Origin of the sequence: Chitinophaga sp. GbtcB8, assembly GCF_019091455.1 — a bacterium.
In the GTDB taxonomy this organism is placed as follows: Bacteria; Bacteroidota; Bacteroidia; order Chitinophagales; family Chitinophagaceae; genus Chitinophaga.
This window is the reverse complement of the sequence record NZ_JAGXJN010000037.1, coordinates 1-57,671: the sequence shown is the minus strand read 5'-3', so window position 1 is coordinate 57,671 and position 57,671 is coordinate 1. Positions and strand designations below refer to the sequence as shown.

Sequence of the window (57,671 nt, the reverse complement as noted above, 5' to 3'; positions counted from 1 at the left end):
TACCCTGGTATCCAACCCCGGTGTTACTGCTATCCGTGGTTTTGAAGAGGTAAAACCCATGGTATTTGCCGGCATCTTCCCGGTAGAAACAGATGATTTTGAGGAGCTGCGCGACTGTATGGATAAGCTGCAGCTGTATGATGCCTCCCTTACCTATGAGCTGGATTTTGGCTTCCGTTGGGGATTCCTTGGCATGCTGCATTAGGAAATTACCCAGGAGCGCCTGGAGCGGGAGTTTAACCCAACCGTGATCACCACAGTGCCTAACGTGAGCTTTATTGCGCACACTACGCGCAACGAAACGCTGATCGTGAACAATCCCTCTGAAATGCCCGACCCCAGCAGGCTGGAACGCATTGAGGAGCCGTTCATCCGTGCACAGATCATTACCAAACCGGAATATATAGGCAATATTATGACGCTGTGCCTGGGCAAGCGCGGTATACTCATTAACCAGAGTTACCTGACCACTACCCGCGTAGAGCTGATCTTTGAAATGCCGTTAACGGAGATCGTATTTGACTTTTATGATAAGCTGAAGAGCCAAACCCGTGGATATGCTTCATTTGACTACTCGCCCATAGGTTACCGCGATAGCGATATTGTGAAAATGGACATCCTGCTGAATGCAGAAAAGGTAGATGCGCTGAGCGCATTGATACACCGTGGCCGTGCCCAGGATTTTGGCCGCAAGCTGTGTGAGAAGCTGAAAGAATTGCTGCCCCGCCAGCAGTTCCTGATAGCCATACAGGCCGCTATTGGCGCCAAGGTGGTGGCCCGTGAGAACATCAGCGCCATGCGTAAGGATGTAACAGCAAAGTGTTATGGTGGTGATATTTCCCGTAAACGTAAGCTGCTGGAAAAACAGAAAGAAGGTAAGAAACGCATGCGCCAGATAGGCAACGTGGAAATACCACAGGAAGCTTTCCTGGCGGTGCTGAAGCTGGACGACTAAACGAAATTTAAGATCCGATATTGAAAGAGGTAAGTAGGTGCTTACCTCTTTTTTTATCTCATTTTTTCCTATTTTCATCTGGTAAAAGTTAATCATCTCACATCCTGAATTTTATCTCATAACAAATGCGCAGCGTCGTTTCCTGGAGTGGCGGCAAGGATAGCTGTTATGCCATGATGCAGGCAAAGGCAGCAGGTTACCAGCCGGTAGTATTACTGAACATGATGAATGAGAACGGGCAGATCTCCCGCTCTCACGGCCTGCCACATGCCATATTAATGGAGCAGGCATCCATGCTGGAAATGGTGGTGATTACAGTACCTGCCACCTGGGAAAGTTATGAGGAGCGGTTTATTGCGGTACTGCAGCAGCTGGTAGAGATCTACGAAGTAAAGGCCGCTGTATTTGGTGATATTGACCTGCAGCCTCACCGCGACTGGGAGGAAAAAGTATGCGCCGCTGCTGGCATTGAAGCCGTATTGCCTCTGTGGCAGCAGCCCCGCCATAAACTGGTAATGGAAATGCTGCAAAGCGGTATTAAAACCATGATCGTTTCCTGCAACACCCATTTAGGCCCGGATTTTTTGGGCAGGATGCTGGATGAAGACCTGGCAAAAGAGCTGGAAGCCAAAGGAGTGGATGTATGCGGGGAGAATGGCGAGTTTCATACCCTGGTGCTGGATTGCCCGCTGTTCAAACATCCTGTTAGCGTGGGCGCATATACGAAAGTGCAGCATGGGGATTATTGGTTTTTACAATGGAAAAGTGGAAATTTCGTAACTAATAAAATGTAAATTATGAAATCAATTACAAAAGGCGGAGATACCTGGTAAATCATCATCAACTAAGCAAAAATTATTTTATATAGGAAAGAGAAGGTCTTTGATCTTCTCTTTTCGTTTTATGTTACGTGTATCAAAATGATAGCAATAAAAAAGAGAAGGCTTTTGACCTTCTCTTTTTTATTTATTTCAATTATTTAATTGCTTAAGCTAATTGTTGCTGGGGTTTGAAAGCCAGCCGTTTTACCAGGGCATAAGCGCCAAACAGTACAGCGCTATAAAATACATTGCCCATAATGGTATTCAGGAAAAAGCTGCCAAACAGATCGTTCCGGAAGAACGGGATAGCCGCGCCGTAACAGGTAAGCAGCCCGCTGAAAGTGTGCGGATACATATCGCCCAGCGCCCACATACCGGTATTGGAGATCAGGAAGAACAATACCCCGCTGCCAATGGAGGCCAGTAATACGGTAAGCGCATTTACTTTGCGAAGGTTGGTACCTATCCAGGTAATGAATAAAAAGGCGCCGTACACTACAAACATTTGTGCACCATAAAAGCCTTGAATGCTGGTGAACAGCTCAAAACAAATGTCTGTAAGGAACAGGGTAGCCAGCGGTAAAATATAAGCCAGCTTTTTGTTTTTGATAACCACTCCGCCAAACAGGGCGCTGGCGCCAATGGCGTTAAAGTTCCACAGCTGCATTTCATTGGTGATCAAACGGCTTAAACCGACCATTAAGATAAGGCCAACAATGAGCAGTACTTCTGGTAAGGATGTCTTTTGTTTCATTTGTGGTATTTGATGCGTTTTCCGGTATGCGAATTTACGTTAAAATTCCCAATTATGAAACTGGCACGGTTGCCTTGAATACCAGAGCGTTACCGGTCATTTTATAGGTTTCCCCACTGCATACAAATACGGCCTGGCCTTTTTGCAGATCCAGCGTATCGGAGCCGGTAATAGTGGTATTGCCGTTTAGCACCAGCATGATCTCTGCTGCTTTGCTGGTATTGGTATACGTGATACCGGGCTGCAGGGTAATACTGCTTACCACAAAATCCGGGGCAGGGGAATGGTAGATCTTTTCTGCAGGGTCGGCCGCGGGCTCGCCGGTCATGATGTGCGGATGCACGGCTTCAAAGCGGGTATGTTTCAGCAGCTCCTGTACATCAATATGTTTGGGTGTAAGGCCGCCGCGCAGTACGTTATCGGAATAGGCCATCAGCTCTGCGTTCTGCCCTTCCAGGTAAGCATGCGGAATGCCTGCATCCTGGAACACGGCATCGCCGGGCTGGGTTTGTACAATGTTAAAAAAGTAAATGGAAAAAATACCACGGTCCAGGCGTTCCAGGCCCTGCGGGTCATTGACAATAGCCCTGCCGGCCCAGAAAGCAGGATTGTTTTTTTCCAGCTGGCCGGCCTTGTAAGCTGGCAGTATACGGTCTGCCAGCGGGCGCAGCAGGGTATTCACCTGCTCCTGCGGCATTTCCATTACAGTTTTATACAGGCCATAATAACCGTCTTTTTCAAATACGCCTTTCAGGGAAGCAAACTCCGGCACCATTTCCAGGATGGATTGCAGCTTACTTTCCGGCAAAAAGCCATGCAGCAGCCAGAACTCACTCAAGGCCACCATGATCTCCGGTTTATGGTTGGCATCTTTATAATTACGGTTGGCTGCTTTTAAGGGGATGCCTGCTTCATTTTCCCGGGCAAAACCTTTCTCTGCTTCTGTTTTGGTGGGATGCACCTGAATAGACAGCATGTCTTTTACATCCAGGATCTTAAACAGGTAGGGCAGCTCGCCAAAGCGGTCCCATACCTGCTGGCCCACAATAGCCGCGGGTGATTGTTTGATCAGCTGATCCAGCGTGGTGGTTTCCCCGTTCAGGTGAATGGTGGCCGGTGCGCTGGGATGCGCGCCCATCCAGTACTCCGCGCTGGGCTCCTGTTGTTTGGGAATGCCTAATAGTTCCGGGATATAGGTAAAACCGCCCCATGCATAATGTTGTACTTTCCCATCCAGCCGGAATAACTTTTTATCAACTGCAGCCATTTAAGTAGATTTATTTATTGATGAACCATAAAAACCAATCCCAAAAATAGTTGAAAAAATGGCTTCCCATAATGAGCTGGGTAAAAAAGGAGAACAGATCGCACAAAATTACTTACAACAGCAACAGTATACTGTTTTGCACATTAACTGGAAATGGGGGCGGAAAGAGATTGATGTGATTGCGCTGAAAGATGGGCAGCTGGTATTTGTGGAGGTGAAAACGCGTATTAATAGTGTGTTCGGCTGGCCGGAAGAAAAGGTGGATTTTAAAAAGCGACAGTATTTACAGGGCGCTGCAGAAGTGTTCATGGAAAAAAGCGGGCTTACGCCGGTGGCTATACGTTTTGATATTATTGCCATTACGTTTGGAGAGGGAGAAGGGATGGAGGTGATGCATTTTGAGGACGCGTTTTAGAGGATTTCATTGTATTTTAAGTACTACCATTTTGCAATACCAATTCGTAATTAAACATGCTGCGATCCTGTCTGTTCATTATACTAGCCAGCCTGCTGCAATGCAGCCAGAGCCTGGCCCAGAACCAGCCATATTATCAATTTGACAGCAATCTTACCCCCCGCTGGAGCAGCCCTGAAAACCTGAACGGCGTAAAGGGCGCGGGTGGCAAAGCCAATAACGGCGCTAAAGGACATCCCTTTGAATCCATTGCTGCCGGCGCCACAGTTACTTTGCTGAATATACAGGAGGCGGGCATCATCCATCGTATCTGGATCACACTTTCAGACCGCTCACCGGAAATGCTGCGCTCTTTGAAGCTGGAAATGTTCTGGGATAATGAAAGCACACCCGCTGTATCTGTACCGCTGGGCGATTTCTTTGGCGTAGGCCTGGGCAGAACAGCAGTATTTGAGAATGCGCTGTTTGCCAGCCCGGAAGGACGCTCCTTTAACTGTTTTATACCTATGCCATTCAAAAGGGCCGCCCGCATTGTAGTAACCAACAGATCCGGCAGGCCGCTAAGCCATTTCTTTTTTGATGTAGATTATAGCCTGGTAAAAACATGGGATAACAGTAACCTGTACTTTCATGCTTACTGGCACCGTGATACTGCTACCCAGCCGGGTACCGACTTTGAGCTGCTGCCTGCGGTAAAAGGCAAAGGCCGGTTCCTGGGAGTGAATGTGGGCATAAACGCCAATCCTGCATATGGTAAGTTATGGTGGGGAGAAGGAGAGGTGAAAATGTTCCTGGATGGCGACCAGGCATTACCCACGCTGGTGGGCACTGGTACAGAAGATTATATTGGCACCGGGTGGGGGCAAGGCTTTTTTGCTAACCAGTACAGCGGCTGCCTGGTATCCAGCGATTCCCTGCGGCAATGGTGCTTTTACCGTTATCACATCCCGGACCCTATATTCTTCACAAATAGCTGCCGCGTTACACTACAACAAATTGGCGGCGGACCAACAGCTACCGTTATGGCGCTGCAGGAGGCCGGCGCGCGTATGATCCCCATTACCAGCGACTTTGGCGGCCACCAGCAGCCCTTGTATAAAAAAGATAAGGTAGTACGCCTGAAAACCGCCGCGCAGCCTGATTCCTGGACAAACTTTTACCGTTCTGATGATGTATCTGCAACGGCGTATTTCTATTTGGACCGGGCCAAATAAAATAATTACGAATTAAAATGCAGCGGTTAAAGGCCAGGCCTGGATACGTGGCTTTACAAAGAATATAAGGAGCTGGGGATAAGATTAATTACAGGGTATTCAATTACGAATTACGAATTACGAATCAAAACACTGCAGTAAAAGACCTATACTTTGTATCCATCCCTTTACCAACAAAACGCCCTCCATTCGTAATTCGTAATTGACAATTCGTAATTACCTCCACACTCCCGTATAATTCTCCGGTGTGATCGCCTTCAGCTCTTTCTTCAGCGTAGCATTGATCTTTAAACCATCAATAAACTTATGGATGGTTTTTTGATTGATCTGATCCCCGCCGCGGGTAAGCTCTTTTAATGCTTCGTAAGGCTGGGGATAGTTTTCCCGGCGCAGTACGGTTTGAATGGCTTCTGCTACTACGGCCCAGTTGTTTTCCAGGTCCTCTTTCAGCTTGGCCTCATTCAGGATCAGCTTTTCCATACCCTTTTGTATAGAGCGCAGGGCCAGCATGCTGTGGCCAAATGGTACGCCTACGTTGCGCAGCACAGTAGAATCCGTAAGATCGCGCTGCAGGCGGGAGATGGGCAGCTTAGCGCTCAGGTGCTCATACAGCGCATTACCTACACCCAGGTTACCTTCTGCATTCTCAAAATCAATGGGATTTACCTTATGCGGCATAGCGCTGGAACCTACTTCGTTCTTTTTTACTTTTTGTTTAAAGTAATCCATGGATATGTAGGTCCAGATGTCGCGGCAAAGATCTATCAGTACATTGTTAATACGTTTCAGCGTATCAAAGTGGGCGGCCAGGTTATCGTAGTGCTCTATCTGGGTGGTGTAGCGCATACGTTGCAGGTCCAGGGTCGTGTTCACAAATTTATCGGCAAACTTTTCCCAGTTTATTTTAGGGAAAGCTACGTGGTGGGCATTAAAGTTGCCGGTAGCACCGCCGAATTTAGCGGCAAAGGGTATTTCGCCCAGCAGTTTTATCTGTCCTTCCAGTCTTTCCACAAACACCAGGATCTCTTTACCCAGAATGGTGGGCGATGCGGGCTGTCCGTGCGTACGGGCCAGCATGGGGATCTTCATCCAGTTTTTGCCAAATTTCTTAAGCTCCAGCACCAGGTTGGCTATGGCAGGCATGTACAGCTGCTCTACGGCTTCTTTCCAAAGCAGGGGGATAGCGGTGTTGTTAATATCCTGCGAGGTAAGGCCGAAGTGTACCCATTCCAGCTTATCTTCCAGGCCCAGGCTTTTGAGCTCATTCTTCACAAAGTACTCCACGGCTTTTACGTCGTGGTTGGTGATCTTTTCTGTATCCTTGATCAGCTGGGCGTGCTCCAGGGTTAGTTCCTGGTATATTTTCCGCAGGGCAGGCACTTTTGCTTTTGGCAACGTAAATACCTTTAGTTCCGCCAGGGCAATAAAATATTCTATTTCTACCAGTACACGGTAACGGATCAACGCGTATTCGGAAAAATAGGGGGCCAGCTCTTCCAGTTGCTTACGGTAACGACCGTCCAATGGTGAAATGGCGGTTAAAGGTTGTAGTTGCATAATATTTTAGCTTAATTTTGCGGGCCACAAAAATACAGAAATTGGAACGGAAAGTAAAAGTAGCGGCAGTAAGTTATTTGAATACCAAGCCTTTGTTGTACGGTTTCAGGGGACATGCAGTAATGAAGATGATGGAGTTATCGATGGATTACCCGGCGGTGATTGCCAGGCAGTTAATTGAAGGCAGCGTGGATGTGGCGCTGGTACCGGTGGCTGTGATCCCCAAAATGCAGGAGCAGCATATTATTTCAGATTTTTGCATAGGAGCGGAGGGGCCGGTGGCCTCTGTATGCCTGTTCAGCGAAGTACCGCTGCAGCATATTAAACGTATTTACCTGGATTACCAGAGCCGTACTTCCGTAGCCTTACTGAAGCTGCTGGTACGCGATTTCTGGCGGCTGGATGTGGAGCTGGTGGAAACCAGCGGCGATTACCAGCACCTGATCAAAGACCACGATGCCGGTTTGGTAATAGGCGACCGGGCGCTGGCACAACGCCATCACTCCCCCTACATTTACGACCTGGCTGAAGCCTGGATGCGCTTTACCAGCCTGCCTTTTGTATTTGCAGCCTGGGTAAGCAACAAACCGCTGCCAGTGGAGTTTATACAGGAGTTTAACAACGCCAATAGCATAGGCATTCACAATATACCGGCCGTAGTAGCGGAAAACCCATACCCGCTGTTTGATCTTACGGCTTATTACACAAAACATATCAGCTACCCGCTAACGCCGGCCAAGCGGCAGGGCATGCAAAAGTTCCTGGGATATTTACAGTAATGCGCTTTTACCCTGAACATCATGCGGTTTTACCCTAAAATGTATGCGCTTTTAATAGGAGCTGCACATGGGATTCACATGAGAATCACACGGAGTGCACACGGGAAGCACAGGGAGTACGCATGGGAATATTGCCTGCCCGGATAGGTCTATACCTGCCCAGATTATTAACAAAGTGTAAACCTATATTAGGCCAAGACCCTCTGTAATGGGTACGTTATTCGTACGTAATTCGTGCGCAATTCGGGTGCAACCCGTGCGCAACCCGTGCCCGGCTTTTCTCTTAAACCTTACAGGAATACAGGTTAGCTATTTTTTTCTTATCTTCCTGCAAATACTATGTCATGAAGATCGGTATCCTGGGTAGTGGGGCCGTGGGGCTCACTTTAGGCACCGGGTTTGTAGGAATGGGCCACCATGTCATTATTGGAACTCGTAATCCCGCTAAAGAATCATTACAACAATGGTTAAAGCGGCAGGGCCCTCTTGCCAGCATTGCGCCATTCCGGGAAGCAGCCGCCTCGGGGGAGATCATTATTTTATGTGTAAGCTGGATAGGCGCTAAAAGCGCTATAGAACAAGCCGGGATCTGGAACTTCAAAGGTAAGATAGTGGTGGATGTTACTAACCCGCTGGATGGGAAAGGACCGGATGAGGAAGGCCGCTTATCCTTTGTGAGCGGGCTAAAATCCTCCGGGGAGCAGATCCAGGCCTGGTTACCACCGGATACCAGTGTCGTAAAGGCCCTGAGCTGTGTGGGGCATGAGATCATGTTCCAGCATAAGGATAACAGTGAAAACCCTACTATGTTTATTTGCGGTAATAATGATGAAGCCAAAAAAGTGGTTACCGATATGCTGCACCAGATGGGCTGGGAAGATGTGGCGGATATGGGAAAGATAGTAATGAGCCGTTATATAGAGCCCCTGGGTATTTTATGGAGCGCTTACGGCTACCGCACCGGGAACTGGAGCCATGCATTTAAGCTGGTGAAGAAAACGGATTAAATGTGCGGATGTGCAAATATGCAGTTGTGCAGATGAGGAATGCAGGAGTATTATACAATTAGATAAATAAAAAATGTCCGGACAGCATCCGGACATTTTTTTTATCTGCACATCTGCATATTTGCACATCTAATTCGGTTCCTTCATCTCCTTCACTGATTTCATTTCCCGCACTTTAATATAGAACTGCTTATCTACCTTAAACAGTTTCTGATCTATATAACTCAGGTTGTCTGTAGCCCAGCGGGTACCGGGGTGAATGAACTGGTAGTTGTTTTCGCCCACTGTTACCTTTACCGGCATATCAAAGTTAGGGATGGAGGATTTCCAGCGGTGATACAGCACCTGGCCTACAATGCGGTATTGCAGCTCCGGCAGGGTAGTATCGCGCAGGTACTGGTCAAAGGTCTTACGCAGGTCTTTGCCGGTTTTTGCGCAAATATAACGTTCTATGTCGCTGCCGTTCACGGTTTTGTGCCCAAAATCCGTATTCATACCGCGCAGCAGCTGGCGGAATTCTTCATCATTATCAATGATCAGGCGGATCATATGTATCAGCGTGCCGCCTTTGTAGTACATGTCGCCGGAACCTTCGTTATTCACGTTATAGGTGCCAATAATAGGACGGTCATTCTTAATGTTTTTACGGCAGCCCATCAGGTATTCTGTACCGGCTTCCCTGCCAAATTCACATTCGGTGAACAGGGTTTCGGAATAGTTGGTAAAGCTTTCGTGCACCCACATATCTGCTATGTCGTTGGTAGTAATGTTGTTACCAAACCATTCGTGGCCGCTTTCGTGCACAATAATAAAATCCCATTTCAGCCCCTGGCCGGTACCGGAAAGGTCGCGGCCCTTGTAGCCCATCTGGTAACCATTGCCATAGGCCACGGCGCTCTGGTGCTCCATGCCCAGGTGGGGTGCATCTACCAGCTTATAGCTGTCTTTGTAAAAAGGATATTTCCCGAACCAGTACTCAAAACACTGCATCATTTTGGGTACTACCTCAAAATGTTTTTTGGCTTTTTCCAGGTTGTAATCCAGCACCCAGTAGTCCAGGTCCAGCTTACCGCCTTCGCCGTTATATACATCCTTAAACTCTTTGTAGTAGCCAATGTTCAGGGCCACATCGTAGTTATTAATAGGGCTGTTCACTGCCCATACATAGGTAACGGTACTATCGGCATTGGGTATACGCAGTTTCAGGCGGCCGTTGGATACATCTGTGAGATCCTTGGGTACAGTTACGTTAATGTTCATGTATTCCGGCTCATCGCTCTGGTGGTCTTTATTAGGCCACCATACACTGGCGCCCAGGCCCTGGCAGGCAGTAGCTATCCAGGGGCGTCCCAGAGAGTCGCGGGTCCATACTACGCCGCCATCCCAGGGGGCATTAATGGCTTTGCGGGGCTGCCCATGGTAAAACACGGTTATTTTACGCTGGGTGCCTTTCTTTTGAGCATTGGGGAATTTTATGAAGTAGGCGTTGCTGTCGCGGTCAAAGGCCAGCTTGGTTTGTTTCGTGATCTTTAAACTATCAATATCCACCACCACGCTGTCCATGATCATAGGATACTGCAGATCTATCTGCATAACGCTATCCTGCTGCAGCACCTTATAGGTAATGGTATTATAACCTTTAAAGGAGCTGTCCTGGGGGGTAACGGTTACATACAGGTCGTAACCCACCACGTCCCACCAGGCACGCTGGGGGGTAATAGAACCCCGGAGGGTGTCCGCATGAGAGAATTTAGTCTGGATCGTCTCTTTAAAATGCGATTTTTGTTGCTGGGCTCCGGCATGCAGCGCCATTATCAAAGCCAAGAAAAACATAGGTATGCCACGCATCATATTCAGAATCGTATTTTGAACCCGAAAGATATTAATTTACAGTGTAAAATGTAAAACCTTACATGTAAATGACGGCTAACAAACGTAAAAGTACCTCCGTTATTGTATTAATAAATTGTGTTATCTCTGCTTTTACTTTTGTAATGGCCTGCCAGCCGGATCACCGTTCCAATACCCAGGTATTCCGGTTTAATCATACAGATGGCCTGTCGTCACTGGATCCTGCTTTTGCCAAAAGCCAGGCTATTATGTGGGCCATTCACCAGGTGTACAGTACCCTGGTGGAGCCGGATACCCAGATGATCATCCGGCCATTGCTGGCTACCCGCTGGGAGGAGAGCGCCGACCACACCACCTTTACCTTTTACCTGCGGCCGGATGTATACTTCCATGATAATGAAGCTTTTGTGAACGGCAAAGGCCGGCGTATGACGGCACAGGATGTGGTGTACAGCTTTCGCCGTATTATGGACCCGGCCACTGCATCGCCGGGGGCGTGGATCTTTAACGGCAAGGTAGATCCGGAAAAAGGTTTCAAAGCGCTGAATGATACCGTGTTCCAGCTAAAGCTGTTACAACCTTTTCATCCTATACTGGGTATCCTGAGCATGCAGTACTGCTCTATTGTACCTAAAGAGGTAGTGGAAAAATACGGGGCCGATTTCCGGCGTCATCCCTGTGGTACCGGGCCTTTCCGGTACTTTGACTGGGACGAGGGGCAGGCCCTGATCCTGCACCGCCACCCACGCTATTTTGAAAAAGATGCACAGGGAAAACCCCTGCCTTACCTGGATGCCGTGAAAATGACCTTCCTGGATAATAAGGCTACCGAATTCCTGCTGTTCCGCCAGGGGCAGCTGGATTTTATGAACGACCTGGATGCTTCTTTTAAAGATGAGGTGCTTACCAAAACAGGCCAGCTTAAAAAGGAATGGAATGGTAAAATGGTGCTGTCTAAAACGCCATACCTGAATGTGGAGTACCTGGGTTTTATGCTGGACAGCAGCCAGGCAGCGCTGAAACAATCGCCCACACGGCTAAAAAAAGTACGGCTGGCCATTAACTACGGGTTTGACCGTACGAAAATGATGACCTACCTGCGCAACAGCATAGGCGTACCTGCCAATGCAGGTTTTGTGCCCCGTGGCCTGCCTTCTTTTGATGCAGCTAAAGTAAAAGGTTATACCTATGATCCTGCCCGCGCACGCCAGCTGCTGCAGGAAGCAGGTTTCCCGGAAGGGAAGGGGCTGCCCCTGATACGCCTGCTCACCATCCCGGTGTATGCAGATCTCTCTAACTATATAGCCAACCAGCTGCAGGAGCTGGGTATTCCCGTACAGGTGGAGGTGGTGCAAAAAAGCCTGCTGCTGGAGCAAACAGCCAAATCGGCCGCCCTGTTCTTCCGGGGCAGCTGGATAGCCGATTACCCGGATGCTGAAAGCTTCCTGGCGTTCTTTTATGGTAAAAATCCCGCGCCGCCTAACTACACACGGTATAATAACCCGGCGTTTGACAAGTTATATGAGCAGGCCTTGCAGGAAACCAATGATTCCCTGCGCTATGAGCTGTACCGGCAAATGGACCAGCTAATAGTGCAGGACGCGCCGCTGGTGCCTGTTTTTTATGATGAAGCGGTGCATTTTATACAACCTAATGTGAAGGGGCTGAGGGAAGGTGGATTGAACATGCTGGAACTAAGATGGGTAAAGATGGCCGAGTAGCAGACCAGGCCCTGGTTGCGGGCCCTGCCGGGCCTCTACTATTTAACATTTCATTGCACTGGCTTCCAATATTTTAAACTACCTTTGACCTCTAATACTCATTTTTTAAAGTTAAAGGTTAATGATAGCAATTCTGATCTTCTTCTGTGTGCATTGGTTCTTTTCATTGTTCTTTCACACATTTTTCTTACACCGGTATGCATCTCACCAGATGTACACCACCAGCAAAGGCTGGGAGCGTGTATTCTACTTTGCCACCTGGTTTTTCCAGGGCTCTTCCTACCTGGTTCCAAGAGCGTATGGTGTAATGCACCGTATGCATCATGAATATAGCGATACTGAACATGACCCGCATTCTCCCCACTTCTTCAAAGATGTTTGGAGCATGATGGTGCGTACCCGCCAGATCTATAACGACATTTTAAATCGTAAGAATGTGCCGGATGCCAAGTTCACCGATGAGCCGTTACCGGAATGGGATGCTATGGACCGCGTTGGCGACCATATACTGACCCGCCTGGCATTTGCTTTTAGCTACATTGGTTTTTACGTGGCTTTTGCCCCCAGCTTCTGGTGGTACCTGCTGCTGCCTATCCACTTCCTGATGGGTCCTGTACAGGGCGCAGTAGTGAACTGGTGCGGTCACAAGTATGGTTACAGTAACTTTAATAATGGTGACCATTCCAGGAACTCATCTCCCTGGGGTATTATCCTGTTAGGTGAGCTGTTCCAGAACAACCACCACAAGTTTAAAGACAGCCCCAACTTTGCCAAGAAATGGTTTGAGCTGGATCCTACTTACCCCGTAATGAAAGTTATGAACTGGGTAGGCATTATTAAGCTGAAGAGTGCCAGAGTGAAAAGGGCTACGTTTAAGGCTGCTGCGTAACGATGTGCAGATAGTTAAATAGGTATAGAAGCCGAAAGGCTAATAATATAAATGTCCGGGTGATAATATCATCCGGACATTTTGTTTTATAAGTAGCTCAGCCAGCGCCAGTTCTGGTGCCGTTGTTTATACCCTGCATACCATTTGCACAGTGGGTACAGGGTTGCTACCAGCAGCAGCCAGATCACATACACCGCTGCCAGGGATACCCCGTAATGGCCTTTCAGCTTTGCAGTGTCCGTAATAAAATTATAGGTAAGCATAAAGCGAAGCGGGTGGCCCATAACCACGCCAATGATAATACCAATGATATGGATAATGTGAAAGTGCAGCACATAATAAAAGAACGGCACCCGCCCGAAATATACAAGCGGATTGGTGGGCCGGAGGGGTTTATCCGCAATAAACGACAGTAAGAGCAGCACCGGCCCCAAAGTAATCAGCGTAAACAATAAGGATGGCGGATACTTCTGTACATTAAAGAAGATCATGAGGGTTTGCAGTGCATTAGCGCCTGGTTTCCATGGAGTGGGGTTGCCGTAAACATTACTATACCGCAATATTAAAAACAGTAAAATAGCGGCCAGCCCAATATAACGCAACAGGCGTTTGCGTTTGTGAGGATCGTAACCCGGGCGGAACAACATGCCCAGCCCATACCCGCAAAGTAATACCCCCAGCCAGGCCAGCACAGGATAACCTATGAAAATAATAAAACCGTGGGTGGGCAGCATGTTGGGAACATTTACAAAGCTCCAAAGCACCTGCGCCACAGAGCCCGGCGCAAACCGGATCCCATCCAGCACATTATGGCCAAAAACAATGATCAGGCCCAGCACCGGCAGCAGGCGTTCCGGCAGGTAAATGAGTAGCGCAAGTATCATCATACTCACACCCATGGCAGACAGTACGCCAAATAGCCCTGTGTTAGGTGAAAAAGACCAGCCAAAGCTCATAATCACCATGTCCACAAATATCAGCCATAAGCCGCGGGTAAGCAGGAACCAGGACAGCGCCGGTTTGGTGCGCCGGGTGCCCATCAGGTAAGCGGATGCACCGGCCAGCATTACAAATGTAGGCGCGCAAAAATGTGTGATCCAGCGGGTGGCATAAAGCAGTACAGTGGTTTTGGTTTCATCCAGCGGATTAAAGAACAGGACATCTGCATGTAACAGGTCGCGGACATGGTCCAGCGCCATAATGAACATTACCAGGCCCCGCAGGAGATCAATAGATACATTGCGTGGAGAAGCAGGGATAGCAGTAGTTGTCATGCTACAGGTAGGTTTACTTTAAGTTAGGAATTCAGCATAAATAATTGATGATTATTATGATGAAGGGCGATTGACCAGGCTATATATGGATGAGGATCAGATTGTTAGAAGCAACTGGCCGGTGGCTGAGGACGTGGAGCAAATTATCAACCTGATATATATGGTTATTTATATATTTGTGTGTATAGATTAAACAATGCTGAAGAACATTTATCAATCCAGGAGCAACGCAGGTCATTTATTCAGTATTAATGCGGTTGCATTTGTGATGACCTTTATAGTGCTGTATGTAATAGTATTAATTGAGATGGCATTGGTATTTAACTCGCCGTTACCGGTTAACTGGCCCTACTGGATAGGGCAGATCTACTGGTTTTTACCAGCCATTACGCTTTACCCGGTTATTTATTACAAAATGAAAAGGCATTACAAGCACGATAATTCTGCAAAAGCCAAAAGTTATTTAGTGGCATTTGCCATCGTGCTACTAAGTACAGGTTTTGGTTGGGTGTTGGGTCATTTTACTAACTCCTGAACGGCTTAAACTGGCTGGTGCCTGCTATGGCCAGCATGGCTTTATCCCCGCTGCTATCACCGTAGGCAAAAATATTTTCAAACAGCTCCAGGTCGTATTCATTCTTAATACGGCATACTTTCTCATCTCCATTACAATTAAGTCCCAATATGTTACCCGTCAGCTGCTCATTTTTTACTTCCAGCTGGGTAGCAATGCAGGTGATGTTCATTTTCTCACACCAGGGGCCTACCCAATCCTGTGCAGAGGCGGTTACTATTACTACCTGGTGTCCTTTTTCCTGGTGCTCTTTAATAGCTGCCAGTGCGCCGGGGCGTATGAGCGCAGGCAGGCGTTCCCGGCAAAAGGCAGCGCATTTTTCCCGAAAAGTGCTTACTGCTGCACCTTTAAAAAAGTAGCGCAAAAAGATCTCTTTCATGGTGTGGCTGGATACCAGCTTTAATTTAAACAGCACCAACAGGGGGGATAACAGCAGGAAACCCAGGTATAAAGCCCCGCTGCCTTTCTGGTAGCGGATCACTTCAAACATGGTATCCTTAGTAGTGATAGTACCATCAAAATCAAAGAAAGCGATCGTTTGCTTCATATTTAATTGTAAGATTGGCAGGTCATTAACAGCTGATAATCAATCAAAATTAAGCATTAATCATTATCAGCTAATTACTTGCAGGCAGCTATTTTATAATTTTAATTTTTTGAAGATAAACTCAGGTATATACTTAATAATCAACATTATATAACGCCAAAACCATTTTACATACAGCACATTTTTCTTTGCCCTGGCAGCCTTTACAATAGCGCTGGCCACGTCTATAGGCTGGGCAGTTAAAAGGGGAGGCAGCGTTAATCCTTCCGTCATGCGGGTATATACAAATCCCGGTTGTACGGTCATTACATGCACACCATTATGAAAAAGGCGGTTGCGCAGGCCGCTCAGGTAAGCGGTAAAACCGGCTTTGGCGCTGCCGTATAAATAATTGCTCTGGCGGCCACGCTCGCCGGCTACTGAGCTAATACCTATAATAGTACCCTGGTGGCGAGCAGCATAATCTGCAGCTACCACGTTCAGGATTGAAACGGCGCCGGTATAGTTGGTGTGAATAATACGGCTGGCTTCCTGCCAGCTGGTTTGCCCCAGCTCCTGATCGCCCAGGTAGCCGAACACGCATATAGTAATATCGGGCTTTACCGGCAGGCTTTCGTAAAAGGCAGGGTGGCTGGCAAAATCAACCGCATCAAAAGCATGGGAGCTGGCGTTTATGCCATAGCGTATGCGCAGGTCATTTTCCTGTGCCTGTAAAAAAGAGGTATTGCGGGCGGCCAGCTGCACATCGTACTTTTCAGCGGCAAACTGACGGGCCAGGGCTACAGCCATATCGGATCCTGCACCCAGAATTAAAACAGTCATCTTTATAATTAAGAATGAAGAATTAAGAATTAATAATCATGGGCACCATTACCCCGCGGGATTGCTAATGCTCCAATGCAGCGGTGCTTTTGACCGGTTTTACTGTTTTGAATGATTAATGAATGAAGTTGAAAGAACTATAATGAAGTAACAGTTAATTATTTAACCACTGCCTCCCTGATCATTAATTCTTCATTATTCATTATTAATTCTGACGGCTGTGCCGTCAGCAGCAGGCGGTCCGACTGTAAAGAACGGAAGCGGTTATTGCGGTTGTATTGTTTTACGATCCCTGCAAAACGTTGTACGTGAGGATAACTTTGCCAGAACACTTCCTGTTTCATGCGGGCATCCTTGGAAAGGTACAGGCGGCCGCCGTATTGCAGCACCAGGGCATCCAGCTCGTCCAGGAACTCAAATAAACCTTTGCGCACGGGAAAATCCAGCGCCAGGGTATAACCCTCCATAGGGAAGGAGATGAGGTTATCCTGCTGGCCAAATACCTTCAGCACGGCCAGGAAAGAGCCCAGGCCTTTACTGCTGATGCGTTGCAGGATCTCTACCAGGCCCTGTTTCTGATCCATGGGCAGCACAAACTGGTATTGTACAAAACCAGCTTTGCCATAACCCCGGTTCCAGTGCAGGAAAGCATCCAGCGGGTAAAAGAAGGGTTCGTAAGACACCACATTATTGATCTCCCGTTTGGTGTTCTTGGCATAATACAGCCAGTTGAACGCCTTTACGGTAAAGGTGTTCAGCACAAATGACGGCAGGTTGAAAGGGATGGTGAGCTTCTTTTTGGAGGGCAGCTGCAGGGGAGCCTGCGCTTGTTGGGGCGATAGTTCCGCTTTGGCAGCATGCTCGCCCAGTATTAAAATACTCCGGCCAAAGGAATCGCCTTTCTGCAGGCAATCTATCCAGGCTACGGAATAGGTATAGTGCTTGTTTTCCTCGAACAGGCGGATTACTTCGTCCAGGTTGCGGGCTTTGATCTGCTTCTGTTTTATATAAGAGGTTTCCACTTTCTTCAGGCGGAACAGCACCCGGGTAATAATGCCGGTAAGGCCCATGCCGCCGCAGGTAGCCCAGTACAGGTCGGGCTCCTGGTCAGGGGAGCAGGTGATAAGCCCCTGGGAGGTGATCACATCCATAGACACCACCTGGTTGGAAAAGGCGCCATCTACGTGGTGGTTCTTGCCATGCACATCAGAGGCTACTGCGCCGCCAACAGTAATGAACTTGGTGCCGGGAGTAACCGGCAGGAACCAGCCTTTGGGCACTATAATGTCCAGGATCTGGTCCAGCGTAACGCCGGCCTGGCATTCAAACAGGCCCTTTTCAATATCAAAGCTCAGAACTTTATCATATTTAAGGGTAGAGATGCTGTGTGCGCCCAGGGATGCATCTCCATAACAACGTCCGTTTCCCCGCGCAATGAGGGGTGTTTGTGTGTGAAGCAGGTCCTGTAACTGATCTTCCCTGGAGAAAGTGCTTTCTTCGCTTGCTACTACAGGATAATTGCCCCAATTTGCTAACCGTTTTTGCATTAGTTAAAAAAACTTTTGTTTGCCGGTAAATAAATGATCACATAAAAACTTAGGATCCACAGGGCTATGGTTAACTGTATGAAGCGGTCTTTGTACAGGATCTTAGTGGGAGAACCAGTATTGTTCTCTACGTAGGTTATTTGCAAATATCGTAATAATCCTGCAATAACAAAAAGGGTGGTGTAAAAAAGGCGGTGGGTACCAAAGCGCACAATGGTTACCGGGTCAAGCGTGTACATGAGGTAACACACAATGATCACGGCAGACAATAAGGCCAGTGTTACGTTCATGAAATCCATGTTATATCCTTTGGCGGCTTTGCGCATTTCCTGGCCGGATACCTGTTTAATGATCACATCATCCCGGCGTTTGGCTACTGCCATGAACAGCGCCAGCAGGAACACCATTACTATGAGCCAGGAGGATACCGCGGTGCCGGAGGCAATACCGCCCGCCTTAATACGCAGCACAAAACCAATGGAAAGAATAATGATGTCCAGGATGGAAATATTCTTTAACCCAAGTGAGTATAACAGGTTTAAAATAAAATAGATACTTACTACGAACAGGAATTTTGGTTTAACATACCAGGCCAGTCCCAGCCCTATGATCATACACACTACAAACAGCACCAGGCCGGCTGTGGGGGATACTGCGCCGGAGGCCAGGGGGCGTTTGCATTTAACCGGGTGCGCACGGTCCGCTTCTATATCCTTGTAATCATTTATAATATAGATACTGCTGGCCGTAAGGCTAAACGCAAAAAAGGCGGCTAAAAGATGCCCGATGGTAGATAGATAAAATAGTTCTCCCGCAAAAAAGAGGGGAATAAACAAGAACAGATTTTTGACCCAATGATGAGGCCTGAGTAGTTTCAGATATTGCACGGGGATGAACAGATGTTAATACGGGGGGCAAGATACAATTTTAAGCGGAAAGCTGAAAGCATAAAGCTTAACGCTGAATGCTAAACGCTTAACGCTTAGTACTTCGGAGGTGTTGGAATTACTGTAAATACATTGGATGCCAAATGCTTAATACGCAATGCCGGGAAGTAATGGCTGCAGCGTTTAGCGTTATGCGTTATGAAATACACTGAATGCCAAATACTTAATACGCAATGCCGGGGAAATAAGGGCCGCAGCGTTAAGCGTTCAGGGTTCGGCATTCAGCTTTCTCCTTTAAGCTTTGCGCTTTCCGCTAATAAAACTACTTTTACGCCTTCAAAAGCATAAAAACCCCCATTATGTTGTCCGGGTCATCCCTTTACCAGAAACGTACTGTTTTTACTGTTATTGAATGTGTGCTGATCATTGGCCTGGCGCTGGTGCCCCTGTTCACTACTTTTCCTTACCGGGTTAATATCTTTTTGTCGTGGGAAGGCGCCTACCGTATGTCCATCGGGCAAATGCCCTATAAGGATTTTGGTACGCCGCTGGGTTATGGCTTCTGGCTGATACCATCCCTGTTCTTCCGCATATTTGGCCCGCAGCTGATCTCACTCGTAAAAGCGCAGGTGTTCATTAATATTATGGCGGGATTTGCTTTCCGCTCCATTTTAAAACGCCTGAACATAGAGCCGGCCATACGGGCTTTATCTGTAATGGTGTTTGTGCTGTCTTATTCCTTTTTCAACTTCTGGCCCTGGTATAACCATACGGTAATTGTGTATGAGCTGGTGGGCTTAGCCTTCCTGTTCCAGTACATAACCCGCCCGGGGCAAAAGCTGCGTTTCCTGTACCTGCTGCTGGCAGCCCTGTTCACCTTCCTGTCTATTTTTACCAAGCAGGATGGGGGCGGACTGGCCCTGCTGTTATGCCTGGCGCTGTTATTATATAATAGTATCCATGAAAAGCGCTGGTGGGAGATCCCTGCGTTCCTAGGCTGTTATTTCCTGGTGGCCGCCATTGTAATAGGCCCGCTGCTGCCGCATGGTTTTGGATACTGGTATAACCACGGGCAGCCCCCGCACAATTCCCGCCTGGCAGTAACGGATTTTGCAGAAGAGATCCTGGGGGGTTCCCAGTGGATCAAGTTTTACCTGGTGCTCATGGTGTTATGCCTGGTACCATCCCTGCGCAATTTTAAAGCTTTCTGGCAAAACAAAACGGCCATGCTGTTTACCCTGCTTACGCTGGGTATACTGGCAGAGGCAGCCCTGTTCCAGGTAACCAGCTATACCCCGCCGGATAACAACATCTTCTTCCATAGCTTTGTCTTTGCATTCCTGTGCACACATTTTGCCGGCATGCAGCATATTGACCTGGGCCGCCGTAATGCCTTTTTAAGCAGTGCGCTGCTGGTGCTGCTGTGGTGGTCTGGTGTGTTCTGGAAATACATTGACCGTATTTTTCAGCGAATATTCCCGGCTCCTACAGAAATGGTGCAGGGCGCACCGGACCCGAATGCAGAGAATGTGGTATCCCGCCGGAACTTTATGCTGAATACAGATACTACCCGGGACGTGCCTACTGCTGAATGGATCTTCTCTGACCTGCCAGGATTTAAGAAAATATACATGCCGCCATCTACTGTACATGGTATGGAGCGTTTGATGGCTATGCCTGTGGTAAAGGAAAAGAAAGATAGTATTAAAGTGTTGAATATGACGGAGTTAACGCCCCTGGCTTATGCTATGCCCTTTAAGCCGGAAACCGGGGAGGATTACCCGCTGTGGTACCACCTGGGCGTGGGCATGTTTAACCGGCAGCTGGCAGCCTTCAAGGAAAAAGTACAACAGCACCACTACGACATTATCCTATATGAATATGCACCCGGGTTGAACAACTTTTTTCCCTTTGCCTTAAGACCTGAGCTGAAACAACATTATAAACAGGTAGATGAATTCCTGGCGCCTCGCCGCCCTACCAATGCTATTATAGAGGTGTATGTAAAACCGTAAGAATGCTGAATGCCTAACGCTTAACGCTATAGCCTTCAGCAAAATGCAAGCAGCGTTAAGTATTCAGCGTTAAGCCTTTAGCATTCATTCGTAATTTTTTTTCGCATGTACCCAACCTTCAGGCATTTATCCCCTGTCTATACTATCAGGGCCGGTGATATTGCCTGTCTGCTGTATGCTTAATCTGAAAGAAACTGCCGTTTAACTTATCCGACCATACGGACCATTCCAATCAAACACACGGTCAGCTGGACCAACTATTGGCCGGTTGCCGCAGTAATGACCGTTTGTGCCAGGAGAAGTTATACTACCTGTTCTTTGACCGGATGCTGGCAGTAATAAGGCGGTACACCAGTGACCGGGACAAGACAACTGATATTTTGAACAACGGTTTCCTGCGGGCATTTACTAAAATAGCCCAGTACCAGCAAACCGGTAGTTTTGAAGGATGGCTGCGCCGTATTATGGTGCACGCAGTTGCAGATTATTTCAGGAACGGGGCCGGACAAACAAAAGAGCAAATGCCGGGAGAGCTGCCGGGGGATCTGGCCATTACCACAGAGAGCAATACACTGGAATATAAGGACCTGCTGCTGGTATTGCAGCAGCTGCCGCCTACAACGAGGATCGTGATCAACTTATTTATCATAGAGGGCTATTCACATAAAGAGATCGCTGAACTGCTGGGCATCAGCACCGGCACAACCAAATGGCATGTGGCAGAGGGGAAGCGTTTGCTGCAACAGTATATAGCACCACCATCGTCATTAAAGCGCAATATGAATGGATGATCAGCACAAACATATTGAAGACTGGCTGAAAGCGGCTGCGCAACAACCTGTGCCGGATGATACCGGCATGGAAGCAAAGCAGCAGGCCTGGTCCCAAATGGCCAGCCTGCTGGATAATGCCGCTGTGCCTGTGCCTGCGCAGGAGCCGTCACCGCTGCCGAAACCCTGGTTTGCCACGGGCCAGGGTATGCTGTGGTTAGCAGCTGCAGCGGCAGCGGTGGGGCTGGTTGCGCTGGTGGTATATTTGCAGGTAAATCGTCATCAAACAACAGAAAGTAAAGAACAGCAAAGAGTTGTACAGGAGAATGTGAGTACGGTAACCGCGAATGAGCTCAATGGTGATACATTAAATACGGAAAAGAAAACCGATCCGGCTGTTGGAAATAATGGGGGAGCTACCGTATACGGATCAACGGAAAGTGATACGATAGATGAGGATAACAGGGGAGCTGCCCAGGACGGACATACAGCAGCCGGTATAAATGGTGATGATAGATCTTATGGCTTGCCGGTGGGTGCAGGCAGATTGGTTACCCGGGTAGTGCCGCAGGGTAATAAGCTGTGGAGTGGAGTAACAGCTGGTGCGGAAAAAAGAACGGGCGAAAAGGGTAGGGATGCTGCCCTGGTTTCCGGTGCAGGTGGTATGGATTCAGGCATCGATGAAAAAGCTGCTAAGGAGGAATTATCAAATACTACTCAACCTGCTGTAAAAGAAACAGATACGGCGCTATCTTCAAATAATTTAATAAATAAGCCTGCTGCTAAAAGTACATTACCGGCCGGGGAAAGATCATCTTCAGAAAAGGCTAATACTAATAAGACAGTTCTACCTGCAAACCAGGGAAATAACGGGAATAATAGAAAAATAAATAATAAACCGGGCGGCCTGCCAACGGCAGATAAAACCACTGACCTGGCAGCCAACATGCCGGGTAACACTGTCAATACTTCAAAACATCCTTATGTAAAAGCTGGTAAGGCAAAACCTGGTGATGTTCTAAAGCCAACGCAACCAGCCGGTAGTGTTTCCAGCGAAGAGACAGCCGGCAAAACCAAACCAGGCCTGGTAAAAGCACCTCAAACCGGCCATCCTGATAATACTAACAAAACCCAGCCATCCGCCGTTATAAGCAGTCCTACATATACAAACCAACCGGGCAAAACATCCTTTGCCATAAAAAATGCAACAGGCACACCTAACACCGTGGTATTACAACCCTTACGCACGGTGAATGCATTTCCCATACGCCTGCCCGCCCTGCCATTAAACAGCCGGGAGCGGCAGATAAACTTTATCACAGCAGCTCTTAGAGATCCTGTAAATAATCCGGAGGCTATAATTGGCGGCCTGGCCTTACAGGCAGGTTTCGTATATCCATTGAGTATTGGCGTAACAGCGGGAGACAGCGGCACAACCAAACCCGGGAACGGATTGGGCTTTAAGCTGGGCGCCTTATATGCATTTCCAATAGCCCGGGGTTTATACCTGCAGCCAACATTAAGCGCTTCGTACCTCACCGGCTTTGGTAAAACATTCAGCCACACTGCTGTTAACAGAAAGCAGGGGACAGATAGCTCAGGCGCAGCCTCAGGTGAATACAAAACGGACAGCACCATTACACCTTATACTGTAAAAAGCACTTTTGTGGGTGGGGCAGGGGTAAATGTTGCCTATGTTATAAATAAATGGATCTTCAGCACCGGGCTTACCTATCAATATGCTTTACCCTCAGGCACCAAAGGCACACCGGAAACGCGTACGCACACAGATAGCCTGCAAAGCATACCTGCAGGCAGCACACCAGCCTTCAGCAAGCAGCAGCTACCGGGTATGCATACGCTTAGCTGGAGCCTGGACGCAGGTTATTTCATCCGTCCCCGTATACAGGTAGGAGTAAGCTACAGGGCCATCCTGCTGCGCTCTGCCGGCAACAGCGGCTTTGCAAAGCCGGTACAACCCCTGCAGGATAAACAGCTGGAATTTTACATACGCGTACCGCTAAGGAAATAAAATATTTTGGTGCAGATACCCAACCTCCGGCAATGAAGCTGCTGTCTATATAAGTGTAATCAAACCATATTTTACCTTATGCACAAACTTCATTTTTCGCTCCTGGTAGTAGGCACTTTTATTGTAGCGGCAACAGCCTGCCGGAAAGAGAACTCGGTGATTGAAAAGCTTAATGCAAAGGAAGCGGCTTTTGCCAAACGTGATTCATTGCCAAATGATTCGCTTCCGCATGATTCCCTGCCTCATGATTCTTTTCCTCATGACAGTTTTCCACACGACACGTTCCCGCATGATACGTTTCCGCATCAACCGCACGACACATTCCCTAATCCACCTCATGACACATTCCCTAATCCGCCACACGATACGTTTCCGCCGCATGACACCTTTCCTCATGGGCCGGACACCCTTTATCGCAGAGGTAGATAAGTGAAGGCAGCCGGTGTATAGGAGCATCTGCTGTTAAAGACATAAGATGGCAAGCAGTTTATTTTTAGGTCTTGAATATTAAGCATTATGGAAGAGTACAACACGGATGCGATGGTCAGCCCTGACTGTGCTGCGGCATCCTGCCAGGGGGAGCAGCCGGCCAGCGGGCGTAACCAGGGCGTGCCCTATAACGGGGTAATGGCAAGAGCTACAGCCCCGCCAAAATTGACTCTACCGGCGGGCTTATATTCAAGACCTGCATCATCCCTGTCCTTAAAAGCGGTTAGTAAAGACTTTCACCCTTCAATGGGCCAGTCGGTTTATATCGGAAGAACGTTATTGATCACTAATCTAAAAAAGCATTTTGGGGTTTTACATGGCCGTATGCTGGATTTCGGTTGTGGCAGCAAGCCCTATAAGAGCCTGATCAGGGTAGATGAATATATTGGGGTGGATTATGAAGGGCAGGGGCATAACCACGAGAATGAACAAATTGATGTGTTTTATGATGGTAAAACTATTCCGGTAGCATCGGATCACTTTGATAGCGTTCTGAGCACAGAGGTGTTTGAGCATCTATTCAACCCGGAAGAAATACTGGATGAATTACACCGGGTAATGAAGCCCGGGGCGGTTATGCTGGCTACCTGCCCGTTCATTATAGCTGAACACGAGGTACCCAATGATTGCAGCCGCTACACCTCTTACGGCCTGAAGATGTTACTGGAGCGAAAAGGATTTGAGATCCTGTATTATGAAAAGCTGGGAACTTCAGTACAGGCTCAGATGCAGATGTTCATGTCTTACCTGGACAGTTATGTGCTCTCTAAGCTGAACTTTGCCCGGCCAATAAAGAAAGTGGTGTCGTTCTGCACCTTTTTAATGCTCAACCTCTTGTGCAAGCTGATGAACAGGATATTACCCAAAAGATATGATGCATTTCTCAATCATATTGTTATTTGCAGGAAGCGCGATTCACCTCAATGATGAACATGAAGAGATAAGATGGCAAGCAATTTATTTTTTTAGGTCTTGAATATTAAGCATTATAGACGAGTACAACGGCCCTGGCATTCTTGCCGGGGTCTTTTTATTAATGGGAAATAAACTTATTTTGCTGTTCTGACAATCCACTTATGATAACAAACAGAAGCATCATTACGCAGGCGCTTATTGACAAATATGGTTTTAAAACCTACCTGGAAATAGGCGTTGAATCCGGCAAAAACTTCTTCCCGATCAAGGCTGGCCGCAAAATAGCTGTAGATCCCTTTCTGAAATTTGGCGCCCTTAAACAGTTCTTCAAAGCCATCCAGTACCCGGCTAATTTTAATGCCAGTTACTTTCGCATGGAAAGCGACCGCTTTTTTGCAGAAAAGGCCGGTAAAACCCTGCAGAACACATTGCTGGATATTTGCCTGGTAGATGGTATGCATGAATACGCCTATGCTTTACGGGATGTGGAGAACTGCCTGGACCGGCTTGCCGGCAATGGGGTGATCATTATGCATGACTGTAACCCGCAAACCAAAGAAGCCGGTTATACCTGGGCGGAGTGGAATGCCAATAAATGCCAGGGCTTCTGGAACGGGGATGTGTGGAAAAGCGTTATTCATTTAAGAAGCCTGCGTAAAGACATTAATGTATTTGTGCTGGATGCGGACCATGGCCTGGGCATTGTAACTAAGGGTACGCCGGAAAACCCGCTGTCTTTTACCCCGGCGCAGATTGAGGCGCTTACGTATGAGGAGTTTGCCGCTAACCGGCAGGAGTGGCTGAACCTGAAGCCGGCAGAGTACTTTAGTGAATACTTCAAGTGAGAATGTAAAATTATAAATGTAAAAGTGGAATGCAGCGAAGCCTGGTCTGAACCATTCGCAGCATTCCACTTTTACATTTATCTCGTTCATAAAGTCTTTTAAACGGTCTCTATGAACCTCCTTCGTCGGTTTAGCATTTATTATTTTACATTTTACATTCCTTCGCTCATCACACTGGTATAGATCTCGTCAAAAGAACGGCCTTTGTCTTCCGGCCAGCGTTCAGAGAACTTTATTTCTACATTCTTCAGCAGCTGGATGCATAATAGTACTTCTTCTTCATCCATATCGCGCAGCAGCATTTTTACCAGCTGCCCCATACGTTTATAGGCATGCTGCAATATTTTTTCGCCTTTAGCAGTGATCTTCACACGTTTGGAGCGGCGGTCGGCAGAGTCGGGGACTTCCATGATGTATCCCTTTTCCCGCAGCCGGTTCAGCAGATCTGAACCCGTGGAAAGCTCGTAAATAGTAGCATAGATCACCTCTGACTTGCGGGGATCTTTACGCTGCTTTACCCCGTGCATCAGGGCAAACTCCTCAAACTGGCCAAGGCCGGCATCGCCCAGGGAAATACGGGAGTACAGCTCATGCAGGCGCATAATGCGGCCCATTACCTTCATCAGCATTGCTTCCGGGGCAGGCGGTTGCAGCCCGCCTGTAAGCTTTTCGGTATTTACCGGCACCTGCTGCTTTTGCTGCAGCAGATAATAGCGGCAAAAGTCTTCTATGCTGCAGCCGGGATGTTTTTCTTCATAAGCTCCCCAGGCCGTTACTAATTCAACTGTTCTATTCATATTACTACGGATCAAGAGCAATTTAGTGAAAATTATTTCAGAATTGTTGTATTTACAACGGTGTTGTATTATATTTGTGCTTAATACTGCGGTTATGCAGTAATTTATCTGTTTTACCTGCACTTTAGGCCACTGGCCATACATGATGGCTTGCCGGCTATTGGTAACTGTTCCCTGTTGCCGTCACAAATTTTCCGGGAGAACTGTCTATAAGATAAAGCTATCTGTAAGATGGTGCAATACCTGTTTGCTCATTCTAAAACCCGTATATATGAATCTGTTTTCTTCAGGCCTGGTCCTGCACATTATTGGTATAGCTCTCATATCCGGCGGTACGCTGGGGCATTTTATTACGTTACGGCAGCTTTGGGGCTACCTGCCAGGTGAAAATCAAAAAGCTACCGTGGTATTTAAATTGTCTTCCGCATACGACTGGTTCCTGCGTATAGGCGGTTTGTTACTGTTTGCGAGTGGTTTTATGTTGTTAAGGGCTTACCAGTTTGGCGTAACCAAACAATTCTGGTTTGAATTTAAGATGGGCCTTATTGTGCTGATGGTACTGAATATCACACTAGTAGGTGCGCCTGGCGTAAAAAAATTGCAAACCTTGTTGTTTAACCAACCCACGGTTACAGATATGCTGCAATACACTGCGCTTAAAAAGCGGATCGGCATTTTTCACATCGGGCAGTTCCTGATATTGCTGCTGATATTTATACTGGGCGTATTTAAATTCCAGTAGTAAAGTAAAAAGTAAAATAATGGAGTACAGCGTGTTAGTGCTTTATGTGTTATTTTACTTTTTGCATTTTAATGACCAGCAATAAAATGTAAAGTGAAACAAAGGTTCCCTGCCTGTGACTTTACTTTTTATGGTTTGCTGCTGTGGTGGTACCTGGGCTATCGTCAAAAATTAAAAGTAAAAAAGCAAAAAGTAAAATAGGGTTTTACCTCTATTTTTACTTTTTGCTTTTTGCATTTAAATTCCGGTAATAATGGCAAACAGAATGGTGTAACACAATTGCTTACGCGCGCTACCTCCCATTTTACTTCTATTGCGCCTTCCAGGTATTGTTAGCCCGGTTCACATCCGGCAGGGCGCCCTGCGGGTCTATGGTTACCTGGCTTAAAGTGGCGGTGGAAGGGTACAGAAAGGTCCAGGTGCCGCCGCGCTGCCAGATCTCTACCGGCAGTTTTACCGTGTCGGCTTTTCCATCGGCAGTTTGTATGGCTACTTCCACGGGCATTACCAGCTGCTCCAGGTTTTCTATAGTTACCAGCGCGCCTTTTACGGGATCATTCTCCTTGTACTTTACTTCTTTTACGGATTGGTCCAGCTTCCAGGTGTTCAGGAACCAGCCGCGCCAGAACCAGTTCAGGTCTTCGCCCGATACGTTATCCATGGTGCGGAAAAAGTCCCAGGGAGTGGGGTGTTTAAATGCCCAGCGGTGCACATAGGTACGGAAAGCTTCATCAAAACGTTCTGGTCCCAATACCTGCTCGCGCAGCAATTTTAGTCCCAGCCCTGGTTTAAAATAGGCTACATTACCTAACTGGCTGTTCTGGATCACATCCGGAATAGTTGTAAGCGCTTCTGCATTGGCGCCAAACATGCCGGGGCCGGTTTTGCTGATATCTGCCGGGCGGTAATATTCCCCGTTATTAAAAGCTTTGGTATTTATACCATTAATGAAGGTATTAAAACCTTCATCCATCCAGGCGTACTTACGTTCGTTGGAACCCACTATCATGGGAAACCAGTTATGCCCGAACTCATGATCTGTGACGCCCCATAAACCGGCGCCGGCAGCTCTCGCGGAACAGAACACAATGCCGGGGTATTCCATACCACCCACAATACCAGCTACATTGGTAGCCACGGGGTAGCTGAAGGAGAACCATTTATTGGAATACAGCTCAATACAACCTTTCACATATTCTGTGGAACGGCCCCAGGCCTTGGTAGATGCTACTTCTGCCGGGTATACCGACTGTGCCAGCGCTTTTTTACCACCTGGCAGGTTAATGCGGGCAGCATCCCATATAAAAGCACGGGAGGCGGCCCAGGCTACATCACGGGTATTTTTGCAGGAAAAACGCCAGGTAAGGTTACCTCTACGTTTATCCGTGGGGGATATAACGGCGGTGCTGTCCTTAATAGTCACGGTTTGGTCACTGGTACGTGCTTTGGCCAGGCGGCTGTTTTGCTCGGGCGTTAATACCTGGGCGGCATTCAGCAGCTCGCCGGAGCCGGCTATTACCATATCAGCAGGGGCAGTTACGCTATATTCAATATTGCCATAGTCCAGGTAAAACTCACCGGCGCCTAAGTAAGGGAGGGTGTTCCAGCCCAGCACATCATCATACACGCACATACGGGGGTACCACTGGGCAATTTCGTATATCCATCCGTTACGTGTTTGCAAACGGCCCATACGGTCGGTGCCGTATTGCGGTATGTTAAAAGCATAATTGATGCGGAACTGTATGCTGCCGCCATTACCTTTCAGGGCAGCAGGCAGCTGTATCTTCATACGGGTATCATTCACCCGGTAGCTGGCGGCTTGTGTTTTGCCGTTTTGTACAATGCTTACGCTGCTGATCTCATCGCCCTGGGTAAAGCTGCGGTTCACAAAACGCCCGCCGCTGTACTGGGAGGCTGCTTCTCCGCGGGAATCTTCCCGGTACACGTTCTGGTCCAGCTGCAGCCATACAAATGATAAAGTGTCCGGGCTGTTATTGGTGTAGGTGATCTGTACCGACCCGGTAAGGCGGTGCTGCGCTGTATCCAGCGTTACCTTAATAGCATAGTCCGACCGGTTTTGCCAGTATTTAGGCCCGGGTGCGCCCCCTGCGCTGCGGAACTCATTGCCGTTCTGTGTGTAAAAAAGCGGGTCAAATGCTTTGTGCTGATCGTAATTGCCGGCAGGTGCGGTTTGAGCCCGGATAAATGACTGGTTGGTTGCCAGCAGGACTGCCAGGCAGAAGGTAAGCTTGTTGATTGTCATAACCTGTAAAAAGTGATACGTTAGTATTGTAAGGCAAACAAGATACTTAATTAATCAGAAATTACACTGCAGTTCAGGCTTCCTGCTGGGGCGGTGGCCCCTCTGCGGAATGGCGGGTAAAACGGGAGTGAAATACAAAGGTGATCACTAAGCCCAGCACACAGCCGGCCAGCACTGCTATGATCCTTTCCAGGGCCGTATCCCATACATGTAAACCTGCTTCGTGCAGCGTTACAATAATGGCGGCTGCCAGGGCGGAGCGGGCAGAGGCTTCCAGTTGCAGGAAAGTGCAGGCAGCTACCGTAATGGCAATGGCCCCGCTTACCATTACTATCGTTGACGGATGTACGATGAGCATGACCAGCCCTGCGGCGGCGCCTACCAGGTTGGCCTTAATACGGCTCATGGCCAGGCCCACGGCATCTGTACCATCCGGCGACAGCACCAGCATTACAGAGATCAGGCACCAGATATAATCCTTGTAGTTGATAAGATGGGCTAAAAAAAATACCAGCAGCACGCCGGCCACACATTTGGCCATATACACCAGCAGTCGTTTAGTGTTGGGCATTGTCATGCGCGTAAATTACAAATTATCAGGCAGCCATTTTTGGACAGGGCCGCTTGTACCAGTATATTTATGATACTAAACTGTTTTCCCTATGCGTTTTCACAGAAGTATAACCGCCTTCTTCTTTTTACTGTGTTTTACATTTGCATCCTGCGCCCAAAGTCCTGCCGTAAAAAGCCCTGCTGAAAAGATCCGGCAGCTGCTGGACCAGTATAATAGTTATAAGCTGTTTAACGGAACTGCCCTGGTAGCCAAAGATGGAAAGGTGATCTTTAAGAACGGAGTTGGCTACGCCAATTTTGAGTGGGACATCCGCAACACGCCGGATACACGTTTCCGCCTGGGCTCTATTACCAAACAGTTCACGGCCATGCTTATACTGCAACTGGCAGAGCAAGGTAAGCTAAAGCTGGATGGTCATATTTCCGATTACCTGCCTTATTACCCCAAAGCCAATGGTGAAAAGGTTACTATCTACAACCTGCTAACGCATACTTCCGGTATTCCCAATTATACGGCCCGGCCTGATTTTTTTAGCCGCTTTGCGCGGAACCCATCTACCCCTAAAGAATTTATACCATTCTTTTCAGAGCTGCCGCTGGAGTTTACGCCGGGCACTGATTATAAATATTCCAACTCCGGCTACTTTGTGCTGGGAGCTATTATTGAGGAAGTTACAGGGCAGCCCTATGCCAGCGTATTGCAGGAACGCATTTTTACACCGTTGCATATGCTTAATACCGGTTATGATAAGGCTGCACCTCTTATTAAGAAACGCGCTGCCGGTTATGAGCGTAATGGCGACAGCATAATAAACGCTCCTTATTTAGATATGGATCTTCCTTATGCTGCCGGTTCCATGTACTCCACCGTAGAGGACCTTTACCTGTGGGACCAGGCATTGTATACCAACCAGCTGTTAAGTGCTGCCAGTAAAACAACTTACTTTACGCCTTTCCTGAAAGGGTATGCCTGCGGCTGGATGCGCCAGCCTTTTAGTATTGGTAATACAAAAGATACGGTGAGCAGCATTGCTCATGACGGTGGCATTAATGGTTTCAACACCCTGATAGTACGCATTCCTGATAGCAAAGACCTGGTAGTACTACTGAACAATACCGGCGGCGCCCCGCTAAGGGACATTGCAAAGAACATACTGGCCATTTTGTATAACAAACCTTATACGCCCCCGGTAAAACCAACACAGCCACTGTCACAGCCGGTAGCCAAAATGCTTGCAGCCATTACGCCGGATACAGCTGCTTACCGTTTGTACACCGGTAAATATGAGCTGGCGCCCAACGTTGTGATGGCCATTTCCATGGAAGGAGATCATATTTATGAGCAGCTTACAGGGCAGGCCCGCTTTGAAATATTTCCATCGGCCCCGGCGGAGTTTTTCATGAAGGTGGTAGATGCCCGCATTTCGTTCAGGAAAAATGAGCAGGGTGTGGTGGACCGGCTGGTGCTGCACCAGAATGGGAAGGATATTACCGCTAAGCGGGTGGAATAAATTAATAATTAAGAATTAATAATTAAAAATGGAATGCAGCGGATAAAGTTTTCGCTGCATTCCATTTTTATATTCTATCACCTGCAGGGTTGATAAGTGATCTGCAAGGTGTTGGAATAACGGAGTGAAATAAAAGCATTACCTATTTCTCCGCCACCGGAGGCCTGGATAGTAAGCGGCAGGCCCTGGGCATTATAGGCAGTTACATTTGCATGATTATTAACGCTAAAGTCCCGGTCCAGGAACTGCCAGATGGGGTGTGTGCGGTGCAGGTTGATCTTATTGTCAAAGCCACCCAGGTTGATATCTGTACTGTCTGATGTGTAGGGATTATAGGTGCGTATAACAGCAAGGTTGCCATTGGCACCATAGATATAACGGCTTGTATATATTGGGCCCGCCGGTGGCGCTCCATAAGTATCGGTAGCGCGAATGATCCTGTGCTGCGCATCATACTGGTAAGTGGAAATGTTGCCCACATACAGCTGGTCATACGGCGGCGGCGCCTGCGGATCGGGCAGTGGGCCGTTATCGCCTACCAGCCCAAACAGGTACATGGTATCCGCTACAATGTGGTTATTATTATCATAAATGTAACGGTGCCAGAACTCAAAGGTGCGGCCATCGCTATATGTACCATAATAATCTGTTAAACGATGCTGCGCATCATAACGGAAAGAGTAGTTTGGAGCGCCGGTGCTAACAATGCCCCGGGTAATGCTTAGGGGGTTGCCCAATGCATTGTACTGGAACAGGGCGGAATCTTCGTGGTCCATTTTTACCTGCCGGATCTGGCTATTGCCATAACCGGGGCCGGGTAAAGGATTTTTTTTGCAGGCAATAAATAATGAAAGAGTTACCAGCATGGTAAGGCATAAGGAATAATGACTTTTTTGCATAAAAAGGGGTTTAAAATAAATGGAAAATGAGGGGTAATGAATCTTATAGCAGGGAAGTATCCGGTAGCAGGTGGTTGTAAATGTATGGGGTTAATGAGGTGATGCTATTAAAGGTAATGAAAAACCTGATCAGTTAAGTTGAATATTATAAGCGTTGTTTCTTTGTGGATATAACGATAAGGGGCAAATAATTGCCTGTCAAAGGTTACCGGGGAATGTATTCTTTGAAATTTGCAATTTTTTGTTTGAATCTTATAATTGCTGATCTAATTACTGAACTATCTTTAACCTATGTGTGTTCATGATAAGTAAGCACACATTTCAGGTCAAATCTTTTAAGGAAAGCAAAGTCTGTACTTATGATTAAATTAACCATTAACCATCAGGAGCACTCTATTGATGCCAGTCCGGATATGCCATTGCTATGGGCTTTACGCGACATAGTAGGGCTTACCGGAACCAAATTTGGCTGCGGCATGGCGCAGTGCGGCGCCTGTACCGTGCACCTTAACGGGGAAGCGGTACGCTCCTGTGTAACGCTGCTGTCAAGAGCTGCCGGCCAGGAAGTAGTAACCATTGAGGGCCTTTCGCCCAACAGTGATCATCCCCTGCAACGCGCATGGATCGAGGAAGATGTACCGCAATGCGGTTACTGCCAGTCAGGACAGATCATGGCTGCAGCAGTGCTGCTGCGGGAAAATCCCCAACCCACAGATACGGATATTGATAATGCTATGAGCGGCAACATTTGCCGTTGCGGCACTTATCCGCGTATCCGCAAAGCCATTCACCGCGCAGCAGAATTACAAAAGGAGGGAGGTAACAAATGACACAAGCTATACTAAACACCAGCCGCCGGGGTTTTCTGAAAACCGGCGCCATGCTTAGCGGCAGCTTAATTATATCTTTTGTGGTACCAGGCGCCAAACGCTTAGCGGCTATGGGCATGCCTGCCGCGGAAGATGCAGCAGCAGCCGTATTTGCCCCCAACGCTTATCTTAGTATAGGCGCTGACGGTAGCATACAGATCGTATTGGCGCATGTGGAAATGGGCCAGGGGATCTGGACCACCTTATCCATGCTCATTGCAGAAGAGCTGGATGCCGACTGGCAAAAAGTAAAAGTATTACATAGCCCGCCCGGGCAACCTTATGTGCATACGGTGTATGGCCTGCAGATCACCGGTGGTTCCAGTACCACCTGGTCTGAGTTTGACCGTTACCGGCAGGCCGGCGCCACAGCCCGTACCTTACTGGTACAGGCAGCAGCGCAGAAATTTGGCGTAAGCACGGCAGATTGCCGTACAGAGAATGGCGAGGTAATAGCCGGTAACAAACGTGCCACCTACGGGGAGCTGGCCGGTATAGCCGCTTCACTGCCGCCGCTGACAGAACCGGTAAGCCTGCGCAGCCCCAGTGAATGGAAGTATATTGGCAAAGGCGTAAAACGCCTGGATTCACCCGCAAAGGTGAATGGTACCGCCCAATTCGGGATGGACATGCGCTTCCCCGGCTTGCTTACCGCCGTAGTAGCACACCCGCCGGTATATGGCAGCAAGGTTAAATCATTTGACGCCGCTAAGGCCCGCACGGTGCCGGGCGTACGAAAAGTAGTACAGATTCCCACTGGCGTAGCTGTGATAGCAGATAATTTCTGGGCTGCCAAAAAAGGCCGCGCCGCTTTAAAAGTGGAGTGGGAGAATGGACCCAATGTGAATATTGACAGCGTAGCGCAGCTGGCGGAGTTTAAAAAGCTGGTAACCACCCGTGGCGATAAAGCTGCGGAAAAAGGTGATGTGACCAGTGCCTTAAGCAAAGCAGCCAAAGTGCTGGAAGCGGAATATACTTTTCCCTACCTGGCGCACACACCCATGGAGCCGCAGAATGTTACGGTAAAAATAGCTGACAATAAATGTGAAATATGGACCGGCACTCAAATGCCGGGCAACGACCAGACCGTTGCAGCCAAAATACTGGGCTTTAAGCCGGAGCAGGTAAATGTGCACACCGTTTTCCTGGGTGGTGGTTTTGGCCGCAGGGCCAACTTTCAATCCGACTTTGTATCGGAAGCGGTACATATAGCCAAAGCCAGCGGCGACTTCATTAAAATGGTATGGACGCGGGAGGATGATATTCACGGCGGTTTTTACCGTCCTTCATTTGTGCATAAGATCCGCGCAGGTATTGATGCGCAGGGTAATCCCATAGCCTGGGAGCATGTGCTGGCAGGACAGTCTATTATGGCCGGCACCCCTTTTGCCGCCAGTATGAAAAATAATATTGACGAAGCTTCTGTAGAAGGGGTAAGTGATTCGCCTTACCTGAGCTCCATCCCGGACCATTATATAGGGCTGCATTCACCCAAGCTGGAGCTGCCGGTGTTGTGGTACCGTTCCGTGGGTCATACGCATACGGCTACTGCTATGGAAGGTATGATAGATGAGCTGGCGCATGCAGCAGGCAAAGACCCGGTGGAGTACCGGCGTGCGTTGCTGAAAGACCATCCCCGCCACCTGGCGGCGCTGAACCTGGCCGCTGAAAAAGCAGGCTGGGGCAAACCTTTGCCCCCGGGCCGTTTCAGGGGTGTGGCCGTGCATGAATCTTTTAAGAGCTACGTGGCAGATGTAGCAGAAGTTTCTGTTGATGAACAAGGTGTTATTAAGGTGCACCGTTTTGTATGCGCCATTGATTGCGGCCTGGCTGTGAATCCGGATGGCGTGGTTGCGCAAATGGAAAGCGGCATCAACTTTGGCATTTCCACAGCTATGTACGGCGCAATTACCCTGGATAAAGGCAAGGTGCAGCAAAGTAATTTTCATGATTACCACATTGCACGCATGCATGAAACGCCGCTGGAAATAGAAGTACACATCGTGAACAGTACTGAAAAAATGGGTGGGGCAGGGGAGCCCGGCGTACCGCCTGTAGCACCGGCTATTGCCAACGCAGTTTTTGCCGCTACCGGCAAACGCATGCGGGACCTGCCTTTCTGCAACATCAACCTCAAAGCGTAGTAAACTATGGCAACAACAAAACAGCTCATATATTCATTATTAACAGTAACCACGGTATCGGTAATGGCTTTATCCTTTAATACGGATGCTGCCCGTACCACGCGCCACACAGATACAGATGGAACAGCCAGGGACAGCACCGGCTCTAAAAAAGCCTTCCTGGCTGCTTACAGCGTACTGATGCACCCGCGTTGTATGAACTGTCATCCCTCCGGGGAGGCGCCCCTGCAGGGCGATGACAGCCATGCACATACTATGAATGTGCAGCGCGGGCATGATGGTAAGGGCCTGTACGCACTCAAATGCTCCAACTGCCATCAGCCAAAGAACACGCCGGGCCTGCATATGCCGCCAGGTAATCCTAACTGGCATTTACCGCCGGCAGATATGAAAATGGTATTCCAGGGTAAATCACCGCGCGAGCTGGCAGCCCAGCTGCTGGACCCAAGCCAGAACGGGCACAAGACCAAAGCACAGCTGATAGCGCATGTAACATCCGATTCACTGGTATTAGGCGGCTGGAACCCTGGTGATGGCCGTACCCTGCCGCCCCTGAGCCATAAAGAGTTTGCACGGCAGTTTAAAATGTGGATCGACAAAGGCGCTTTCCTGCCGGATAAATAGCTGATCTTTAAAAAGGAAAAGGCAGTTACCATTTAATATGCTTCCGGTGTTTTATATTTGTTACAACAAACGGACGCTGTATAAACGGTAGCTGCCTTTTATATAATTAATCGTGTACCCGTTTACGTAAGCACATGGAACAACCGATCCGCAACCTTTTAAAAGAGGGCACTTTTAATGTGAATGGCAGTCTTTGGCTGGAGTTCGGGGGCAAACGTTTTTTTGGCCCCGGCCCGGTGGAGCTGCTGGAACGTATTGCCGAAACAGGTTCTATTAAACAGGCGGCTAAAGCCATGGGCATGTCTTACAAAAAAGCCTGGGACCTTATCAATAACCTGAACAGCATGGGCGCACGCCCGTTTGTAGTAACCAGCACAGGCGGCGAAAAGGGCGGAGGCTCTTCTATTTCGGAAGAAGCCCGGCAGATGATAGCTTACCACCGCCAGCTAAGGGAACGGTTCCGCCAGTTCCTTGAACAGGAGAGCAGTCATTTAAAATAATCCTGTAGTAACGCCCTGTTACCTATATTAAACCAGAACATGTACGGTCTGTTGAAGGCGGTTATAAAGGCCTGTTCCTCAAAGGGCATTTGTTTGTAGATGCCGATCTGTACTTTAACAACTACCGTTCCTTTATTGCACAGGCCAATATGAATGTGCCTAAAACACAAAATACAGATTCTATACCGTTTGCGCTGAACAACAAAGCGCAACAGAATCAATACCGTATGTGGACCAATTCACAAACTAAAGTATATAATTACGGCGCCAGCTTAGGTGTAACCTATACCATGCGCGGATACCGGCTGCATGCAAATACTTCGTATGCAAAGCTGCGCAAGTCGGCCAATGAAGACGGGTTGGAAGATGGTTTTAACACACCTGAATGGACAGTTAACGCTATGATATCCAAAGAAGAGATTATAAAACATATAGGCGCTGGCGTTAGCTGGAAATGGCAGAGCAGCTTCTTATGGCAATCGTTCCTGGTGAACGGGCAAACACCGTCGTATAATACTTTAGATGCGCGGTGAGTTATACGTTCAATAAAATAAATTCAAAGATAAAGCTGGGTGCCAGCAACTTACTGAACCATTATTACTATTCCTTTTTAGGAGGGATCTCTATTGGCGGCAGTTATACGTCACTGTGCAGTACGGGCTGTAATCGCGCGTCATTGCGAGGAGCCGGAGGGCTATAGTGGGAAGGGCGACGAAGCAATCTCCAGCCATTCTGAAGATTGCTTCAAGAACGGTTGGAGGTTACCTTCCGGATGGCTGGAGGTTGCTTCATCGCGCCACGCGCCCTGGCTTTACTTTGCTCCTCGCAATGACGGGATTAAGCCACGCTTATTTTAATCAAGCCGGTATTTTTTAGCATGAAATTAAATTTTAGGTGTAATTTTCACATACTGTAACACGGAACCATAACCGCTGATCTTCAGCAGGGACAAGTACCATAGCTGTATCAATTCATTAACCTATAAACTGCGAACGTATGCAACCACATGACTGGAGTAAATTCTCGTTAAAGCTACCCATCAAAGCTAATCCGCAAGACATCTATAATGCCTGGACTACGTCAGCAGGGCTGGAAAGCTGGTTTCTGCGGCAGGCTGATTTTGTTGGCGAGGGAGGTATTGCCAAAGATAAACAGCAGGCCATTACCACCGGCGATACCTATACCTGGCGCTGGTTTGGCTATAGCGATGATACTACTGAAACCGGTAAAGTGCTGGCCGCCAATGGGAAGGACCACTTTCAATTCACTTTTGGTATAGCCGGTACCGTTACTGTCAGCTTAAAGAATGTAGAAGGCGAAACGCTGATAGAATTAGTGCAGGATCATATTCCTACAGATGAAAAAGGTAAAGTAGATTTTCATATTGGCTGCCAGGGCGGCTGGCTGTTTTACCTGGTGAACCTGAAATCCTTGCTGGAAGGGGGAATAGACCTGCGTAATAAAAATGAAAAGCTGAAAGGCGTACTTAACTCCTGACCTTACGGCCGCTTACATAAGGGCTGTCTTTTAGTATAAAACGGTAAGGCAGCAGCGCATCTTCGCCGGCATAATCCACTCCAATTCGTTTAGTGATACCTATAGCGGATGGTGATACAATAAAATCATCATCCGCTATGTATAACTCTTTGCCCGTGAGGCTGGTGCCGGTATGCTGGGTATTAATGCCTAATGCTTTTGATACATTGCCGGGACCTTTACCCAGCGTATAATCCGCCTTGGTACGGCCGGTGCGCGCCAGCATATGCGGTATGCCATTCAGCGGTGCAATGGCCCTGATCAATATAGCGTGCGGTGTATTTTCTTTATTGGTAACTACATTAAACAGGTGGTGAATGCCATAACACAGGTACACGTATGCAGTGCCTGCTTTACCGAACATGATCTCCGTTCTGTTAGTGCGCCGCCCGCCGTACGCGTGGGAGGCCCGGTCTGTAACACCCTGGTAGGCTTCTGTTTCTACAATGCGGCCGCTGGTAATAGCGCCATTGAACTTAGTAACCAGTACTTTACCCAGCAGCTCCTGTGCAATGGTAAGCACATCCTCCCGGTTATAAAAATCATATCCCAGTTTCTTCATAGAGCTCAAATGTAAGTAATTCCCTTTTTGGTAGACACATTTTACGCTTTGATCTCTTATGCGCAAATGCATGGCTGGCAGCGGGTTAGCTTTGTTACAGCAATATTATTTAATTACTTAAAACTTACAGCCATGTTTTTTGGATTGATCATTTTACTGCGGGTGTTGTTTGTGGCCTGCATGGTATTTATTATAGGGCATGTGTTTGGATCTTTTTCAAAACATCCGCGGTTAAGGGTGTTTACAAAAATTGCCGTTATACTGGCTATTGTATTATTTATATCCAGCAACATACTCTTCTTCCGCTTTGGCCATGCCCGCGCAGGGCATTATCCTGCCTACCGTACCCATTGTACGTATGAGGAAGCGCCGCATCCATAACCCCGGCTAGAAGGTGAAGCTAACAGGCACGCCTGTATACTTTACCTGCAATGAGTCACCCTCCGGCAGTAACACTATGTTGAACATACGTTTAGCAGGTTGATTAGTGGAGCTGCGGAGGGTGTTTATGCTAAGCTTTTTTGCAGCATTGTTCCAGCTGAAATGGGTGAGGGTAGCAGTGCCCTTCAGGTAGGCCTGGCTAATGCCGTCATCTTCATACAGGGTGTAATCGCCGTTAGCGCCGCGGTAAATGCGGATCGTTAGCGGCGTATCTGTTAGCTGCCCGGTGTACTGGCGGATGGGATCAACAGGGATAATAGCGCCTGCGCGTACATAAATAGGCATAATAGAAAGATCCACCTTACGGGTAATGGTTTGATGGCCGGTAGCCGGGGTGTTGGTCCACCAGTCATACCAGGTACCTGCGGGTAAGTATACTTCCCGTGTGGCAGCGCCCTTTTGAAATACCGGCGCCACCAGCAGATCGCGGCCCCAGAGGTATTGGTTACCCAAAGCAGCCGCCTGTTCATCGTCCGGGTAATGCAGCCATAGGGCGCGCATCAGCGGCAGGCCGGTAACACGCGCCTGCCAGGCCAGTGTATAGTTGTAGGATAACAGCTGGTAACGCAGCTCATCATATTTTTTCACCACCGGCTCAATGGCAGGGTTGTTCAGCTCTGATGGCAGCGGGTTGTTCTTTGCTTCAAGCGGCCCCATTTCGTGCAGGCCCCAGCCCCAGGGGAGCCGCGTCCACCAGGTTTTTCCGTGTGAGCGGAAGGAGGCGCAGAAGACGCCAAACTGGAACCAGCGTGCGTACAATTCACCGGTTAGCTCTTCATTAGGATAAAAACCGCCAATATCTGAACCCCAGAAAGGCGAGAGGCTTAATGAGTAATTAATCCCTACTGCAATTTGTGTTTCCAGTGTTTTCCAGGACGATTCCGTATCACCGGACCATACCCAGCCACCCCATTGCGCAATGCCTAAAAAGCCGTTGCGGTGCAGGCTCCAGGGGCGTACGTTTGGCCGGGTGGAGAGCGGCCCCTGGTAATAAAGCTGGTGCCGTTTTATACGTTCAAAGAGGTTAAACCAGTCGCCTTCATCCGGCCAGAAGGCATCTATGCCGGCGTTCATTAAGCCCAGGTGCTGCTGCCAGTAGGTATTAATATGCCCGGCATCCGGCTTTTCATAGGATAGGAGTGGAATGCTGCCATGTAAGGAGGGCAGCTTATCACGGTCCCAGGGCACTATATGCACCACCACTTTTACATGGTTGTTATGCAGATCATTTATAACGGCAGCGGGCGTACGTTTAAATACTTCCGGGTTAAAATCAAAGGAAGGTTGCGGTGTGTTCCAGCCGCGGGGGGCAAAACCGGTACCCAGGTAAATAACGGCATCCAGGGGGATCTGTTTTGCGCGGAAGGTATCTACAATGCCGGTCATTTGCGCATCATCTTCCAGTGTACGGTGGGACTGCATGTAACCCAATGCCCATTTAGGCGGCATAACTGCAGGGCCGGTGAGGGTGGATACATCCTGCATAAATTGCAGGGGATCGTGCGCATCAAACACAAATACATCCAGCAGGCCTGGTACAAAACTGCTGGCTGGCGGCAGGCCTTTGCCCTGGTTCAGGTGCTGGTTTGTTTGCGTTTGCGGGCCATCCTGGCCAGCGGGTGGCGTGGGAATAAAGCTGCCCTGCTCTTTATTCTGCAGATCTACCTGCACCCAGGGGCTGGCCACAAATAATGCCCAGCCGCTAGTGCCCACCAGTAAGGGTACGGGGTTGCGGGAGCCATAGGCATCGCCCTGCCAGCGGGGCAGCATGTGGTGCAGGCGCCCGCGGCGGTCAAATTCTACCGGCAGCTGCCGCCAGTTGGCCCCGGTAGCGGGTTTGGGACCTCCCTCGCCCAGGCCTAATATGGGATGATCATCTAAAGGAAAGGTGATATTGCCATTTTCCTGGAAGCTTAGCTCCTGTACCTTTTCACCTTTGTTATTGGCAATGGTGACGGTAAGTGGTTTGGGGCGGATGTTTACCTGCATATTGCCCACGCGCTTTTTCAAAGGGCCGTGCAGCTCTTTGATGCTGATCTCCGGCGCCGCCTCTTTTCGTATAGCCAGTGCCGGTGTATAGGGCGCTGCTTCTTTATAGCTGATTGGTTTTAAGGTAATTCGAATGCTATGCGCGCCCGCGGAGCGAATGTTGAGCTGTGCGGGCTGGCCGCTGGTAGTAATGGTTTGAGCGTGTGCCATGCCTGTGAGTAACAGGAGCGCGAGGGGGAGGTGGAATTTCATATTCTAATGTACAATTTAGCAGGGGCAAGGTTTTGCCGGATATTAACCGGATGTGGGCGGAATTTCGTAGAGAACTGCGAATTGTCAATTACAATCCCGCCCAAGCGGTGCATAGCCTGCCCGCCCAGCGGGGAATGCTTTTTTGATCTTTAAGCAGCGTGTATGCGTTAAGATTCTTTATTTTAGTACTGTTCACCCAAAACATTTAACTCATGCGTACTGTTATCATCAGCCTGTCCTTATTAGCCGCAGCCCAAACCATCTATGCCCAAACCTCCAAACGTGCCCGCGATTGGGGTATTCACATTGGCGTGCTGCCCACCGGCCAATGGAATGCAATTACCGATGTATCGGGCGTAAAAGTAGGGCAAACCACTTTAATAAAAGGAGATAACATCCGCACCGGCGTTACATCCATCATTCCGCATGAGGGAAATATTTTTCAGCAAAAAGTACCAGCCGGCATTTTTGTAGGCAATGGTTTTGGTAAGCTGGCCGGCACCACGCAGGTAATGGAGCTGGGTAACCTGGAAACACCGGTGGTGCTCACCAACACGCTGAACGTAGCTACTGCCATGGAAGCGGTGATTGAATACACGCTGCGGCAGAAAGGCAATGAAAATATACAATCCGTAAACGCAGTGGTAGGCGAAACCAATGATAGCTGGTTAAATGATATCCGCAACCACCCCGTACAAAAAACAGATGTACGCCAGGCGCTGCAAAATGCGCAATCCGGCCCGGTGGCTGAGGGGAATGTGGGTGCCGGTACAGGCACGCTTTGTTTTGGTTTCAAGGGCGGCATTGGCACAGCATCCCGTAAGCTGCCGGCTAACCTGGGCGGCTATACGGTAGGGGTGCTGGTGCAAACCAATTTTGGCGGCGTGCTGCAGATTGACGGAGCGCCGGTAGGCAAAGAGCTGGGAATATTTGAGTTCAACGATGAATTAAAGAACCGTGTAGATGGTTCCTGTATGATGGTAGTAGCCACCAATGCGCCGCTGGACAGCCGCAACCTGCAGCGTCTTGCCAAACGCGCGTTTATGGGGCTGGCAAAAACCGGCGGCATTGCCAGTAACGGCAGCGGCGATTACGTGATAGCCTTTTCCACAGCAGACTCTGTACGTATACCGTATGAGAGCAGCACCCCGGTACGGCTGGTGCCAGTGCTGCAGAATGATTATATGTCGCCATTGTTTATGGCAGCTATTGAAGCCACGGAGGAAGCCATCATTAATTCACTGTTTGCAGCAAAGACCATGACCGGGAAAGATGGGCATACCATGGAGGCATTGCCGGTGGAGAAAGTAATGGATATTTTAAAGAAATACGGACGGGTAAAGTAAGGGGAAAGCAATCTCCAGCCATTCGGGAGGTTGCTTCGCCCTCCGGGCTCGCAATGACGCGATTGACCGGTTATTTTCATATGAATAGGTAAGTATAGGATAGTTACCTGTTCCTGTTTGATTATTTTTGAAAGTGACCTAGACCAGGCTGTAGTATATACGCTATTGATTGATTTAAACTAAAACCACACCTATCAGGCGCTTTTAGGTGTTTTGTTGTTTCACGTTACAGGGAGCCCTACTTCCTACTTTTTTTATTACATAATTACCAGTTATCAACTGAAAGCAATGTGCCACGACATTGAGTGAATGCCTTATGGATTCAATTGAGAATCACGTTGCCATAATTAACGCTATTGATTTATCCATTAAATAACTATGCATGTAACAACGCGCATACCGCCTTTATTATCACAATTTAAATAGCTCCAACTTATGAAGAGTTCCACGCTCAGGCCAACACGCCATTCCCGGCGGATGTTGCTAGACCTGCTATGTAGTAAAAAATCACTGCTGCTGCCTGTAATGCTGTTATCATGCCTGCTATTATTTTCACAACAACGCAGCTTTATAACGGGGATTGTTGCCTCGTCGGAAGGGAATACCCTGCTGCCTGGTGTAACCGTGCTGGTGATGGGTACTACCAGGGGCACCATTACAAATGAAAAGGGCAAATATGTGCTGGAAGCCAGCCCGGGAGATTCCCTGGTGTTCCGTTATATCGGCTTTGTGGAAAAACATGTCAGGGTAGGCAGCCAGTCAACCATTAATATTTCCCTTGAGCCAATATCCAACCAGCTGAGTGATGTGGTAGTGGTGGCTTTTGGAACGCAGAAAAAAAGCAATATGGTAGGTTCGGTTACTACCATCAGGCCATCGGACCTTAAAGTACCATCCAGCAACCTTACGACTGCATTGGCCGGGCGGGCAGCCGGTGTAATAGCCTTTCAGCGCAGCGGAGAACCTGGCCAGGATAATGCGCAGTTCTTTATCCGCGGGGTAACCACTTTCGGATACAAAAAAGATCCTTTGATCCTGATAGATGGGGTGGAGTTATCAACCACTGACCTTGCCCGTTTACAGGTAGATGATATTGCCAGCTTCTCGATCTTAAAAGATGCCAGCGCAACCGCATTATACGGATCGCGGGCTGCCAATGGCGTAATACTGGTTACCACTAAAGAAGGCGTTGTTGGAAAAGCGCACCTTTCTTTCCGGGTAGAGAACTCTGTATCTGCTCCAACAAAAAATGTGGAGCTGGCCGATCCTGGTACCTATATGAAGCTGGCCAATGAAGCCGTGCTTACCCGCGATCCGCTGGGCGCGCTTCCTTATTCCGATGGAAAAATAGATAATACCATAGCCGGTACCAATGCGGTTGCCTATCCTGCCAATGACTGGAGAAAACTTTTGTTCAGGGACTACACCATGAACCAGCGCTTTAACCTGAATGTGAGCGGGGGCGGGGGAGTAGCCCGGTATTATGTTGCAGGATCCTATAACAGGGATAATGGTTTAATGAAAGTAGACAAGCGGAATAATTTCAATAATAACATCCGGTTAAACACCTATACCCTGCGGTCCAATGTGAATATTACGCTCACGAATACCACGGAAATGACGGTCCGCCTGAGCGGCAGCTTTGATGATTATACCGGGCCATTGGATGGCGGCGCCAGTATGTACCAAAAGGTAATGAGATCAAACCCTGTATTATTTCCCGCTTACTACCCCGTGGATGATGCCCATAAATTCGTTCACCACATTATGTTCGGGAATTATGATAACGGGCAATACATTAATCCCTATGCAGAAATGGTGAAAGGGTATAAGGATTATTCAAGGTCCCTGATGCTGGCGCAGATTGAATTAAAGCAGAACCTGAAGTTCATTACTCCGGGACTTGTTTCCAATAGTATGATAAACACCAACCGGGAATCCTATTTTGATGTGAGCCGGTTTTATAATCCTTTCTGGTATAAAATGGACGGATATGATAAATTAACGGACCGCTATTTTATTACAAACATCAATGCCAATGATGGAACGGAGTACCTGGGTTACAATGAAGGCACCAAAGCTATCAGCACCTCCCTGTATGTGCAATCCAGCTTAAATTATGACCGGGCATTCAACAAGAGCGGGGTAAGTGGCATGCTGGTATTTATGGCGCAGAGCCGGTTAAATGCAAATGCCGGCAGCCTGCAGCAATCGCTTCCTTTCAGGAACCTGGGATTATCCGGCAGGGCCACTTATGATTATGACAAGCGGTATTATGCAGAGTTCAACTTTGGTTATAATGGCTCGGAACGTTTTGATAAAAATCACCGCATGGGTTTTTTCCCTTCTTTCGGCCTTGCCTGGACAGTTTCTAACGAAAAATTCTTTGAACCCTTTAAACAGGTAGTTTCCAATTTAAGATTCAGGGGCACTTATGGCATTATTGGAAATGATGCTATCGGCTCTTCGGACGACCGCTTCTTTTACCTGTCTAATGTAAATATGAATGACCAGGGCAGGGGCGCCACTTTTGGGCGCGACCCGGGAACCTTATACAGCCTGAACGGAATATCCATCTCCCGGTATTCCAACCGGGATATTACCTGGGAAACCTCCACACAAAAGAATCTTGCGCTGGAGCTGGGCTTGTTCGATAAGCTAAATATTACGGCGGAATATTTTTCGCAATACCGGGATCATATCCTGATGGACCGTGCCGCCATACCACCTGCTGCTGGTTTTGCCGCGCCCATACGGGCTAATGTGGGGGTAGCTACTGCCGGTGGTGTTGATATTTCTATGAATTATAAACAGTTCTTCAAAAATGATTTTTGGGCATCTGTGATGGGAAATTTCACCTATGCAACCAGCAAGTTTAAAACTTATGAAGAGCCGCAGTATGATGAACCTTACCGCTATCATGTGGGGAACTCGCTGAACCAGAACTACGGATACATTGCGGAGAAATTATTTGTAGATGATGCAGAAGCAGCTAACTCCCCCAGGCAAAACTTTGGACCCTACGGAGGCGGGGATATTAAATACCTGGATGTAAACCGCGATGGCCAGATCACGCAGGCGGATATGGTGCCTATTGGCAACCCCACTGTACCTGAAATAGTATATGGCTTTGGATTTTCAATGGGGTATAAAAATTTTGATCTCTCTGCTTTTTTCCAGGGATTGGCAAATGAATCATTCTGGATAGATCCCGCTGCCACTTCGCCATTTGCGCGTTATACCTATCCGAATGAAGTGATAGGCGGCACGTTGCAGAACCAGCTGTTAAAAGCCTATGCAGATGATCATTGGTCGGAGGATAACAGGAACGTATATGCGCTTTGGCCCAGGTTAAGCCCAACGGTGAACCAGAACAATGCGCAAAACAGCACCTGGTTTATGCGGGACGGTACTTTTCTGCGCTTAAAGCAGGCTGAAATTGGTTATACGCTGCCGCTAAGGCTGCAGAAAAGGATCCATGCCTCTACCTGCCGGCTCTATGTAAATGCCACCAACCTGTTAACATTCAGCAAATTCAACCTGTGGGATGTGGAAATGGGTGGAAACGGGCTGGGATACCCGGTTCAGCGGGTATTTAATATAGGACTGAACCTGGGCTTTAATTAGCAAAAACAAAAGATCATGAAAGGAAATATTACTAAATACATTTTCATACTCATTGCATTATGCGCATTTAGTGCCTGTTCAAAATTCCTGGATGTGGTGCCGGATAATGTTGCCACGCTGGATAATGCTTTCACCACACGTATTGAGGCTAAAAAATATTTATTCACCTGTTATTCGTACATACCCAGGCATGGTGATCTGAGCGATGATCCTGCAATGCTGGCCGGAGATGAATTATGGCGCTTTGCCACAGAGACCGGTTATTTTAGCATAGCCCGGGGATTTCAGACTGTAGTAGGCCCGCTGGGCGACAGATGGGGCTTTTATTTCAGGGCCATCCGGGATTGCAATATTTTCCTGGAGAACATTGCAAAAGTACCTGACCTGGAAGAGCCGGAAAGAAGACGATGGATAGCAGAAGTGCAATTCCTGAAAGCCTATTACAATTTTTACCTGGTAATGATGTATGGGCCTATTCCCATCATGAAAACCAACCTGCCTATTAATGCAGACGGGGACCAGGTGAAGCTGCCGCGTAAACCGGTAGATTCCTGCTTTAATTATATTATACAGCTTATTAATGAAGCGTCAGACAATCTTCCGGTAACCATCATTGATCCCAACAATGAGATGGGACGCATTACACAGCCTATAGCTTTGGCGGTAAAGGCAAAAGTGCTGGTATATGCCGCCAGCCCCTTGTTTAATGGTAATGCGGATGAAGCCGGGCTTGTAGGTCCGGATGGTGTTCCGCTTTTTAATACTACTTTCTCCAAAGCAAAATGGGATTCAGCAGCAAGTGCCTGCAAAAGAGCGATAGATGTTTGCCACCAGGTAGGGCTGAAGCTGTACACCTACCATCCGGATTTTCAGCAGTTTGAGCTCTCTGATACCATCATGACCCAGCTAAGTATCAGGAACAGCATGTGTACAAGATGGAACAGCGGCATCATCTGGGCCAATACGCAAACAAATTCTTCCGCTTTCCAGGAGCTGATCACCACTTTTATAGATCCCGGTAACCGGGATATTACCCGGGTGCATGGCCAGCTATCGCCTCCATTGAACATAGCGGAAATGTTCTATTCCTCACATGGCGTACCTATCACAGAAGATAAAACATGGGATTATGCCAGCCGGTATTCCCTGAAAGTGGCCGGAGATGCTGACAAGCTTTACATCCGTAAAGATTATACCACCGCCTATCTGAACTTCAACCGGGAACCGCGGTTTTACGCTGACCTGGGTTTTGATGGCGGCATCTGGTATGGCCAGGGGCGCTACGATGATAAAAAATATTTAGACCTGTTTTACCTGGAAGCCAAATACAGGCAAAGGAACGGCTTTGGTAAACCGGACTATGGAACTATTACCGGGTACTATCTGAAAAAAGCAGTGCACTATCAGAATGTGATAGGGCCTACAGGAAATGATTATTCAGTGACCTATTATCCCTGGCCAATCATGCGCTTGGCAGGTTTATATCTTTTGTATGCAGAGGCGCTGAACGAAGCGGACGGTCCGGGAGCAGAAGTATATAATTATGTGAACATGGTGCGTGAACAGGCAGGGCTGCAATCCGTACAATCGTCCTGGAGCACCTATTCAACCAATCCTGCCAAATATGCCACACAAAAGGGGATGCGGGATATTATCCACCAGGAATCCCTGATAGAGCTTGCTTTTGAAGGACAACGGTTCTGGGACCTGCGGCGCTGGAAAGAAGCACAAACCACCTTAAACAGACCCGTTAAAGGATGGGACCTGATCCAGGAAACTGCCGGCGCTTATTACAGGCCTAAAACAATTTTTAACCAGACGTTTGGATTAAAAGATTATTTCTGGCCTATCAGTGAAAGCACCATCTCCACTGACCGGAGCCTGGTACAAAACCTTGGCTGGTAAAATCATCGCACCTAAAAAGAATAGAAATGAAACAGCTACAATATATTATTGCAACAGTCTTATTGATCATCATCAGTTATTCCTGTAAAAAAGAGCAACGGATAGATTATATGGACGCCAAAGCTCCGGCGCCGGCACAGATCAGTAATGTGAAAGTGATCCAAGAACCCGGAGGAGCTTTACTAACCTACAAAATTCCTGCAGACCCTAACCTGTCTTATGTAAAGGCAGTGTATGAAGTGCAGGCAGGTATTTTCCGCGAATCCAAAGCTTCTTACTATACAGATACGCTTCAGCTGGTTGGCTTTGGCGATACGCTTACGCACGAGGTGAAAATATATAGCGTAGGTAAGAATGAAAAAACATCTGAACCTATTTCCATCCAGGTACAGCCGCTAAGGCCCCCTGTACAATCCACATTTCTGTCACTAACACTGGGAGCCGCATTTGGCGGGGTGCAGGTGAATTTCAGGAATGAGGCTAAGGAAAACCTTGCCATTAGTGTTATGCTGGATTCTACCGGGCAAAATACCTGGACCACCATCAATACTTTTTATACCGGCGCTGCCCAGGGCAATTTTACGGTAAGGGGATTTGATACTATACCAAGGAAGTTTGCCGTGTTCGTAAGGGACCGGTGGAGCAACCGGTCAGATACCCTGATAAAAATCCTGAAGCCTATTTATGAAGCAGCCATACCCAAAAATACCTGGAGCGTAGTACGGCTGCCTACAGATACCTGGATCCAGGCAGAAGGTTATGTGATTGAACGTTTGTACGATAATAATATTACATGGGGCGGCCTGTTTGCCAGCACCAACAGCTCCGTACTGCCACAGTGGTTTACGCTGGATCTTGGGAAGAAGGTGACCATCAGCCGTTTGGTGGAGCATCAGGCAGACGGGAACCACCTGTATGCCGGTTCTGCGGTGAAAACTTTTGAGCTGTGGGGCTCCAATGATCCGGACCTGGATGGGGGATGGAACCATTGGCAATTGCTGGGCACCTTCCAGTCTTTTAAACCATCCGGCCTGCCTACCGGGCAAATTACAGATGAAGACAAGAATTATGGCTGGTTCAACGGGGAAGATTTTTCTTTTGACCATTTGCTGCCGGCCGTGCGTTTTATCCGTTTTAAAACGCTGGAAACGTATAGTATGTCGGGCCAGGTGGTAATAACGGAGCTGGATATATGGGGCCAGACAGCTCCCTGATCTTTATTATTAAAAAAGCTTTAAACAAAATCAGATGAAAAAAATAGGCTGTTATATAATAGGATTGTTTTTTGCGCAGGGTGTTTTTACATCCTGTAAAAAAATGGATCGTACCTATGAAAAATTTGTGGTGCCGGGAGGCATTACCTATACCGGAAAGGCAACATCGCCCGTGGTGCATACTGGCCGTAACCGGGTTAAAATTTCCTGGCTGAGGGGAGCGGATCCTAACATTACCAATGCAAAGATCTTCTGGAATAATTATACCGATTCTGTGAAGGTAGATATTCCGGCCAACGGGGATACCATTAGCTATATTATTAGCAATTTGCCGGAAAAGACTTATTCATTCATTATTAAAACCTATGATGCAGCAGGTCATGCTTCTGTTCCGGTAGAAATATTTGGCGCCAGTTATGGCGATGTTTACCAGGGCAGCCTGTTAAGCCGCCCTGTTGATGAGACTATCCTGGATACGGACTCCATTGCTATTAAGTGGGGAGGGGCTGATATATCCAATGGGGCCTATGCAACGGAAGTAAAGTATATCAACTCCCTGGGGCAGGAACAGATAAAACGTTTTCCGGTAACGGAGGCCACTTCAGGTATAAAGGATCTGAAAGCAGGCACCACCTATGAATACCGGACCGTATACCTTCCCGACTCTTTAAGCATAGATACTTTTTATACCGGTTTTGTGAAGGAAAACAAAGGCTTTTTACTGAATCAGAAAGATTGGCAGATCATTGATTTTTCCACGCAGCATCCGGGAGATGAAAATTTAGTAACGCATGTGATAGATGGCAATCCTGGCACCCGCTGGCATTCATGGGTAGGAAATTCATCTTATCCATATCATTTTTTTACGGTGGATATGGGCGCGCTGAGAACTATCACATCGTTCAAATTATATAGAATGACAGGGGATGACCGGGCATGTGATACCTTCCAGATGCTGGTAAGCGCTGATAATATTACCTGGACGGATGTTGGAACATTTAATTTTAACCGTACCATTGACGATGGGCAATCCTATAACATCCCACCCGGTTCAAGGGCAAGATATTTTAAGCTGATAGGTTTAACAGGACCTCAGTCGTATATCGTTTTAGGGGATATCAGTGCTTATGGTATGCAATAGGTTTAAAATTTAAATCGCGTCATTGCGAGGAAAGGACTCCTCGCAATGACGCGATTGATTGGTATATAAATTCAAAAAAATCATGAGTATGTTGATAAAGACAACCGCGCTGCTTTTTGCTTTATTGATCTCATTTTCTGCACATGCGCAGCATTCAGCCAAGCCGGATGATTACCAGGTTGCAGTTTATTATTTTCCTAATTACCATCCTGATAGCATCAATGCAAAATGGCATGGTAAGGGATGGACGGAGTGGGAGCTTGTAAAGGCTGCCAAACCCCGGTTTAAGGGACATGAGCAGCCGAAGGTGCCTGCGTGGGGGTATTTTAACGAAGCAGATCCCAAATGGGCAGCAAAGGAAATTGATATCGCCGCAAACAATGGTATTGATTGTTTTATCTATGACTGGTACTGGTACAGTAATACGGGTCAATATTTACAGGAAGGATTGGAAAAAGGCTTTTTACAGGCGCCCAACCGTAACCGCTTAAAATTTGCAATTATGTGGGCCAATCATGACTGGCTCAATATACAGCCGGCTACTTTTGATAATAACCGGGTAGCATTAACACAGGGCGAGGTGTCTATGCCGTTATGGGATACCATATCCAGCTATATCGTTGACAAGTATTTCAAACAACCCAATTACTGGCTGATTGATGGTAAGCCTTATTTTTCCATTTATGAGATCATCACTTTTATCAATGGATTTGGAAGCATTCAGGAAACACAAAGGGCCATTGAAATGCTGGACGAAAAAACAAAAAAGGCAGGATTTCCCGGCGTGCATTTAAATATAATGAGCTGGATGCTCAATGAAAATTTTGTCAGGCAAATACAGGGAAACGATCCGCCGGCGGATATAAAAGATCTTTTAAAAAAGCTCAGCTGCGAAAGTGTCTCAACTTACTGTTATCTCCATCATTACAATGCGGGTCAGGATGGCTTTCCTACTATACCCATTGAAAAGCCATTTGCAGCAATGAAAAAATACTGGATTGATTTTGTTAGTGAATATCCTGATGTATTATATACACCGAATGTATCTATGGGCTGGGATGCAAGCCCACGCTGTATGCAAACGGATAAATTTGCGCAGGGAAATTATCCCTGGACCCCGGTATTTACAGGAAACACACCGGCAGCCTTTCAGCAACAGCTGCTGGAAGCCAGAAACTTTTTGAATAGCTATCATCCAAAACATAAAATTGTTGTACTCAATTCCTGGAATGAATGGACAGAAGGCAGCTATCTTTTGCCGGAAAAAAAGTACGGGGACGCATATCTGAAAGCAATAAAAGCGGTTTTTTAACATGTGCACCACATCTTTTGAAGATCTTCCCGGCAGCATTGCACTGGGATCAGAAGATATTATCCTTAGTGATCATCATTTCTGGGGAGGATTGCGTACCTCTATGGAGCTTACCAGGATCTGCGAAGCTTTTGGCCGCGACCTTTCCATGCATTCCAACAGTCATTTGGGTATTTCGCTGGCAGCAATGGTGCACCTGGGTGCAGCGCTTCCACGGCTACCTTATGCCCTGGATACGCACTACCCCTGGCAATCAGAGGAGGTAGTTGTTGGGGGAAGGCTCCGGTTTGAGGATGGCGCTGTAATGGTTCCCAACGGACCAGGATTGGGCGTAGAGCTGGACAGGCAGGCACTGGAAAAGCTGCACCAGAATTACCTGGACTGTGGTTTAACTAAACGGGATGATGAGATAGAAATGCAAAAGCGGGTACCGGGATGGGGCTTTAAGATGGTGCGGTGGTAAAGAGAGCCGCTGCAAAAAATACCGTAATTTCATATACCGACTGCGCCCGCTAAATGGTAGTATATGTTATTTTTTGGCATCCGGCTTAACCTCGTGATCTTTTGTATTATCCTGCTGGAGATCATTATTTTTTGTAACCAGTTACAGACCTTCCTGGCCAGGCGCCATGAAAAAGAACGGCTATGGCACCTGATACTGGTAGGCCTGTTAATATTATATAACCTGGCAGAGAATCTCATGATCCTGCCGGACCCGCATATACCTGTACCCATTACCCTGCAGATCATTATTAACCAGGGTTTCGGTTACCTGGTAACCGCTTACATGCCGTATTATTGTGTAAAAACAACGCGGCTGCAGGGATTGGAATTTCACCGTAAATACGGATTCCTGTTCCTGGTAGTGCCTTTTTTAGTTTTTTTTGTTTGTTATTTTCCTGTTACCCATGATCTTCCCAATACCTTATTATATACCTATATTATTACGGCCTCCTATGCCTGTTACGCCCTGTTTGACCTGGCCAGAGTACTTATAAAAACCCATCGCAGGGAAAAGAACTGGCCTGTTTTCCGGGAAAGGCTCTGGATCTATGCCTCCCTGTTTTTCTGGTGCAGCTCCCCGGTGATAGGCGTTTTCCTGGAACAGCCTAACTGGGTGGTGGGCGTGTTCAATAATATTGTGTTCATGTTGTTGAATGTAACGCTGCTGCGGCAAACCGTTCAAAAATCCAAAGAAGAGTACATACAGCTACAGCAATACGCCCTGAACCTGGAAAAGGAAGTGGACAAACAAACGGCCGCGCTCAAGAGGTCCAATGAGCAAAGGACCCATGCCTTTGTGAACCTGGTGCATGAAACCAAAACGCCCATCACCCTCATGAATAACTACCTGGAAGAGTATATCCAGAAACAAGGTTATAATGAGGACCTGCTGATCGTAAAGCGGAACCTGGCCAAGCTGAATAATGATATCAGCAACCTGTTTGACCTGGAGCGGTACGATAAGGGGCTGCCCATTTATAACTATGCACAGGTGATCAGCTTTAGCCAGGTGGTAACAGATAACCTGATACTGTTCCGGAACTACTGCCGTAAGAAGAAGCTGACCCTGAAAGAAAATGTAGCGCAGGATCTGCTCATGAAGGCTGATCCCGAAGCGGTAAGCCGTATTGTAGTGAACCTGGTGGAGAATGCCATTAAATATACTGAGGAAGGAGGTGAGATCAGCGTTTCCCTGGAAGCATCCGGCAACCAGCTGCGCTTTACGGTGCAGGATAATGGCATAGGCATTGAGCCGGGACTGCAGAAAAAGATCTTTGAGCCCTATTACCAGATCAATATGCAAAAGAAAAGTGCCCAGGGTATGGGCCTGGGCATGCCGATGCTTAAAAAGATCGTGGACAGCCTGCAGGGGAAGATCCTCATTGACAGCAATCCCCAAAAGCAGAAAGGCACCCGCATTACAGTGCTGCTGAACCGGCATGTGCTTAGCAAAAATGAGGCGGTAGCGGATGACTTTAAGATCAGCACATCTTCCGGGCTGGAAGTGTCGGACTTTAACATCAGCGATACCAGCTATGATCTCCGCAAGCAAACCATTCTGCTGGTAGAGGATAACCAGGCCATGATCAGCTATCTGCTAAAAAAGCTGAAGGAGAAATATAATGTATGCGTGGCATTTAATGGTAATGAAGCCCTGAGAAAAGTAAAGAGCTACCCGGTTCCGCCTGACCTGATCATTTCTGATGTGATGATGGATAAGGTAGATGGGTTCAAATTTGCCCGCATTATTTCCGAAAGCCCGGACTATAATCATATCCCGTTTATTTTCCTGTCGGCTAAGTTCACCAATAAAGACAAGCTGGAAGGGTTGAAGCTGGGCGCCCTGGATTATATACCCAAACCTTTTCGCATGGAAGAGCTGATCCAGAAGATCAATTCCGTGCTGGATAATGCTCTTAGGCAGAAAAAAAGCCTGTTAAACAATACCATCAGGGCCTTGCAGAAAGTAGAGAACCTGGATCTTAAACAGGCCTCCGGCAGTTTTGAGCTCAACTGCAGCCAGTATAATCTTACCACCCGGGAGGTGGATATAGCCCGGTTAATTTGCGGGGGACATTCCTATAAAGAAATAGGAGATAACCTGTTCATTGCCGAACGGACGGTTAAAAAACACGTGCAAAACATATTTGAAAAAGCCAGTGTGTCTAATAAGGTACAGCTTATAAATAAGCTGCAGGCATAATTGCTATACATTGCAAGCAAAATTTAATCCCGCCAGGCATCCCATGAAACCCTTACTGGCAGCGGATACTACTAATTTATGCGTATAAAAATAGTACCAAGTCCTTATTGCCTTTTTCTTCCCAAGGCATGAAATTGCCCTTATTCCGCGTGCCGGAACCAGCGCCCATCAACCAGTATAAAAACCATCCCCATGCGTTTGTCCGAGAAAGAAGTAACTGAACAACCCTCGTTTGAGGTGCTGAAATCCATTTTTCATACCACCCTGCATGAAATTGGTGTGCCTATTAATGGGGTGGTAACTGCAGCCACCTTTTTGAAACGGGAGATAGAGAATGGAGATCCGGCGTTTGTACAGGAGCTTTTACAAATGATATTCTCCGCAGCCAATAACCTGAATGAGATCTTTGAACGGGTGAGAGAGGTAGTAAGGCAGGAAAACCAGCAAAAGTTTCAAATTATGGAAACCTATTTTGATTTCAGGAAATGGCTGGATAATGTGCTGTTATCCATGTCGGCCCTTTTTATGGACAAAACAATCTCGGTAGTAAAGCAGGTACCCAAAGATTTCCCGTCTTTTATTTATGTTGATAAGGTGTACCTGACCCAGATCGTCTACAATTTACTTATGAATGCCTTAAAATATAGTCCGCCCGGTACGGTGGTATCTGTTACCTGTTTTACGGATGCTGACAGGTTTAGTATAGAGATCACGGACCAGGGCATTGGCATTTCCACCGCCGAGCTGCCGCTGATCTTCCAGGAATACCGGCAGCTGGCCAATGGGTTTAAAACCCAGCTGGGAGGCATTGGCCTGGGGCTTTCTATAATAAAGAGCTTAACGGAAGCCATGGACGGTGTAATTACTGTAAAAAGTGAGATTGGTGTAGGGAGTACGTTTACGGTTAGCTTTCCACTAAGATCTGAGCCGGCCTGAGTCCATTGGGAGTTAATCTGAGAGGGTGCTTAGGGGAGATGATTAAGGCAATACTGCGGGTATGATTAGCAAGAGCCTTTAGGATCAAGGGGTGGATGGGTGTATTTTACGGCGGGTGTTATTTAACATAATGTAAATTATAGGGTAAATATGCCTCGGATTGAAGAATAGTCCGGCTTGTGCCATTACCAGTATTTTACCGGATATTTGAACAGAATTTAATAATTAGAAGTCACTACAAACTCAACAAATTTTTTATGTCAGGAGGAAATGCTAGGTTAATTCGCTTTTCCTGATCAAGCCGCAAAGCCACCTTCCCCCAACAAAAATTTGCGTAGCTAAATAACTACACATATATTGGTAGTCAAATAGCTACACAAGGAACCTCAGACGAGATGTATCCCAGGCCATCGCTGACCCCACAAGAAGGACTATCCACCTACTGGTAGCCTCACAATCCATGACAGCCGGCGCAATTGCCTCCAACTTCGATACCGCACGACCAACTGTTTCAAAACATTTGCAAATACTCACTGAGTGCGAATTATTGGAACAAAAACAAAACGGCCGGGAAATTTACTATTACATCAATGCAAAAAAAATGAAAGAAGTAGCCGACTTTATCGAACCATTCCGCAAAATGTGGGATGACCGCTTTAATAAGCTGGAAAACATCATGAAAGCCTACAAACCGAAAAAATAGAAGTATGGAGCAAAAAACAAAGATCAATGCCGAAGAAGGCAAACAGGATCTGGTGAACACAAGGGAATTTGAGCTGCCATTAGAATTGCTTTTTAAAGCGTATGAGGACCCGGAAATTATTGAGCAATGGATGGGGACAAAAGAGCTGAAGCTTGAAAACAAAAATCATGGCAGCTGGCGCTTTGAAACAAGCAATGAGAAGGCAAACATGGTATTTCAGCTCAATGGAGTGATCCATGAGTTTAGCCCGAATCAGCGGATCATCCGGACCTTTGAAATGGATAATGTGCCTTTTGGCGTCCAGCTTGAGTTCCTGGAGTTTGAAAAGCTTACTGATGACACCAGCAAGCTCACTATGCATATAGTATACAGATCCGCTGCGATCAGGGACGAGGTATTAAAGCTCCCATTCACTTATGGAATAAATATGGCACATAACCAATTGGAAAAAGTCCTAAGCAAACTAAAATAACATCCCATGACCAAAAGAAATAAAATCATTTATTGGATCGCTACCATCTGGCTTTCTTTAGGAATGCTATCAACCGGAATGGTACAATTACTCAGAATGAAAGCGGAAGGCGCAGTGGCTCCGCCAGGAGTAGATGGTATTGTACGTTTGGGCTATCCCGTCTATTTTCTAACCATACTGGGCGCCTGGAAAATTCTGGGAGTGATAGCATTGCTTATTCCTGGATTTCCTTTACTAAATGAATGGGCGTATGCAGGCTTTTTCTTCATCATGTCAGGAGCGATATTTTCACATATCGGTTCCGGTAGCTCCGTGAATGAAATATTTCCCTCATTGTTACTCCTGGTCCTGACAGTGGTATCCTGGTACTTCAGACCTGCGGATAGAAAAGTTATTCAACTGGGATAATATAAAACATATGAAAAAGAAGCTGTCCTCTGAGCAACATGAAAAACTGCTCAAATTATTAAAGACCCGTTTTGAGAAGAACATGAACCGCCATAAAGGGCTGGAATGGGCTAAGGTACAGGCAAAGCTGGACGCTAATCCTGAAAAGCTTTGGTCGCTTAATGAAATGGAAAACACTGGTGGTGAGCCGGATGTTGTTGATTATGATAAAAAAACGGGCGAATATATTTTTTATGATTGTTCAGCAG

At 47.6% G+C, this 57,671-nt stretch carries 50 protein-coding genes and 2 pseudogenes (1 of these 52 running past the window's edge); 37 read left to right on the top strand and 15 right to left on the bottom strand.

Going from position 1 to position 57,671, the window contains the following annotated elements; all coding sequences use genetic code 11:
- Both lepA and KVT36_RS25505 read left to right on the top strand, forming a co-directional pair.
- Nucleotides 1-955, top strand: a pseudogene (gene lepA / locus KVT36_RS25510) (translation elongation factor 4) (it extends 818 nt beyond the left edge of the window).
- A gap of 125 nt (nt 956-1,080) precedes the next feature.
- On the top strand, nt 1,081-1,749 hold the full coding sequence (locus KVT36_RS25505) for a diphthine--ammonia ligase (RefSeq protein ID WP_217606272.1): 669 nt from the start codon (nt 1,081-1,083) through the stop codon (nt 1,747-1,749).
- A 193-nt stretch (nt 1,750-1,942) separates the two neighbouring features.
- Here the strand turns inward: KVT36_RS25505 and KVT36_RS25500 are convergent, their stop codons facing one another.
- Together KVT36_RS25500 and manA are read right to left on the bottom strand one after the other, a co-directional pair.
- A complete protein-coding gene (locus tag KVT36_RS25500; RefSeq protein ID WP_217606271.1) occupies nt 1,943-2,530 on the bottom strand; it encodes a DUF6580 family putative transport protein in 588 nt (195 codons plus the stop codon).
- Nucleotides 2,531-2,582: 52 nt separating this feature from the next.
- A complete protein-coding gene (gene manA / locus KVT36_RS25495; protein ID WP_217606270.1) occupies nt 2,583-3,797 on the bottom strand; it encodes a mannose-6-phosphate isomerase, class I in 1,215 nt (404 codons plus the stop codon).
- 58 nt (nt 3,798-3,855) lie between these two features.
- Between manA and KVT36_RS25490 the strand changes: the two genes are divergently transcribed.
- Nucleotides 3,856-4,212 (top strand): YraN family protein, encoded by a 357-nt coding sequence (locus KVT36_RS25490; RefSeq protein ID WP_217606269.1) that lies wholly within the window; start codon nt 3,856-3,858, stop codon nt 4,210-4,212.
- Between the two features lie 56 nt (nt 4,213-4,268).
- The gene (locus tag KVT36_RS25485; protein ID WP_217606268.1) at nt 4,269-5,426 is read left to right on the top strand and encodes a glycoside hydrolase family 172 protein; all 1,158 of its coding nucleotides are present in this window, start codon (nt 4,269-4,271) and stop codon (nt 5,424-5,426) included.
- A 216-nt stretch (nt 5,427-5,642) separates the two neighbouring features.
- Here KVT36_RS25485 and purB read toward each other — a convergent pair whose 3' ends face one another.
- Nucleotides 5,643-6,983 carry an adenylosuccinate lyase gene (gene purB, locus KVT36_RS25480; protein ID WP_217606267.1) on the bottom strand — a complete coding sequence of 447 codons (1,341 nt, stop codon included), beginning with the start codon at nt 6,981-6,983 and terminating at the stop codon, nt 5,643-5,645.
- 41 nt (nt 6,984-7,024) lie between these two features.
- On the opposite strand from purB, the gene KVT36_RS25475 reads away from it, so the two are divergent.
- Complete coding sequence (locus KVT36_RS25475) at nt 7,025-7,762, top strand: menaquinone biosynthetic enzyme MqnA/MqnD family protein (protein ID WP_217606266.1); 738 nt, start codon at nt 7,025-7,027, stop codon at nt 7,760-7,762.
- A 344-nt stretch (nt 7,763-8,106) separates the two neighbouring features.
- The gene (locus KVT36_RS25470; protein ID WP_217606265.1) at nt 8,107-8,769 is read left to right on the top strand and encodes an NADPH-dependent F420 reductase; all 663 of its coding nucleotides are present in this window, start codon (nt 8,107-8,109) and stop codon (nt 8,767-8,769) included.
- A 129-nt stretch (nt 8,770-8,898) separates the two neighbouring features.
- On the opposite strand, the gene KVT36_RS25465 is transcribed toward KVT36_RS25470, so the two are convergent.
- Nucleotides 8,899-10,602 (bottom strand): M1 family metallopeptidase, encoded by a 1,704-nt coding sequence (locus KVT36_RS25465; protein ID WP_254640196.1) that lies wholly within the window; start codon nt 10,600-10,602, stop codon nt 8,899-8,901.
- An 86-nt stretch (nt 10,603-10,688) separates the two neighbouring features.
- On the opposite strand from KVT36_RS25465, the gene KVT36_RS25460 reads away from it, so the two are divergent.
- Nucleotides 10,689-12,341, top strand: coding sequence for an ABC transporter substrate-binding protein (locus tag KVT36_RS25460; protein ID WP_254640195.1), 1,653 nt, complete (start codon nt 10,689-10,691; stop codon nt 12,339-12,341).
- Nucleotides 12,342-12,462: 121 nt separating this feature from the next.
- Entirely contained in the window at nt 12,463-13,230 is a 768-nt protein-coding gene (locus KVT36_RS25455) for an acyl-CoA desaturase (protein ID WP_217606264.1), read from the top strand.
- 86 nt (nt 13,231-13,316) lie between these two features.
- Here the strand turns inward: KVT36_RS25455 and KVT36_RS25450 are convergent, their stop codons facing one another.
- A complete protein-coding gene (locus KVT36_RS25450) occupies nt 13,317-14,504 on the bottom strand; it encodes a DUF1624 domain-containing protein (RefSeq protein ID WP_217606263.1) in 1,188 nt (395 codons plus the stop codon).
- A gap of 196 nt (nt 14,505-14,700) precedes the next feature.
- Here KVT36_RS25450 and KVT36_RS25445 point away from each other — a divergent pair, with 196 nt between their 5' ends.
- Complete coding sequence (locus KVT36_RS25445; protein WP_217606262.1) at nt 14,701-15,039, top strand: hypothetical protein; 339 nt, start codon at nt 14,701-14,703, stop codon at nt 15,037-15,039.
- Here the strand turns inward: KVT36_RS25445 and KVT36_RS25440 are convergent.
- The 4 genes from KVT36_RS25440 to KVT36_RS25425 form a co-directional block, all read right to left on the bottom strand.
- Entirely contained in the window at nt 15,029-15,625 is a 597-nt protein-coding gene (locus tag KVT36_RS25440; RefSeq protein WP_217606261.1) for an HAD-IB family hydrolase, read from the bottom strand. The two genes, KVT36_RS25445 and KVT36_RS25440, sit on opposite strands and share 11 nt — an antisense overlap.
- Before the next feature lie 93 nt (nt 15,626-15,718).
- Nucleotides 15,719-16,447: an SDR family oxidoreductase gene (locus KVT36_RS25435; protein ID WP_217606260.1), complete on the bottom strand. Its 729-nt coding sequence runs from the start codon at nt 16,445-16,447 to the stop codon at nt 15,719-15,721.
- Nucleotides 16,448-16,605: 158 nt separating this feature from the next.
- Nucleotides 16,606-17,994: an FAD-binding oxidoreductase gene (locus tag KVT36_RS25430; protein ID WP_217606259.1), complete on the bottom strand. Its 1,389-nt coding sequence runs from the start codon at nt 17,992-17,994 to the stop codon at nt 16,606-16,608.
- Nucleotides 17,994-18,881 carry a decaprenyl-phosphate phosphoribosyltransferase gene (locus tag KVT36_RS25425; protein WP_217606258.1) on the bottom strand — a complete coding sequence of 296 codons (888 nt, stop codon included), beginning with the start codon at nt 18,879-18,881 and terminating at the stop codon, nt 17,994-17,996. The genes KVT36_RS25430 and KVT36_RS25425 overlap by 1 nt, the downstream gene beginning before the upstream one ends.
- Before the next feature lie 359 nt (nt 18,882-19,240).
- On the opposite strand from KVT36_RS25425, the gene KVT36_RS25420 reads away from it, so the two are divergent.
- The 6 genes from KVT36_RS25420 to KVT36_RS25395 all read left to right on the top strand — a co-directional run bounded on the left by KVT36_RS25420 (nt 19,241) and on the right by KVT36_RS25395 (nt 25,947).
- Nucleotides 19,241-20,896, top strand: coding sequence for a hypothetical protein (locus KVT36_RS25420; protein WP_217606257.1), 1,656 nt, complete (start codon nt 19,241-19,243; stop codon nt 20,894-20,896).
- A 260-nt stretch (nt 20,897-21,156) separates the two neighbouring features.
- Entirely contained in the window at nt 21,157-21,687 is a 531-nt protein-coding gene (locus tag KVT36_RS25415; protein ID WP_217606256.1) for an RNA polymerase sigma factor, read from the top strand.
- Nucleotides 21,680-23,698: an autotransporter outer membrane beta-barrel domain-containing protein gene (locus KVT36_RS25410; protein WP_217606255.1), complete on the top strand. Its 2,019-nt coding sequence runs from the start codon at nt 21,680-21,682 to the stop codon at nt 23,696-23,698. Before KVT36_RS25415 ends, KVT36_RS25410 begins: the two co-directional genes overlap by 8 nt.
- A gap of 78 nt (nt 23,699-23,776) precedes the next feature.
- Complete coding sequence (locus KVT36_RS25405) at nt 23,777-24,127, top strand: hypothetical protein (protein ID WP_217606254.1); 351 nt, start codon at nt 23,777-23,779, stop codon at nt 24,125-24,127.
- An 87-nt stretch (nt 24,128-24,214) separates the two neighbouring features.
- The gene (locus tag KVT36_RS25400; protein ID WP_217606253.1) at nt 24,215-25,114 is read left to right on the top strand and encodes a class I SAM-dependent methyltransferase; all 900 of its coding nucleotides are present in this window, start codon (nt 24,215-24,217) and stop codon (nt 25,112-25,114) included.
- 149 nt (nt 25,115-25,263) lie between these two features.
- Nucleotides 25,264-25,947: a class I SAM-dependent methyltransferase gene (locus KVT36_RS25395; RefSeq protein ID WP_217606252.1), complete on the top strand. Its 684-nt coding sequence runs from the start codon at nt 25,264-25,266 to the stop codon at nt 25,945-25,947.
- 152 nt (nt 25,948-26,099) lie between these two features.
- Here KVT36_RS25395 and KVT36_RS25390 read toward each other — a convergent pair whose 3' ends face one another.
- Nucleotides 26,100-26,744 carry a MarR family winged helix-turn-helix transcriptional regulator gene (locus tag KVT36_RS25390; RefSeq protein WP_217606251.1) on the bottom strand — a complete coding sequence of 215 codons (645 nt, stop codon included), beginning with the start codon at nt 26,742-26,744 and terminating at the stop codon, nt 26,100-26,102.
- Nucleotides 26,745-27,015: 271 nt separating this feature from the next.
- Between KVT36_RS25390 and KVT36_RS25385 the strand changes: the two genes are divergently transcribed.
- Nucleotides 27,016-27,486 (top strand): DUF2269 family protein, encoded by a 471-nt coding sequence (locus KVT36_RS25385; protein WP_217606250.1) that lies wholly within the window; start codon nt 27,016-27,018, stop codon nt 27,484-27,486.
- A gap of 310 nt (nt 27,487-27,796) precedes the next feature.
- Here the strand turns inward: KVT36_RS25385 and KVT36_RS25380 are convergent, their stop codons facing one another.
- The gene (locus KVT36_RS25380; RefSeq protein WP_217606249.1) at nt 27,797-29,752 is read right to left on the bottom strand and encodes a M1 family metallopeptidase; all 1,956 of its coding nucleotides are present in this window, start codon (nt 29,750-29,752) and stop codon (nt 27,797-27,799) included.
- 73 nt (nt 29,753-29,825) lie between these two features.
- Nucleotides 29,826-30,329 (bottom strand): FUSC family protein, encoded by a 504-nt coding sequence (locus KVT36_RS25375; RefSeq protein WP_217606248.1) that lies wholly within the window; start codon nt 30,327-30,329, stop codon nt 29,826-29,828.
- Nucleotides 30,330-30,414: 85 nt separating this feature from the next.
- On the opposite strand from KVT36_RS25375, the gene KVT36_RS25370 reads away from it, so the two are divergent.
- Entirely contained in the window at nt 30,415-31,836 is a 1,422-nt protein-coding gene (locus tag KVT36_RS25370) for a serine hydrolase (RefSeq protein ID WP_217606247.1), read from the top strand.
- Between the two features lie 77 nt (nt 31,837-31,913).
- On the opposite strand, the gene KVT36_RS25365 is transcribed toward KVT36_RS25370, so the two are convergent.
- Nucleotides 31,914-32,735, bottom strand: coding sequence for a hypothetical protein (locus KVT36_RS25365; RefSeq protein WP_217606246.1), 822 nt, complete (start codon nt 32,733-32,735; stop codon nt 31,914-31,916).
- Between the two features lie 359 nt (nt 32,736-33,094).
- On the opposite strand from KVT36_RS25365, the gene KVT36_RS25360 reads away from it, so the two are divergent.
- From KVT36_RS25360 to KVT36_RS25335, 6 genes are all read left to right on the top strand, one after another.
- Complete coding sequence (locus KVT36_RS25360; RefSeq protein ID WP_217606245.1) at nt 33,095-33,565, top strand: (2Fe-2S)-binding protein; 471 nt, start codon at nt 33,095-33,097, stop codon at nt 33,563-33,565.
- Entirely contained in the window at nt 33,562-35,748 is a 2,187-nt protein-coding gene (locus KVT36_RS25355; RefSeq protein ID WP_217606244.1) for a xanthine dehydrogenase family protein molybdopterin-binding subunit, read from the top strand. The genes KVT36_RS25360 and KVT36_RS25355 overlap by 4 nt, the downstream gene beginning before the upstream one ends.
- A gap of 6 nt (nt 35,749-35,754) precedes the next feature.
- A complete protein-coding gene (locus tag KVT36_RS25350) occupies nt 35,755-36,372 on the top strand; it encodes a hypothetical protein (protein WP_217606243.1) in 618 nt (205 codons plus the stop codon).
- 134 nt (nt 36,373-36,506) lie between these two features.
- Complete coding sequence (locus KVT36_RS25345) at nt 36,507-36,872, top strand: winged helix-turn-helix domain-containing protein (RefSeq protein WP_217606242.1); 366 nt, start codon at nt 36,507-36,509, stop codon at nt 36,870-36,872.
- An 89-nt stretch (nt 36,873-36,961) separates the two neighbouring features.
- Nucleotides 36,962-37,405 carry a hypothetical protein gene (locus KVT36_RS25340; RefSeq protein ID WP_217606241.1) on the top strand — a complete coding sequence of 148 codons (444 nt, stop codon included), beginning with the start codon at nt 36,962-36,964 and terminating at the stop codon, nt 37,403-37,405.
- A 463-nt stretch (nt 37,406-37,868) separates the two neighbouring features.
- Nucleotides 37,869-38,369 carry an SRPBCC domain-containing protein gene (locus KVT36_RS25335; RefSeq protein ID WP_217606240.1) on the top strand — a complete coding sequence of 167 codons (501 nt, stop codon included), beginning with the start codon at nt 37,869-37,871 and terminating at the stop codon, nt 38,367-38,369.
- Here KVT36_RS25335 and KVT36_RS25330 read toward each other — a convergent pair.
- The gene (locus tag KVT36_RS25330) at nt 38,359-38,970 is read right to left on the bottom strand and encodes a DNA-3-methyladenine glycosylase (protein WP_217606239.1); all 612 of its coding nucleotides are present in this window, start codon (nt 38,968-38,970) and stop codon (nt 38,359-38,361) included. The genes KVT36_RS25335 and KVT36_RS25330 overlap by 11 nt on opposite strands.
- A 132-nt stretch (nt 38,971-39,102) precedes the next feature.
- Here KVT36_RS25330 and KVT36_RS25325 point away from each other — a divergent pair, with 132 nt between their 5' ends.
- Nucleotides 39,103-39,351 carry a hypothetical protein gene (locus tag KVT36_RS25325; RefSeq protein ID WP_217606238.1) on the top strand — a complete coding sequence of 83 codons (249 nt, stop codon included), beginning with the start codon at nt 39,103-39,105 and terminating at the stop codon, nt 39,349-39,351.
- Between the two features lie 6 nt (nt 39,352-39,357).
- Here the strand turns inward: KVT36_RS25325 and KVT36_RS25320 are convergent, their stop codons facing one another.
- Complete coding sequence (locus tag KVT36_RS25320; protein ID WP_217606237.1) at nt 39,358-41,652, bottom strand: TIM-barrel domain-containing protein; 2,295 nt, start codon at nt 41,650-41,652, stop codon at nt 39,358-39,360.
- Nucleotides 41,653-41,864: 212 nt separating this feature from the next.
- On the opposite strand from KVT36_RS25320, the gene KVT36_RS25315 reads away from it, so the two are divergent.
- From KVT36_RS25315 to KVT36_RS25255, 13 genes and pseudogenes are all read left to right on the top strand, one after another.
- Nucleotides 41,865-42,998, top strand: a complete 1,134-nt coding sequence (locus KVT36_RS25315) for a P1 family peptidase (RefSeq protein ID WP_217606236.1) — start codon at nt 41,865-41,867, stop codon at nt 42,996-42,998.
- Nucleotides 42,999-43,433: 435 nt separating this feature from the next.
- Entirely contained in the window at nt 43,434-46,625 is a 3,192-nt protein-coding gene (locus KVT36_RS25310; protein ID WP_254640193.1) for a TonB-dependent receptor, read from the top strand.
- 15 nt (nt 46,626-46,640) lie between these two features.
- The gene (locus tag KVT36_RS25305) at nt 46,641-48,530 is read left to right on the top strand and encodes a RagB/SusD family nutrient uptake outer membrane protein (protein ID WP_217606235.1); all 1,890 of its coding nucleotides are present in this window, start codon (nt 46,641-46,643) and stop codon (nt 48,528-48,530) included.
- Between the two features lie 26 nt (nt 48,531-48,556).
- Complete coding sequence (locus KVT36_RS25300) at nt 48,557-49,744, top strand: DUF5000 domain-containing lipoprotein (protein ID WP_217606234.1); 1,188 nt, start codon at nt 48,557-48,559, stop codon at nt 49,742-49,744.
- 34 nt (nt 49,745-49,778) lie between these two features.
- On the top strand, nt 49,779-50,885 hold the full coding sequence (locus KVT36_RS25295) for a DUF4998 domain-containing protein (RefSeq protein ID WP_217606233.1): 1,107 nt from the start codon (nt 49,779-49,781) through the stop codon (nt 50,883-50,885).
- A gap of 88 nt (nt 50,886-50,973) precedes the next feature.
- Nucleotides 50,974-52,197, top strand: a complete 1,224-nt coding sequence (locus tag KVT36_RS25290) for a glycoside hydrolase family 99-like domain-containing protein (protein ID WP_217606232.1) — start codon at nt 50,974-50,976, stop codon at nt 52,195-52,197.
- 1 nt (nt 52,198) lies between these two features.
- Nucleotides 52,199-52,660: an enolase C-terminal domain-like protein gene (locus KVT36_RS25285; RefSeq protein ID WP_254640192.1), complete on the top strand. Its 462-nt coding sequence runs from the start codon at nt 52,199-52,201 to the stop codon at nt 52,658-52,660.
- A 63-nt stretch (nt 52,661-52,723) separates the two neighbouring features.
- The gene (locus tag KVT36_RS25280; protein ID WP_217606231.1) at nt 52,724-54,904 is read left to right on the top strand and encodes an ATP-binding protein; all 2,181 of its coding nucleotides are present in this window, start codon (nt 52,724-52,726) and stop codon (nt 54,902-54,904) included.
- Between the two features lie 192 nt (nt 54,905-55,096).
- Complete coding sequence (locus KVT36_RS25275; RefSeq protein ID WP_217606230.1) at nt 55,097-55,840, top strand: HAMP domain-containing sensor histidine kinase; 744 nt, start codon at nt 55,097-55,099, stop codon at nt 55,838-55,840.
- A gap of 382 nt (nt 55,841-56,222) precedes the next feature.
- Nucleotides 56,223-56,543, top strand: a pseudogene (locus tag KVT36_RS25270) (ArsR/SmtB family transcription factor); the annotation flags it as partial.
- A gap of 4 nt (nt 56,544-56,547) precedes the next feature.
- On the top strand, nt 56,548-57,015 hold the full coding sequence (locus KVT36_RS25265) for an SRPBCC domain-containing protein (RefSeq protein ID WP_217606229.1): 468 nt from the start codon (nt 56,548-56,550) through the stop codon (nt 57,013-57,015).
- Nucleotides 57,016-57,021: 6 nt separating this feature from the next.
- Nucleotides 57,022-57,423 carry a DoxX family protein gene (locus KVT36_RS25260; RefSeq protein WP_217606228.1) on the top strand — a complete coding sequence of 134 codons (402 nt, stop codon included), beginning with the start codon at nt 57,022-57,024 and terminating at the stop codon, nt 57,421-57,423.
- Between the two features lie 10 nt (nt 57,424-57,433).
- A partial coding sequence (locus KVT36_RS25255) for a DUF4256 domain-containing protein (protein WP_254640191.1) occupies nt 57,434-57,671 on the top strand: 238 nt, incomplete at its 3' end.

Bases quoted from the DNA above. Each gene is read 5' to 3' on its own strand.
- KVT36_RS25505 (WP_217606272.1), top strand. From the start codon at position 1,081: ATGCGCAGCGTCGTTTCCTGGAGTGGCGGCAAGGATAGCTGTTATGCC.
- KVT36_RS25500 (WP_217606271.1), bottom strand. From the start codon at position 2,530: ATGAAACAAAAGACATCCTTACCAGAAGTACTGCTCATTGTTGGCCTT.
- manA (WP_217606270.1), bottom strand. From the start codon at position 3,797: ATGGCTGCAGTTGATAAAAAGTTATTCCGGCTGGATGGGAAAGTACAA.
- KVT36_RS25490 (WP_217606269.1), top strand. From the start codon at position 3,856: ATGGCTTCCCATAATGAGCTGGGTAAAAAAGGAGAACAGATCGCACAA.
- KVT36_RS25485 (WP_217606268.1), top strand. From the start codon at position 4,269: ATGCTGCGATCCTGTCTGTTCATTATACTAGCCAGCCTGCTGCAATGC.
- purB (WP_217606267.1), bottom strand. From the start codon at position 6,983: ATGCAACTACAACCTTTAACCGCCATTTCACCATTGGACGGTCGTTAC.
- KVT36_RS25470 (WP_217606265.1), top strand. From the start codon at position 8,107: ATGAAGATCGGTATCCTGGGTAGTGGGGCCGTGGGGCTCACTTTAGGC.
- KVT36_RS25465 (WP_254640196.1), bottom strand. From the start codon at position 10,602: ATGTTTTTCTTGGCTTTGATAATGGCGCTGCATGCCGGAGCCCAGCAA.
- KVT36_RS25460 (WP_254640195.1), top strand. From the start codon at position 10,689: ATGACGGCTAACAAACGTAAAAGTACCTCCGTTATTGTATTAATAAAT.
- KVT36_RS25455 (WP_217606264.1), top strand. From the start codon at position 12,463: ATGATAGCAATTCTGATCTTCTTCTGTGTGCATTGGTTCTTTTCATTG.
- KVT36_RS25450 (WP_217606263.1), bottom strand. From the start codon at position 14,504: ATGACAACTACTGCTATCCCTGCTTCTCCACGCAATGTATCTATTGAT.
- KVT36_RS25445 (WP_217606262.1), top strand. From the start codon at position 14,701: ATGCTGAAGAACATTTATCAATCCAGGAGCAACGCAGGTCATTTATTC.
- KVT36_RS25440 (WP_217606261.1), bottom strand. From the start codon at position 15,625: ATGAAGCAAACGATCGCTTTCTTTGATTTTGATGGTACTATCACTACT.
- KVT36_RS25435 (WP_217606260.1), bottom strand. From the start codon at position 16,447: ATGACTGTTTTAATTCTGGGTGCAGGATCCGATATGGCTGTAGCCCTG.
- KVT36_RS25430 (WP_217606259.1), bottom strand. From the start codon at position 17,994: ATGCAAAAACGGTTAGCAAATTGGGGCAATTATCCTGTAGTAGCAAGC.
- KVT36_RS25420 (WP_217606257.1), top strand. From the start codon at position 19,241: ATGTTGTCCGGGTCATCCCTTTACCAGAAACGTACTGTTTTTACTGTT.
- KVT36_RS25410 (WP_217606255.1), top strand. From the start codon at position 21,680: ATGGATGATCAGCACAAACATATTGAAGACTGGCTGAAAGCGGCTGCG.
- KVT36_RS25405 (WP_217606254.1), top strand. From the start codon at position 23,777: ATGCACAAACTTCATTTTTCGCTCCTGGTAGTAGGCACTTTTATTGTA.
- KVT36_RS25400 (WP_217606253.1), top strand. From the start codon at position 24,215: ATGGAAGAGTACAACACGGATGCGATGGTCAGCCCTGACTGTGCTGCG.
- KVT36_RS25395 (WP_217606252.1), top strand. From the start codon at position 25,264: ATGATAACAAACAGAAGCATCATTACGCAGGCGCTTATTGACAAATAT.
- KVT36_RS25390 (WP_217606251.1), bottom strand. From the start codon at position 26,744: ATGAATAGAACAGTTGAATTAGTAACGGCCTGGGGAGCTTATGAAGAA.
- KVT36_RS25385 (WP_217606250.1), top strand. From the start codon at position 27,016: ATGAATCTGTTTTCTTCAGGCCTGGTCCTGCACATTATTGGTATAGCT.
- KVT36_RS25380 (WP_217606249.1), bottom strand. From the start codon at position 29,752: ATGACAATCAACAAGCTTACCTTCTGCCTGGCAGTCCTGCTGGCAACC.
- KVT36_RS25375 (WP_217606248.1), bottom strand. From the start codon at position 30,329: ATGACAATGCCCAACACTAAACGACTGCTGGTGTATATGGCCAAATGT.
- KVT36_RS25370 (WP_217606247.1), top strand. From the start codon at position 30,415: ATGCGTTTTCACAGAAGTATAACCGCCTTCTTCTTTTTACTGTGTTTT.
- KVT36_RS25365 (WP_217606246.1), bottom strand. From the start codon at position 32,735: ATGCAAAAAAGTCATTATTCCTTATGCCTTACCATGCTGGTAACTCTT.
- KVT36_RS25360 (WP_217606245.1), top strand. From the start codon at position 33,095: ATGATTAAATTAACCATTAACCATCAGGAGCACTCTATTGATGCCAGT.
- KVT36_RS25355 (WP_217606244.1), top strand. From the start codon at position 33,562: ATGACACAAGCTATACTAAACACCAGCCGCCGGGGTTTTCTGAAAACC.
- KVT36_RS25350 (WP_217606243.1), top strand. From the start codon at position 35,755: ATGGCAACAACAAAACAGCTCATATATTCATTATTAACAGTAACCACG.
- KVT36_RS25345 (WP_217606242.1), top strand. From the start codon at position 36,507: ATGGAACAACCGATCCGCAACCTTTTAAAAGAGGGCACTTTTAATGTG.
- KVT36_RS25335 (WP_217606240.1), top strand. From the start codon at position 37,869: ATGCAACCACATGACTGGAGTAAATTCTCGTTAAAGCTACCCATCAAA.
- KVT36_RS25330 (WP_217606239.1), bottom strand. From the start codon at position 38,970: ATGAAGAAACTGGGATATGATTTTTATAACCGGGAGGATGTGCTTACC.
- KVT36_RS25325 (WP_217606238.1), top strand. From the start codon at position 39,103: ATGTTTTTTGGATTGATCATTTTACTGCGGGTGTTGTTTGTGGCCTGC.
- KVT36_RS25320 (WP_217606237.1), bottom strand. From the start codon at position 41,652: ATGAAATTCCACCTCCCCCTCGCGCTCCTGTTACTCACAGGCATGGCA.
- KVT36_RS25315 (WP_217606236.1), top strand. From the start codon at position 41,865: ATGCGTACTGTTATCATCAGCCTGTCCTTATTAGCCGCAGCCCAAACC.
- KVT36_RS25310 (WP_254640193.1), top strand. From the start codon at position 43,434: ATGAAGAGTTCCACGCTCAGGCCAACACGCCATTCCCGGCGGATGTTG.
- KVT36_RS25305 (WP_217606235.1), top strand. From the start codon at position 46,641: ATGAAAGGAAATATTACTAAATACATTTTCATACTCATTGCATTATGC.
- KVT36_RS25300 (WP_217606234.1), top strand. From the start codon at position 48,557: ATGAAACAGCTACAATATATTATTGCAACAGTCTTATTGATCATCATC.
- KVT36_RS25295 (WP_217606233.1), top strand. From the start codon at position 49,779: ATGAAAAAAATAGGCTGTTATATAATAGGATTGTTTTTTGCGCAGGGT.
- KVT36_RS25290 (WP_217606232.1), top strand. From the start codon at position 50,974: ATGTTGATAAAGACAACCGCGCTGCTTTTTGCTTTATTGATCTCATTT.
- KVT36_RS25285 (WP_254640192.1), top strand. From the start codon at position 52,199: ATGTGCACCACATCTTTTGAAGATCTTCCCGGCAGCATTGCACTGGGA.
- KVT36_RS25280 (WP_217606231.1), top strand. From the start codon at position 52,724: ATGTTATTTTTTGGCATCCGGCTTAACCTCGTGATCTTTTGTATTATC.
- KVT36_RS25275 (WP_217606230.1), top strand. From the start codon at position 55,097: ATGCGTTTGTCCGAGAAAGAAGTAACTGAACAACCCTCGTTTGAGGTG.
- KVT36_RS25265 (WP_217606229.1), top strand. From the start codon at position 56,548: ATGGAGCAAAAAACAAAGATCAATGCCGAAGAAGGCAAACAGGATCTG.
- KVT36_RS25260 (WP_217606228.1), top strand. From the start codon at position 57,022: ATGACCAAAAGAAATAAAATCATTTATTGGATCGCTACCATCTGGCTT.